Consider the following 56,363-nt stretch of genomic DNA (forward strand, 5'->3'; position numbering starts at 1 on the left):
ATATCCAGTATTAGCCCCGGTTTCCCGGAGTTATCCCAGAGTGAAGGGCAGGTTACTCACGTGTTACTCACCCGTTCGCCACTAATCCACCCAGCAAGCTGGGCATCATCGTTCGACTTGCATGTGTTAAGCACGCCGCCAGCGTTCGTCCTGAGCCAGGATCAAACTCTCCGTAGAAAAATTTGTAAACCCAGCAAAAAGACAAAACAACATGACGTTGAATGTCCATCTACCAAAGGAACCTCAAACGAGGTTTAAAACTTGGCATCGAATTTCGGCACGCTGTTGAGTTCTCAAACATCGGACGCTCACGACATCCCGGACCAAATGCTTGGGCCTTCGTGTCGAGGCTGTCAGTTTCCGAATCACATCTTGGGCTTCTCGGACCAGATCAATGACCTGCGGAGCGCGCTTGGCGTGTTCGGTTCCTCTACTGTAGCAGGTGTTTCTCCCGCTTCCTAATCGAGCATTTCCGCTCATCAGGACATACCGAAGTACCTTCTCGGTAGAGGTTGTCATCCGCGGGACCGGCCTACTTCGCTGCGAGGTTTCCCTGCTAGCAGTGGTGTCCGTTCCTCCCTGTCCGGGCGACATCGAGAACATTACGTGAAGGTGTCCGGGGAGACAAATCCGCTGGTCAGGACGCCGGCATACGACCAGCAGCCATGGACTTGCGCCCCCGCTTGAGCAGGACCACCCGGCCGTGGAGGAAGTCCTGCTCCCCCAGCACGGCCTCGGGATCGGACACCTTGGCGTTGTTGACCGAGGCGCCGCCGTCCTTCAGCGCGCGGCGAGCCTCGTTGCGAGACGCCACCAGACCCACCGACACCAGCGCGTCGACCACAGTGTCCCCGGGGGACAGCTCTCCCCCAGGGAGCTCCGCCGTCGCGTCCAGCAGGGTCTGCCGGTCCAGGGCCGCGATGTCGCCCTTGCCGAAGAGGGCCTCGGACGCGGCCTGCACCGCCGCGGTCGCCTCGGGTCCGTGCACGAGCGTGGTCACGTCGGCCGCCAGCGTCCTCTGAGCCGTGCGCCGGAAGGGCTCCTCAGCGACCTGACGCTCCAGCTCGGCGATCTCGTCGCGCGTGCGGTCGGTGAAGACCTTGAGCAGCTTCACCACCGAGGCGTCCTCGACGTTGATCCAGTACTGGTAGAAGGCGTAGGGCGAGGTCATCCGCGGGTCCAGCCACACGGCGTTGCCCGCAGACTTGCCGAACTTCTCCCCCGACGAGTCGGTCAGGAGCGGCGTGGTGAGCACGTGCACCGACGCCCCCTCGACGCGACCGATGAGGTCGACGCCGGCCGTGAGGTTGCCCCACTGGTCCTGGCCGCCGGTCTGCAGGGTGCAGCCGTACTGCCGGTAGAGCTCGAGGTAGTCCAGCGCCTGCAGGATCTGGTAGCTGAACTCCGTGTAGGAGATGCCCTGGTCGGAGCTGAGCCGCGCCGCGACGGCGTCCTTCTTGAGCATCTGGTTGACCCGGAAGTGCTTGCCGTAGTCGCGCAGGAAGTCCAGGGCGGAGATCGGCGCGGTCCAGTCCAAGTTGTTGACGAAGATCGGCGGGTTGTCCGTGTCGGCCGCCAGGATCGCCCGCACCTGCACCGCGATCCGCTCCACGTCCGCGGCCGTCTGCTCCTTGGTCTTGAGCACGCGCTCGCTCGACGGGCGTGGGTCACCCACCAGCCCCGTCGACCCACCCACCAAACCGATCACCCGGTGACCAGCCCGCTGCAGGTGCCGCAGGGCGATCAGCTGCACGAGGTTGCCGAAGTGCAGGGAGGGCGCGGTCGGGTCGAAGCCGCAATACACCGTGAGCGGTCCGTCCTCGAGGGCCTGGCGCAGCTCGGCCTCGTCGGTGGACTGTGCCACCAGGCCGCGCCACTGCAGCTCGTCGAGGATGTCGGTCACGGTGCATCACTCCTTGCGTCGAGGTCCCCGCCGCCGTCGGGCGGGCCGTGACTAGCCTGCCCTATCCCTGCCGGTCGGCGTAGTCGGTGTCGAGCACCGAGTAGTAGTACTCGTCGAGCCAGCGTCCGTCGTGCTGCGTCGACTTGCGGAGCGCGGCCTCGCGGGTCATGCCGAGCCGGGCCATCAGCCGACAGGCGGCGTCGTTGCCCTCGATGGTGGTGGCGAACACCCGGTGCGCACCCAGGCCGCGGAACGCGTGGTCGAGCAGCGCCCGCCCCACCTCGGTGGCGTAGCCCCGGCGGTGGTACTTGGGGTGCAGGACCCACGAGATCTCGTAGACGTCGGGGTGCTCGTAGCGGTGGAAGACGACGTGCCCGACGACCTTGTCCTTGTCGCGACGGACCAGCGCCAGCACCGGCGGGTCGTCGCCCACCCAGCGCGACAGGAAGCGCTTGACCTGCTTGTCGGAGTAGGGATCGTCGACGTAGCGCATCACCTGCGGGTCGCCGAGGTAGCTCCGCACGGCCTTGAAGTCGTCCTGGTCGAAAGGTCGTAGCGCCAGCCGCTCCGTGCGGACGGACGCGCTGACCTGCCCGGTCCGTCGTTGGTCCTTGCTCACGCTGTCGTGCTCCTGCCTGGGGCGAGGCCCGCCGTCGATCAGTGGCGCGGCAGACGGCGCCGCACCACGGCTGGACGATACGCCGAGACGGTAGGCTCGTCCGCCAGCCAGTAGCGCCAGGGGTACGTGTCGCCGTCTCCGCCCGGGCCCGACACACCGACCCGGGGGCCGGTGCGGATCAAGCCCGCGTCAGCACCCAGTGTGCCCGGCGCCAGACGGACCGGCGCGGCGGGGTCCAGCAGGTCCAGCCCGTGGTGGCCGAGGTCCAGGCCGAGGGCCTTGGTCAGTCGCCCCGGCCCACGGGCCAGGTCGCGGGGCCGTATGCCGGGGCGTCGCTCGGTCACCTGCTCGTGACCGGCGACGACCTCCCCGGCACGCAGCAGCACGGCCGACGCCTCGCCCGTGGGCCCGCACACGACGTTGACCGCGTGGTGCATGCCGTAGGACAGGTAGACGTAGAGGTGGCCCGCCTCGCCGAACATGACGCGGGTGCGCGGCGTCGGACCACGGAAGGCGTGCGAACCGGGGTCCCGCTGACCGGCATACGCCTCGACCTCGGTGAGCCGCAGACCGACCGGGCCGTGCCACAGGACGCACCCGAGCAGGTCGGGGGCGACCTCGAGGACCGGCCGCGCGAAGAACGCGCGCGTCAGCATCAGGCGCGGACGTCCAGGGCGGATCCCGTGAACTCCCGCAGCCGCCGGGCCTGCTCGGCCACGCGGCCGCGCTGCTCGGTGACCCGCGCCGGGGCGGTCCCGCCCTTGGCGGAGCGGGACGCCAGGGACCCCTCGACCGACAGGACCGAGCGGACGTCGGGCGTCAGGTGCTCCGAGATGCCACGCAGGTCGTCGTCGTCGAGGTCCCACAGCTCGATGCCGCGCTCCTCGCACGCGCGCACGCAGGCGCCGGCCACCTCGTGGGCGACGCGGAACGGCACGCCCTCGCGCACCAGCCACTCGGCGACGTCGGTGGCGAGCGAGAAGCCCTGGGGCGCGAGGGACTCCAGGCGGTCGTCGTGGAAGGTCAGGGTCGCGACCATGCCGCTGAAGGCGGGGAGCAGCACCTCGAGGGTGTCGACGGCGTCGAAGACCGGCTCCTTGTCCTCCTGCAGGTCGCGGTTGTAGGCGAGCGGCAGGCTCTTGAGCGTGGTCAGCAGGCCGGCCAGGTCCCCCACCAACCGGCCGGCCTTGCCCCGCGCGAGCTCGGCGACGTCGGGGTTCTTCTTCTGCGGCATGATGCTCGACCCGGTGGAGTAGGCGTCGTCGAGCGTGACGAAGCTGAACTCCTTGGTCGCCCAGAGCACGACCTCCTCGGCCAGCCGGGACACGTCGACGGCCGTCATGGCGCAGACGAAGGCGAACTCGGCGACGAAGTCGCGCGACGCCGTCCCGTCGATGGAGTTCTCCACGCTGGTCGCGAAGCCCAGGTCGGCGGCGACGGCCTCGGGGTCCAGGCCGAGGGAGGACCCGGCCAGGGCGCCGGCGCCGTAGGGCGAGACCGCGGTCCGGGCGTCCCAGTCGACGAACCGCTCGACGTCGCGCAGCAGGGCCCAGGCGTGGGCGAGCAGGTGGTGGGCCAGCAGCACGGGCTGGGCGTGCTGCAGGTGCGTGCGACCGGGCATGGCGGTGGTGGCGTGCGCCTCGGCCTGGGCGACGAGGGCGTCGACGACATCGAGGACCAGGCCGGCCACGGAGCGCGCGTGGTCGCGCAGGTACATCCGGAACAGCGTCGCGACCTGGTCGTTGCGCGAGCGACCGGCCCGCAGCCGTCCGCCGACGTCGGTGCCGGCTCGCTCGATGAGCCCCCGCTCGAGCGCCGTGTGGACGTCCTCGTCGTCCTGCGCCGGCGCGAACGCCCCGGACTCCACGTCGTCCCGCAGCCGGCCCAGGGCCTTGAGCATCGCGTCGAGCGTGGCGTCGTCGAGCAGGCCGGCGCGGTGCAGCACGCGGGCGTGGGCGCGCGACCCGGCGATGTCGTAGGGCGCGAGCCGCCAGTCGAAGTGCGTCGACTTCGACAGGGCGGCGAGGGCGTCGGCCGGTCCACCGGCGAAGCGACCGCCCCACAGGCTGGTGCGCTCGGAGGTCATGCGGGTCCTCTCGGGAGGTGATCTGAGGTGATCTGAGGTGATGGCGGGGTGTTGTCGGGGTGAGGTCGACCGGGTGAGGTGGAGGGCGTGGCGCGTCGGGTCAGTCGTCGTTGACGCCGGCGAGGCCGAGCAGCTTGCCCGCCACGGCCTCGCCGCCGTCGGGCGCCGCCGTGATCACCAGGATGGTGTCGTCGCCGGCGATGGTGCCGACGATGTCGCCCTCGCGGGCCATGTCGATCGCCGAGGCGAGGAAGCTGGCCGCTCCCGGCGGGGTGCGCACGATGACGAGGTTGGCGGACGCGCGGGCGGAGACGAGGAGCTCCTCGCACACCTTGCGCAGCCGCCCGGACACCTCGGCCATGTCGGGTGCGATGCGGGGGGTCTGGTCGCCACCGAGCCCGGGCAGGGCGTAGACGAGCGTGCGGCCCTGGCGGACCTTGACGGCGCCGAGGTCGACGAGGTCGCGGGAGAGCGTGGCCTGCGTGATCTCCACGCCTTCGGCCGCCAGCAGCTCGAGCAGCTCGTTCTGCGAGCGCACCGTGGTGCGGGCGAGGATGTCGGCGATCAGCTGGTGCCGGGCCCCGCGGGTCTGGGCGATCATGGAGTTCCTCCCTCGGAAGCGACGATCCCGTCCAGCACGACGGACAGGTCCGCGACGAACTCGTCCACCTCGTCCGTGGTGAGCACGAGCGGCGGCGCGAGCCGGATGGTGTCCGGGCGTACAGGGTTGACGATAGGCCCTCGGGCCTCGAGGTCCGCGGTGACCTGGGCGGACACGTCCCGCGTGAGGGCGATCGCACGCAGCAGGCCGACGCCGCGGACCTCGCGGACCAGCGGGTGGCCGAGCCCCTCCACGGCCTCGACGATGTGCTCGCCGGTGGCCTTGACCTGCTCGAGCAGACCGTCCCGCTCGATGGTGTCGAGGACCGCGAGGGCGGCGGCGCAGGCCAGCGGGTTGCCGCCGAAGGTCGTGCCGTGCTGGCCGGCGCCCAGCAGGCCGCTCACCTCGTCGCCGAAGGTGACGACGGCCCCGATCGGCACGCCGCCGGCGAGACCCTTGGCCAGGGTCATCACGTCCGGCCGGACGCCGTGGGCCTGGTGCGCGAACCACAGCCCGGAGCGACCCACCCCGGACTGGATCTCGTCCAGGACCAGCAGCGCACCGGCGGCGGTGGTCACCTCCCGGGCGGCCCGCAGATAGTCGGTCGAGGCCGGTATGACGCCGGCCTCCCCCTGGATGGGCTCGAGCACGACCGCGGCCACGGTCTCGTCGACCGCCGCGCGCAGGGCCTCGACGTCGTCGTAGGGCACGAACGTGACGTCCCCGATCAGCGGCTCGAAGGGCGCGCGGTAGGCCTCCTTGTGGGTGAGGGCCAGCGCGCCGGTGGTGCGCCCGTGGAAGGCTCCCTCGGCGGCGACGATGCGCGTGCGGCCGGTCCGGCGGGACAGCTTGACGACCGCCTCGATGGCCTCGGTCCCGCTGTTGCACAAGAACACCCGCGACCCGGACGGGGCGTCCGACAGCTCCAGCAGCCGCTCGCCGAGGCGCACCTGGTCGGGGGTGACGAAGAAGTTGGAGACGTGGACGAGCTCGCGGGCTGCGCGGCTGATGGCCTCGACCAGGGCCGGGTGGCCGTGCCCGAGGCTGTTGACGGCGATGCCCCCCAGCAGGTCGAGGTGCCGACCGCCGTCGGCGTCGTAGACGTAGCAGCCCTCGCCGCGGACCAGGGTGAGCCGCGGTCGCCCGAAGACGCCGAGCAGGACCTCCTGGGAGCGGTCGAGGGTGGTGGCGCCGGTCGTCATACGGTCTCCTCGGTCGGATGGTCGGCTGCGTCGGTGCCGTCAGGGTCACCGGGGTCACCGGGGTCACCGGCGGTGATCATCGTGCCGACCCCCTCGCTGGTGAAGACCTCCAGCAGCAGGGAGTGCGCCACACGGCCGTCGATCATGTGGGCCTGGGGGACGCCTCCGCGCACGGCCGCGACGCAGGCCTCGAGCTTGGGGATCATGCCGGCGTCGACCTGCGTCGCCAGCTCGGCGGCCTCGTCCACGCCCATCCGCGACACGATCGACGCGGGGTCCGGGTAGTCGAGGTAGACGCCCTCGACGTCGGTGAGGACGACGAGCTTGGTGGCCCCGAGCGCGGCGGCCAGCGCCCCCGCGGCGGTGTCGGCGTTGACGTTGAGGACCTGCCCGTCGACGTCCAGGTCGGGGGCGACGGTCGAGACGACCGGGATCCGCCCGGCGTCCAGGATGTCTTGCACCGCAGCGGGGTTCACGACCTCGACGTCGCCCACGAGGCCCAGGTCGACGCCCTCGCCGTCGACGACGGTGCCGCGGCGCCGGGCCCCGAACAGGTGGGCGTCCTCGCCGGACAGGCCCACCGCCAGGGGTCCGTGCTGGTTGAGCAGGCCGACGAGCTCGCGCCCGACCTGACCGGTCAGCACCATCCGCACGACGTCCATGACCTCGGGGGTCGTGACGCGCAGGCCGCCCCGGAACTCGCTGGTCAGGCCGAGCCGGTCGAGCATGGCCGCTATCTGGGGGCCCCCGCCGTGGACCACCACGGGGCGCAGCCCGGCGTAGCGGAGGAAGGCGACGTCCTGGGCGAACGCGGCCTTGAGCTCGTCGTCGATCATGGCGTTGCCGCCGTACTTGACGACGACGAGCGCGCCGCGGAAGCGCTCCATCCAGGGCAGGGCCTCGACGAGGACGGAGGCCTTGGCGAGCGTCCGCGGGTGGGACTCGTGCAGGCGCGGGGTGCGGGCGGCAGGTCGGGTCGTCATGTGCTGTAGGCCGAGTTCTCGTGGACGTAGTCGTGGGTCAGGTCGTTGGTCCAGATCGTGGCCTCCGCGTCGCCGGCGTGCAGGTCGACGAGGACGTGCACCTCGCGCGGGTCGAGGTCGACGAGCTCGCGCGGCTCCCCCACCCCCATGGCGCGGCAGACCTGGACCCCGTTGATCGCCACGTCGAGGAGGTAGGGGTCGAACGTCGCCCGGGTGGTGCCGACGGCGGCGAGGACGCGGCCCCAGTTGGGGTCGTTGCCGAAGACCGCGCACTTGAACAGGTTGTTGCGGGCGATGGAGCGCCCGACCTCGAGGGCGTCGTCCTCGTCGGCTGCGTGCACGACCTCGATCCGGATGTCGTGGTGCGCGCCCTCGGCATCGCCGATCAGCTGTCGGGCGAGGTCCTGGCAGACCTGGGTGAGGGCTCCGGTGAGCTCGTCCTCGCCGGGCGTGACGCCGCTCGCGCCGCTCGCCAGGAGGACGACGGTGTCGTTGGTCGACTGGCAGCCGTCGGAGTCGATCCGGTCGAAGGACCGTGCCGTGGCCGCCCGCAGCGCCCGGTCGAGCAGCTCCGGCTCGACCGCCGCGTCCGTGGTGAGGACGACGAGCATCGTGGCGAGCGCCGGTGCCAGCATGCCGGCGCCCTTGGCCATGCCGCCGACCGTCCAGCCGTCCCGGGAGACGGACGCCTGCTTGCTGCGGGTGTCGGTGGTCATGATCGCCTCGGCCGCGTCGGCTCCCCCGTCGGCGCCGAGCCGGCCCGCGGCGTCGTCGATCCCCGCGGCCAGCCGGTCCATGGGGAGGCGCTCGCCGATGAGGCCGGTGGAGCAGACGACGACGTCACCGGCGCTGAGGCCGAGCCGGTCGGCGACCTGCTCGGCCGTGCGGTGGGTGTCGAGGAAGCCCTCGGGGCCGGTGCAGGCGTTGGCCCCGCCGGAGTTGAGCACCACGGCGTCGACCCGGTGGTCGGCCAGGGCCTGCCGGCTCCAGGTGACCGGGGCGGCCTCCACGCGGTTGCTCGTGAAGACCGCGGCGGCGGCGTGCTGCGGTCCGTCGTTGACGACGAGGGCCACGTCGGGCCGGCCGCTGGCCTTGAGGCCGGCGGTGACCCCGGCGGCGCGGAAGCCCTGGGCTGCGGTGACGCTCACGGGGCGACTCCTGCGGTCGGCAGGCCCAGGCCCTCCGGGAGCCCGAGCGCGAGGTTGGTGCACTGGACGGCGGCGCCGGCCGTGCCCTTGGTCAGGTTGTCCTCCGCCGCGACGGCCACGACGCGGCCCACCCGCTCGTCGAGGACGACCTGGACGTGGACCTGGTTGCTGCCCAGCACGTCGCTGGTCCGCGGCCACTGCCCCTCGGGCAGCACGTGCACGAACGGCTCGTCGGCGTAGCAGCGCTCCCAGGCATCGCGCACCTGGGCGGCGGTCGTGCCCGGACGGACTCGCGCGGTGCACGTGGCGAGGATGCCGCGGGGCATGGGCGCGAGGGTGGGCGTGAAGGACACGGTCACTCCGGCACCCCGGCCCGGTGACGCTCCCCGGGCCCGGGAGAGGTTCTGCTCGATCTCGGGGGTGTGCCGGTGGCTGCCGCCGACGCCGTAGGGCGACATGGCGCCCATGGCCTCGGCGCCGAGCAGGTGCGGCTTGAGGCCCTTGCCTGCGCCGCTGGTGCCGCTGGCCGCCACGACGACCACGTCGTCCCCCTCCAGGAGCCCGGCCGCGAACCCCGGTGCCAGGGCCAGCGTCGTCGCCGTCGGGTAGCAGCCGGGGACGGCCACGCGGCGCGCGGTCCTTAGCGCCTCGCGCTGGCGTGGCTGGTCGAGCCCGCCGAGGGGCAGCTCGGGCAGGCCGTAGGGCCAGGTCCCGGCGTGGTCGGAGCCGTAGAAGTCCCGCCACGCCTCGGGGTCCTCGAGGCGGAAGTCCGCGCCGCAGTCGACGACGAGCGTGCTCTCGGGCAGGGCGTCGGCGAGCTCGGCCGAGGCGCCGTGCGGCAGGGCGAGGCAGACGACGTCGTGGCGGGCGAGGAGCTCGGGGTCGGTCGGCTCGAGGCGACGCCCCGCGAGGGGGGTGAGGTGCGGGTGGACCGTGCCCAGCAGGGACCCGGCCTGGGACGCGGCGCACACGGCACCGATGTCGAGCTCTGGATGGCCGAGGAGCAGCCGGAGCAGCTCGCCCCCGGCATACCCGCTCGCTCCGGCGACGGCTACGGACAGCATTGCATGATCATACGCGAATCGGGGTGTTCATGCATGCGTGCTCCGGCGGCCGGGCAGGAGCAGGAGCAGGAGCAGGCCCAGCAGGATCTCGGGCGGGGCTCGGAGACGCCACGGTCAGGCGAGCGGGTCGTCCTCGCCGTAGGGCAGCAGGCCGATCGTGCGGGCCTGCTCGGACAGACCCGCCGCGGCCGCGGAGCGGAGCGACTCGACGGTGTCGGTGCCCGCGCGGACCATGCGGCCGGACCAGGCGTCGAGCTCGCCCGAGGCGAGGGCGAGCGCCAACGTCACCACGTCGGCGGGCTCGGTCCACTCGGTGCGGCCCCGGTGCTGGGGCATGGCCTCGGTCATGTCGGTCCGGACCACCCCCGGCGCGAGGTCGAAGGCGCGGATGCCCCGCTCGGAACCGGCCCGGTGCAGGCCACCGGTGATGCGGGCGAGCGCAGTCTTGGAGGCGTGGTAGGCGCTCTGGAGATCGTCCGCACGGGTCCCCGAGCCGCTGTTGAGGTTGATGACGCGCCCGCCGCCCCCGGCCAGCATGTGCGGGACGACGGCCCTGCTCATGAGGAAGGGGCCCAGGACGTTGGCGCGCTGCACGCCCCACCACGCGTCGACCTCCGCCTCCCAGAGGGGAGCCGGGGGCTCGATCACGCCGGCGTTGTTGACCAGCACGTCGACCTGCGCGTGCCGTTGCAGGAGCTGCTCGACGAACACCTGCACGAGGTCGGGCTCGGCGACGTCGAGGGCGCTCCCGACGGCGTCCAGCCCCTGGCGGGACAGCTCGTCGGCCAGCCGACGCGCGCCCTCGCCGTCACGCGAGGTGAGCTCGACGGCATACCCGGCCTCGGCGAAGCCGCGGGACAGGTGGGCCCCGATGCCGCGGGACCCTCCGGTCACGACGACGACGGGACGCACGTCAGGCTCCACGCTGGGTGGCGCCGGTCGCCGCGGCCGCCGCAGCGGTGGCCTGGTCGCGCAGCCCGCTGACCTCGGCGGTCGTGAGCGTGCGGTCGGGTGCGCGGAAGGTCAGGCGGTAGGCCAACGACCGGCGCCCGGGACCCAGCTGGTCGGACCGGAAGACGTCGAACAGCGCGACCGACTCGAGCTCGTCACCCGCGCCCTCGCGCAGCGCCTGCTCGACGCGCGCGGCCGGCACGGACTCCTCGACCACGAGCGCCACGTCGCTGTGCGCGACGGGGTAGGTCGACAGCTTGTGGGCCTCGGCCACGTGACCGGTCGCCGCCCCGACGAGCACGTCGAGGTCGAGCTCGGCGGCGCACGTGCGCTCGGGCAGCTCCAGGGCCGCCACGACCTTGGGGTGCAGCTCCCCGGCGTGGCCGGCGGTGGTGCCGTCCGCCAGCACCAGGCGCGCGCACCGGCCGGGGTGCCAGGGCGCGACGTCGTCCTGCTCGACGCGCAGGGTCACCCCGAGGGCGGTCGCGACGCCGAGCGCCACCGCCACGGCGTCGGACGCCTGCACGGGACGGGCCGGTCCCCACGGACCGGCGGGCGAGGCGTCGCCGCAGAGGGCGATGGCAGCGTGCCACGGCTGTGCGGGGACGGCCTCGCGGATCCGGTCGAGCGTCGCGTCGTCGGGACGGGTGCCGAGCGGGGCGACCGGTGCCTGCCGCCCCCGACCGTCCGACCGGGTCACGAGCCCCAGCTCGTAGACGGAGACGTCGCGGGCGCCGCGCGAGACGTTGCGGCGCAGCACGTCGAGCAGGGTGTCCAGCACCGAGGTGCGCATGAGCGGCTGCTCGTCGTTGATCGGGTTGGCGAGACGCACCGTGCGGCGGCGCTCGTCGTCCGCGGCGTAGCGCAGGTCGTCGAAGCGGCCCTCCGCCACGAAGGGGTTGCTGAGGACCTCGACCAGACCCTGCTGCGCCAGCGTCGACGTGACCAGCCGCCGGGCGCGCTGCGCCGCGGTCAGGCCGTGACCGCCGGGGGCCTGGGGCAGGACCGACGGGATCTGCGCGAAGCCGCGGACCCGGGCCACCTCCTCGACGAGGTCCGGCCCGGTGCGCAGGTCGGCCCGCCAGGTGGGCGGCGTCACCCGCGCCTCGTCGCCGTCGAGCTCCTCGACCTCGCAGCCGATCTCGGCCAGCGTGCGGAGGACCTCGGCGCGCTCGAAGGTCAGCCCCACGAGCCGGGTCGGCAGGGTCACGTCGAAGGTGAACGGCTCGGGGAGCGTGGTCTCGCCGACGTCGGTGACGCCCCCGTCGGCCGTGCCGCCCCCGAGCTCGACGAGCAGGCGCACGGCGAGCTCGGCCGCGGCGCCCGCCAGCGCGGGGTCCACCCCCCGCTCGAAGCGCTTGGCCGCCTCGCTCGGCAGCCGGTGCCGCCGCGCCGAGCGGGCCACGGTGACGGGGTCGAAGTGAGCCGCCTCCACGAGCACGTCGGTCGTCGAGTCGGTGACCTCGCAGTCCTCGCCACCCATGACGCCCGCGATGACCAGGGGCGTGGTGCCGCCGTCGGTGATCAGCAGATCCTCGGGGTCGAGGACCCGCTCCACCCCGTCGAGCGTCGTCAGTCGCTCGCCGGCGCGGGCGCGGCGCACCTCGATCGAGCCCGAGAGCCGGTCGAGGTCGAAGGCGTGCAGGGGCTGGCCGAGGAGCAGCATGACGTAGTTGGTGACGTCCACGGTCAGCGAGATGGGGCGCATGCCGAGCTGGGTCAGCCGGGTGGCCATCCACGGCGGCGTCGTCGCGTGCACGTCGACCCCGCGGACCGTGCGGGCGACGTAGCGGTCGCAGCCGGCGCGCCCGTGCAGCGGGGCATCGTCGCGCAGGCGCACGGCATACCCCTGGTCGTCCGGCGCCGGGGCGGTGCGCGAGGGCTCGGCGGCCGGGTCGGTGAAGGGCACGCCGAGGCTCAGGGCCAGGTCGCGGGCGATGCCGCGCAGGCTGAAGGCGTAGCCGCGGTCGGGGGTGATGTTGACCTCGACGACCTCGTCGCCCAGGCCGAGCAGCTCGATGGCGTCGGCGCCGGGCACGGCGCGGGCGAGCCGCTCGGGGTCGTCGGCCAGGTGGTCGCCCAGCACGATGATCCCGCTGTGGTCCTCGCCGAGCCCCAGCTCGTCGACCGCGCACATCATGCCGTTGGAGACGTGGCCGTAGGTCTTGCGCGCGCTGATCCGGAAGCCTCCGGGCAGCGTGGCGCCGGGCAGGACGACGACGACGAGGTCGCCGACCGCGAAGTTGTGCGCGCCGCAGACGATCTCCTGGTGCTTGCCCTCGGTGACCATCTGCCCGTGCTCGCCGACGTCGACGGTGCACCAGCGGATGGTCTTGCCGTTCTTCTGCGGCTCGTCGGTGTAGCCCAGGACCCGCCCGACGACGAGGGGGCCGGTGATGTCGCCACCGTGCAGCCCCTCCTCCTCCAGGCCGACCTTGACCAGCGCGGCGGCGATCTCGGAGCCCGTCGTGGTCGCCGGGAGGGCGTCCTCGCCGACGAGCTCTCGCAGCCATGACACGGGTGCGCGCATCAGATCTCCATTCCGAACTGCGTGCTGAAGCGGACGTCTCCCTCGACGATGTCGAACATGTCGGGCACCCCGTGGCGCAGCATGACCGCGCGCTCGATGCCCATCCCGAAGGCGAACCCGGTGTAGCGGTCGGGGTCGATCCCGGCCGCCGACAGGACGTTGCGGTTGACCATGCCGCAGCCACCCCACTCGATCCAGCCCGTGCCGCCGCAGACCCGGCAGCGCTCGTCCTGCCCCAGGCAGATCGGGCACTGGAAGTCCATCTCGGCGCTCGGCTCGGTGAAGGGGAAGAAGGACGGGCGCAGCCGGGTTGTCACGGCCGGGCCGAAGAGCTCGGCCGCGAACCGGTCGAGGGTGCCCTTGAGGTGCGCCATCGTGAGGCCCTCGGCCACGGCGAGGCCCTCGACCTGGTGGAACACGGGGGTGTGCGTCGCGTCGAGGTCGTCGGTGCGGAAGACCTTGCCCGGGCACACGATGAACAGCGGCAGGTCGCGGGTCAGCATCGCCCGCATCTGCACCGGGGAGGTGTGCGTGCGCAGGACGAGCCCTGCGTCGCTCGGCTCGACGAAGAAGGTGTCCTGCATGGCCCGGGCCGGGTGGTCGGGGGCGAAGTTGAGGGCGTCGAAGTTGAACCACTCGGCCTCGACCTCGGGCCCCTCGGCGACCTCCCACCCGAGGCCGGTGAAGATGTCCTGGATCCGCTCGATCGTGAGCGAGACGGGGTGCCGGGCGCCCAGCGGGCGACGTGGCGCCACGACCGTCATGTCGAGGCGCTCGTCGACCAGCATGCGCTCGTCCCGCTCGGCCTCCAGGACCTCCTGGCGCGCCTTGAGGGCGGCACCCACCCGCCCGCGCGCCTGGCCGACGCGCTTGCCCGCCTCGGCCTTGGCCGACGGCGGCAGGGCGCCGATCTCGCGGTTGGCCAGGGCCAGCGGCGACCGGTCCCCCGCGTGCGCGAGCCGGACGGCCTTGAGCGCCTCCAGGTCGGTCGCGGCCTCGATCGCGGCCAGCGCGTCGGCGACGTTGGCGTCGACGGCTGCGGGGTCCAGGGCGCTGACCTCCACCGGGTCGTACTGCGTGTTGGGTCCAGACATCGCTCTCACTCGGATCGGGTCGGTGGCTGCGGCGGCCGGTGTGCTGCGGGCCCGTCGCCGGGCCCCGGCACGGCCCGGGCGACGACGTCCGTCATCCTAGTGGGCCGCCGCCGGCGGTCGTCGCGGCTGCTCGCAGGACGTGCTCGGCGCACGGGCTCGGACGACGGCTCAGACGACGTGCTCAGGCGCCCCGGCGGGCAGGGTGAAGCGGAACAGCGCCCCTCCGGACGGCGCCCGGCCGACGGTGATCCGTCCGCCGTGCGCCTCGACGAGGCCCCGCACGACGTAGAGCCCGAGCCCCGTGCCGCCGCGTCGCGTCGAGTGCCAGAACCGGGTGAACACCATGGGGTAGTTCTCCTCCGGGATGCCGTCGCCCTCGTCGGACACCGCCACGACCAGCTCGGGGCGCTCCCCGCCGGGCTCCCCGCCGGGCTCCCCGCCGGGCTCGACCCCTGCCTCGACACCCGGCTGCAGGTCGACGGTGACCGTGCCCGCCCCGTGGCGGACGGCGTTCTCGACGAGGTTGGCCATGACCTGCTCGATCCGGTCGGGGTCCGCCCACACCTCGGGCAGCGTCCCGTGGACCCGGATGGCGAACCTCTCCTGGGGATGACCGGCCGCGACGAGACCGTCGACGTGGCGGTCGAGCAGCCGCGGCAGGTCGACCGGTTGCCGGCGCAGCTCGAGTCGCCCGCTGTCGATGCGGGACACGTCCAACAGCTCAGCGACCAGCCGGGTGATTCGGTCGGTGTCGGCCTCGATGGTCTCGAGCATGAGGCGCTTCTGGTCGTCGGAGAACCGGTCCCAGCGCCGCAGCAGCGTGGACGTGAAGCCCTTGACGCTGGTCAGCGGCGACCGCAGCTCGTGCGCCACGGTGGAGATGAGCGCCGAGGTCTTCTGCTCGGCCCGTCGACGCGCCTTGGCGTCGCGCAGCGTGATGATCACCTGCTGCACCGGCCCCCGCGGGACGTGGCGCACCAGCGACGCGGTGAGGAAGACCTCGTGACCACCAGGCAGGACGAGCAGCGTCTCGGTGATGCGGGTGCGGGTCGGGAGCCCGCCGAAGGGATCGGCGCAGGTCCACCAGCTGCGGCCCTCGAGGTCCTGCAGCGGCACGGCCTGCCGGGCGTCCATGCCGGCCAGCGTCTCGGCCGCAGCACCGAGGAGGCCGGCGGCACGGGTGTTGAGGGACTGCACGCACCCGTCGGCACCGATCACGAGGACCCCGTCGGGCAGCGCGTCGAGGTCGCACCCGCACCGACAGTCACCGATCCGGGGCTCCGCAGGGCGCGAATCCTCCAGCCGTGTGATGTCGGTCGTCATAGGAGAACCATAGTCAGGCGGGGACCAGCCTCCACCCGAACGGCCTAGTCAGATCGGCCTGCGTGGAGCATCCGCGCCGAGGCGTACAGACAAACCGTTGCAGCCATGGCGAGGTTGAGCGACTCGGCGTGGCCGTGGATGGGCAGGCGCACCACGTCGTCGCACAGGGCCCGGGTCTCGGGTGGCATGCCCCACCCCTCGTTGCCCATCACCCACGCGTGCGGCCGGGCGAGCCGCCGCTCCACCGTCTCGTCGGTGAGCAGCTGGTCCCCGTGCCCGTCGGCGGCCAGCAGTCGTATGCCGCTCCCCCGCACCGCCTCGAGGGCCTCCTCGACGCCCACCCCCGTCACGACCGGCAGGTGGAACAACGAGCCGACCGTGGAGCGCACGACCTTGGGGTTGTAGACGTCGACGCTCGCCTCGCTCACGATGACCGCGTCGGCGCCGACGGCGTCCGCGCCGCGCAGGACCGTGCCGGCGTTGCCGGGGTCACGCACGTGCGTGAGCACGCACAGCAGACGGGGCCCTCGGGCCAGGACGGACTCCAGCGAGACGTCGAGGTGACGGCACACGGCCACCATCCCCTGAGGGGCCTGGGTGTCCCCCATCGCGGCGAGGACCTCGTCGGTGACCTCGTGGACGGGCAGGCCCGCGTCGCGCGCGTCCTGGAGGATCGGCTCGTGCCGGGCGAGAGCGGTGGTCGTGACGTAGACGTCGCGCACGACGTCCGGGCGGAAGGCCACAGCCTCGCGCACCGCCTGCGGCCCCTCGGCCAAGAAGGCCTGCTCGCGCTCGCGCACGGACCGGCGCGCGAGGGCCCGCACCGCGCGGACCCGCTCGGACCGCACGTTGCTCATCACGGCACGCCCGTGGGGGCGACCACGGCTGTGGTCGCCCCCACGGGAACGGTGCTCGTCAGGACCGGTGGACGGCATACGGGCCGATCGATCCGATGATCCGGCTGGTCCGACTGATCTGCTGATCGCTCGGATCAGGCGGCGTCGGTCGCGGCCTGGGCCGGGACGTTCGCCTTGGCGATCTCGACGAGCGCCGCGAAGGCGGCGGCGTCGTTGACGGCCAGCTCGGCCAGCATGCGACGGTCGACCTCGACGCCCGAGGCCTTGAGGCCCTGGACGAAGCGGTTGTAGGTCATGCCGTTGGCGCGGGCCGCGGCGTTGATGCGCTGGATCCACAGGCGACGGAAGTCACCCTTGCGGGCGCGGCGGTCGCGGTAGGCGTACCCGAGGGAGTGGGTCACCTGCTCCTTGGCCTTGCGGTAGAGACGGGACCGCTGACCGCGGTAACCGCTCGCGCGCTCGAGGACGACCCGGCGCTTCTTCTGGGCGTTGACTGCCCGCTTCACGCGTGCCACGTGAGTACTCCTTAGCTAAGACTGAACAGGGGAAAGGGGCTCACTTGCCCAGGAGACGCTTGATCTTCTTCTCGTCGGCCTTGGCGACGACGACGTCAGGCACCAGGCGGCGCGTCTGACGCTTGGCGCGCTCCTCGAACTTGTGCACGTGGTGCGCACGCTCGCGCATGACCTTGCCGGAGCCGGTCAGGCGGAACCGCTTCTTGGCACCGGAGTGCGTCTTGTTCTTCGGCATGGTGGCCGATCTCCTCTAACTCGTTGTGCGGGCGGGGAAAAAAGATGGGTGGAGGCGAGGCGCCTCACTCAGGACGGGCGGCCTCTGCGACCTCGGCCGCGGGCGCCTGAGCCTCGGTCTCGTCCGGCTGAGCCTCGTGCGGCTCGTCGTCGTGGCGGGAGGCGTCCTCGCGACGCTTGCGCTGCTCCGCCTTGGCGTCCGCCTTCTTCTTGGTCGGGCCCAGCACCATGACCATGTTGCGGCCGTCCTGCTTGGGTGCGGACTCGACGAAGCCGAGCTCGGACACGTCCTCGGCGAGGCGCTGCAGCAGCCGGAAGCCCAGCTCGGGCTTGGACTGCTCGCGACCGCGGAACATGATGGTCACCTTGACCTTGTCACCGCCGTTGAGGAACCGGACGACGTGGCCCTTCTTGGTGCCGTAGTCGTGCGGGTCGATCTTGGGACGGAGCTTGATCTCCTTGATGACCGTGTTGACCTGGTTCTTGCGGGCTTCACGGGCCTTCTGCGCTGCTTCGTACTTGAACTTGCCGAAGTCCATGAGCTTGGCGACCGGAGGCTTGGCCATGGGGGCCACCTCGACGAGGTCGAGGTCCGCCTCGGCTGCCAGGCGCAGGGCATCCTCCACGCGGACGATGCCGACCTGCTCGCCGTTGGGTCCAACCAAGCGCACCTCGGGGACCCGGATGCGCTCATTGATACGAGGCTCGCTGATGTGATGCTCCTTAAGTCGTCCGTGCCGAGACCGCGGCCGGAGATGCCGAAAGGCCCCTCGCGACCAGCACGAGGAGCCTTGGGTTTCCGCACAGGCACCTGGGCAGGACGTCACCCTGGTGGGAGACGCACCGACGGTCGACGAGGACACCTCGACGACTGCCGCACCTGCGACAGGACCTGGGACCCGGCTGCCTGCTGCTCGACTGGCGTCGATCGGTCGGCTGCCCGGGTGGAAGCGGGGCTTCTCTTGCACGTGGCGCCCACGAGGGTGCCACCGGTCAGGGATCAAGGCTACCAGGTGGGCCGCACTGACCCTAATCGCGCGCTGTGAGTGCTGCCGAGGTGGCCGGGGACGTGAACATCACGTATCGGCGGGCGTCTCGCCTTGCTCACCTCCCGCGCGCGGACGGAGGGTGGGAGGAGTCGATACGAGGAGGACGAAGAGACGATGCCGACCCAGCCGACCCACGAAGCACAGCCGGCCCAGACACCACGGCCCGAGCTCACCACCGCCGCCCCGCTGACGGACGAGGTCCGCGACCGGCTCGCCCACCCGGACGAGACCGAGCTCGCCTCCCTCGACGCCTGGTGGCGGGCCGACAACTACCTCACGGTGGGCCAGATCTACCTCCAGGCCAATCCCCTGCTGCGGGAGCCGCTCTCCCCCGAGCACATCAAGCCGCGGCTCCTCGGTCACTGGGGCACCTCCCCCGGGCTCGCGTTCGTCTACGCCCATGCGTCCCGGCTCGTGCGGCACACCGGCCAGCAGATGATCTACCTCGCCGGCCCCGGCCACGGTGGTCCCGCGCTCGTGGGCGCCGCCTACCTCGAGGGCGAGTACACCGAGACCTTCCCGGACATCACGCAGGACGTCGACGGGCTGCGGCGGTTCTTCCGGCAGTTCTCCGCTCCCGGCGGCATCCCCTCGCACGCCTCCGTGACGACGCCGGGCTCGATCCACGAGGGTGGAGAGCTCGGCTACGCCCTCATCCACGCGTTCGGCGCGGTCATGGACAACCCGGACCTGGTGGCGCTGACGGTCGTCGGTGACGGCGAGGCCGAGACCGGTCCGCTCGAGGGCTCGTGGAAGGGCATCTCCTTCCTCAACCCCGCCCGGGACGGCGCCGTGCTGCCGGTCCTGCACCTCAACGGCGCCAAGATCGCCGGCCCGACCGTGCTCGCCCGCAAGGACCCGGAGGAGGTCCGGCAGCTCTTCCGTGGGCACGGCTACGAGGTCCTGGAGGTCGAGGGTGACGACCTCCCCGGCATGCACCAGCGGTTCGCCGAGACGTTGGCGACGGCATACGGCCTGATCAGGGACATCCAGGACCGGGCGCGCGTGGGAGAGCCGCCGACGACCAGGCCGCGCTGGCCCATGATCGTCCTGCGCTCCCCCAAGGGCTGGACCGGGCCGCACGAGGTCGACGGCACGCTGATCGAGGGCACCTGGCGGGCCCACCAGGTGCCGCTGTCCGGGGTCAAGGACGACCCGGACCACCTGCGGCTGCTCGAGGAGTGGCTGCGCAGCTATCGCCCCGAGGAGCTCTTCGACGAGGCCGGGGCGCCCACGGAGCTGGTGACGCGCAACAACCCCGCGGGGCTGCTGCGGATGAGCGCGAGCCCCCACGCCAACGGGGGACTGCTCACGCAGGACCTGGACCTGCCTGACGTGCGCGACTTCGAGATCGACGTGCCCGCGCCCGCGATCGTGCGGCACGAGTCGACGCGGGTCCTCGGCGAGCTGATGAAGGCGCTCTACGAGCGCAACCCCAGCACGTTCCGGCTGTTCTGCCCCGACGAGACCAACAGCAACCGGATCGGCGCCGTCTTCGACGTCTCGGACCGGATGACGATGGAGCGGGTCACCGAGGACGACGTGAAGCTCTCGGCCGACGGGCGCGTGATGGAGGTGCTGTCCGAGCACAACTGCCACGGGTGGCTGGAGGGCTACACGCTCACCGGGCGGCACGGGCTGTTCGCGACCTACGAGGCGTTCGCGATGGTCAGCGCGTCGCAGACCATCCAGCACTGCAAGTGGCTCGAGGAGGCGCACCACCTGGACTGGCGTGCCGACATCCCCAGCCTCAACATCCTGCTGAGCTCGACCGCGTGGCGCAACGACCACAACGGCTTCAGCCACCAGGGTCCCGGCCTGATCCAGAACGTCCTGCAGATGCGCGGGGACGTCGCCCGGATCTATCTGCCCGCCGACGCCAACACCCTGCTCGCCGTCTCCGACCACTGCTTCCGCTCGCGGTCGCACGTCAACCTGATCGTGCAGGACAAGCAGCCGCAGCTGCAGTACCTCACCCTCGACGAGGCCCGGGAGCACTGCGAGCGCGGCGCCTCGATCTGGGACTGGGCGGGCAACGAGCTCGACTCGCGCGAGGAGCCGGACGTCGTGCTCGCCTGCGCCGGCGACGTCGTCACCATGGAGACGGTCGCCGCCGCGCAGATCCTGCGCGAGCGGCTGCCCGAGCTGTCGGTGCGCGTCGTCAACGTCGTCAACCTCATGACGCTGGCGCGGCGCAAGGACCACCCCAACGGGATGTCGGACATGTTCTTCGAGGAGCTGTTCACCACCTGGCAGGACGTGGTCTTCAGCTTCCACGGCTACCCGGGGGCCATCCACCAGCTCGTGCACGGCCGCAACGACGCCGACCGGTTCCACGTGCGCGGGTTCATCGAGCAGGGCACGACCACCACGCCGTTCGACATGGTCGTGCGCAACCAGGCGTCGCGCTACCACCTCGTGATGGACGCGCTCAACAACTCCCAGCGGCACCCGCGCGGCTCCGCCGAGCTCAAGGCCTGGTGCGAGGCGCAGCTGGACCGGCACGAGGAGTACATCCGCGAGCACCTGCAGGACATGCCCGAGGTACGCGACTGGGTAGCCCAGGACCCGGGCTCGGAGGTCAGCGGGCGGCCGGTCGAGGCCTGAGGACGGTCGTCGCGACGGACCCGAGGCACCCCGTGCGCGCGAGGCGCCCGACCCCGCGTGGGGTCGGGCGCCTCGGCATACGGGCGGTCAGTCGTGCTTGGGGACCAGGGCGCAGACCAGGGCGCCGAACACCGCGACCCCGGCGAACACGTAGAACGCGGTGGCGGCCGTCGCGGTCGGGCCGGCCAGGGCCGCGATGACCAGGCCACCGATGACCGCTCCGGTGTTGAGCAGCAGGAGGAAGGTCAAGGAGTAGGTCGCGTTGAAGCCGTAGGACTCCATGATCCGCGGGAGCCAGGTGTTGAGGCCGTAGGTCAGCAGCAGCCCCGAGAAGGACATGAACCCGAGCAGGATCGTGGGCACGAGATAGCTGCCGGTGAACAGCCCGCGGAAGCCGACCCGCTCGACGGCCTGGGGCGCGACGGGGGCGGACTCGATCGAGCCGGTCGAGCCGGTCGTGCCGGTCGCGCTGGACGAGCGGGCAGGCGCCCCGTCCAGGGCCACCCCGGTGCGCTCGGCGACCCGCTGCGCCTCCTCGTGACGACCCTTGGCCTCGAGCCACTTCGGCGACTCGGGGATCTTCTTCCACGCGAACGGCAGCAGGATCACCAGAGGCAGGGCGCCGATCCAGAACAGCCCGCGCCAGCCGACGATCGGCAGCGCCACCAGGGCGATGATCGAGGCCAGGACGCCGCCGGCCGGGATGCCGGAGTAGACGAGGGCGTTGAAGAGGTTCTTCTTGTCGATCGGCGCGAACTCGGCGACGACCGCGCCCAGGGTGGCCAGCAGCGCGCCCAGCCCGATCCCCGTCAGGAGCCGCATGGCGCCGAAGTAGGTGAGGTTCATGGACACCGCGGTGAGGGCCATGCCGATGGAGAACCACGCGATGGACCCGAGGACGATCTTGCGGCGGCCGATGTGGTCGCCGACCGCACCGGCCGCGAGCGCGCCGATCATGACGCCGATCAGGGCGTAGGAGCCGATGGTGCCCGCCTGGGCCGCGTTCAGGCTGCCGAGCTGGCTGGGGTCCTTGAGCAGCCGGGACACGATCGTGCCGTAGACGACGATGTCGTAGCCGTCGAAGATCAGGGCGGCGCAGGACAGCGCGAGGATCCAGTAGGTCTCGGCCATCTGCTTGACGGTCCGGGTCGCCGAGGACCCCGGCAGGTGCGTGTCCTGCAGGAGGTGGTCAGTGATCTCTGCGGGCTCTGCGGGCTCTGCGGGCTCTGCGGGCTCTGCTGACTGGGGGGATGCCGCCCGGTCGGGGATGGTGCTCATCCGTGGCCTCCGTTGGCTCGGTCGTGAGGGGGGCGCGTCGTGCGGGGCTGGCACGGATCGCTCTGCGCACCAGTAACGCCCGGGGCGTCCACCCGCCGTAAGACCGCGACACCGGACAACTCCGCATGCGAGACGAAGTCGGACGACGTACGGTGTGAACCCGCCGACTGACTCGCAGGGCGAGACAGCGCCGAGGGTCGGCAGGACGGCCACGAAGGGGTGGCAGATGAGCACGAGCTATGGGCAGTCCCTGTCGTCCCTGGACGCCGGGCTGCGGGCGATGACCCTCTTCACGACCCACGACGTCCTCACCGTGACGCTCGTCGCGCGCGAGCTGGGCTGCTCGAGGGCGACATCGTACCGCATCCTCAACACCCTGAGGAACCGCGACATCGTCATGCTCGGGCCCGGTGGGCGCGGCTACTACCCCGGCCCGGCGCTCGTCGAGCTGAGCCGTCCCCGCGGGCTGGACCAGGCGGACCGGGCCCGGCTGCGACCCGTCATCGAGGAGGCGGTCTCGCTGACCGCCGAGACCGTGCACGTGGCGGCGCTGATCGGCACCCAGGTGCTCTTCTTCGACGGCCAGGAGCCCGACCGGGCCGTGCGGGCCAGCCTGCGGCCGGGCTACCTCCGGCCGGCCCACGCGATCTCGGCCGGCAAGCTGCTGCTCTCGCAGTTCACCGACGAGCAGGTGCTGCGGCTCTATCCCGACGAGCGCCTGGGCCGGGTCACTCCGTGGACGGTCATCAGCCGCGAGCAGCTCATGGCGGACATCCGGACGATCCGCGAGCAGGGCTACGCCACCAACCAGCAGCAGACCGAGGTCGGCCTCGGCGGCGTGTCGATCCCGCTGCCCGGGCGCAGCTGGCGCGAGCGCGTGGCACTGTGCGCCACCATCCCCATCGACCGCGCCACGCCCGCCGACCTCGAACGCGTGCGGCAGGGCCTGCAGCACGCGGCGCGTCGCCTGCGCTAGCCGCTCAGACGACCGTGGCGCCGAGCGACTCCGCGACGAGGGCGGCCTGCGCCAGGTCGATCGTGACGCCGCGCAGGTCGACCTCGGCGAGCTGCACCCCGGACAGGTCGCTCCCGACGAGGGAGGCGCCTCGCAGGAGGGATCCCCGGAGCGAGGCTCGCGCCATACGGCAGGAGTGGAGCGAGGCACCCGTCAGGTCGGCCTCGGTGAGGTCGACCTCCTCGAGGTTGAGCCCGGTGAGCTCGACGCGCCGCAGGTCGGCCTGCCGCAGGGAGACGTAGGACCAGTCCCCGCCGTCGACGGTGAGGGGCAGCAGGGTGCAGCCGACCAGCTCGGAGCCGGTGAGCTTGCAGCCGACCAGGGTCGCGTCGAAGAAGGAGGTCCGCTCGAACGTGCAGCCGGTGAGCCGGGTGCGCTCGAGCCTGGCGGCGTTGAGCCTGACGTTGCGGAACCGGGTCCCCTCGAACGCACAGTCCGTGATGGTCGCCTCGGCCAGGTCGACGTCCACCAGCTCGCAGTCGACGAAGCGCTCCCCCACGAGCTCGCGGGCGTACCAGTCCTCGCCGGAGAAGCGCCGGCCCGTCACGTCGGTGGTCATGACGCCAGCATGCCAGTGCGGTGAGGGGGTTGACCGCTGAGGCTAACGCCGTTAGCGTCGGTGCCGTGGCTAACGCCGTTAGCCCCTGGGTCGAGGAAAGCTCCATGTCCGTCCGTACGATCGTCACCGTGACCGGTTCAGTCGTGCTCGTCGTCGCGCTCGTCGCCGTCGGGTCCTACCTCTGGTCGCGTCGCAGCCCGCACGTCATCGAGGCCACCAGCGAGATCCGGGCCACGCCGGCCGAGGTGTGGCAGGTGCTCGTCGACAACGACCGCTACCCGGAGTGGAACCCCTCGATCACCCGCAGCGAGGGCCGTCTCGAGGTGGGTGGGACCGTCACCAACACCGTCGGCCTCGGGGACGGCACCATGACCTTCACGCCCGAGGTCCTGGCCGTGCGTCCCGGGCGCGAGCTGCGGTGGGTGGGCCGGACCTACCTGCCGCGGGTGGCGGACGGGGAGCACTCCTTCGTCCTGGAGGAGATCCACCCCGGAGTCACCCGCCTCACCCAGCGCGAGGAGTTCACCGGCGTGATCGTGCCGTTCGCGTCCGGTCTGCTGGCCGGGATGGACGAGGAGTTCGCCGCGGTCAACGCCGCGCTGGCACGCCGGGTGGAGGCGGTCCGGGGGTCCGTCGGCGCCGGCCGCTAGCGTCGACCCCGTGACCACGCCACCTGCCCCACCCCCCGTGCCCGCCCGCACGGCCCGCCAGGCCGAGATCGTCCAGGCGGCCCGCGCGCTGCTGACGTCCGGGGGGTGGGGCTGCGTCACGGCGCGCGCCGTGGCCGATCGGCTCGGCATCAAGGCCCCGTCGCTCTACAAGCACGTGACCGGGCTCGACGACATCCGGGTCGCCCTGCTCACCGATGCCCTGGTCGAGTCCGGCACCCGGCTGCACGAGGCCGTGGCGCAGGACCGCACGGTCGCGTCGGTCGCGTCGGCCTATCGCGACCTGGCGCGACGCGAGCCCCAGCTCTATCGCCTCGCCACGGTGGAGCCGCTCGCCCGCGACGCCCTGCCGGCCGGCCTCGAGGAGTGGGCCGGCTCGCCGTTCTGGCTCGTCACCCCCGGCGGCGACCCGGCCCGCGCCCAGGCCCTGTGGGCGTGGTGCCACGGCATGGCGATCCTCGAGATCGAGGACCGGTTCCCGCCGGGGTCGCCCCTCGACCAGACCTGGGCCGTCGGGGCGGCGGCGTTCGCGTCATGACGCGGACCCTGTGGATCGACGGGACCTTCCGGACGCTCGACCCCCACCGGCCCACGGCCACCGCGCTGCTGACCGAGGACGAGCACGTCCTGGCCGCAGGAGACGTGGCCGAGCTGCGCGCCCACACCACCGGCATCACCAGCACGATCGGGCTGGGTGGCGCGACGGTGACCCCGGGTCTGGTGGACGCCCACATCCACACGGCGGGCTACGCGCGCGACCTGACCACGGTGGACCTGCGGGGCTGCACCACCCAGCGGGAGGCGCTCGCCGAGATCGCGCGGTTCGTGGCGGGGCTCGAGCCCGGGCGGTGGCTCTTCGGTGGACGCTGGGACGCCAACGACTGGCCCGAGGGGCTGCCGGACCGCGACGTCCTCGACCGGGTCTGCCCCGACCGACCGGCCATCCTGCCGTCCATCGACGGCCACACCCACTGGGTCAGCTCCCTTGCCCTGCAGCAGCTCTCGATCGACGACCACACCCCCGACCCGCCCGGCGGCACCATCGAGCGCGATGCCGTGGGCCGGGCGACGGGGATCCTGCGCGAGTCCGCCACCCTGGCCGGCGAGCACCTCATGACGCTCCACTCCGGCGACCTCACCGACCAGCTGCGGGTGGCCCAGCAGCGCCTGCTCGCCGTGGGCCTCACCGGGGTCCACTGCTTCGACGGCGAGGACGCCAGGGCGGCATACGAGACCCTGCGAGCCGCAGGCGAGCTCGCGATCCGGGTCCACAAGTCCGTCCCGCTGACCGCCCTGGACCAGGCGATCGACGAGGGCCGCCGCACCGGCGACGGGGACGCCTGGCTGTCCACGGGGCCGGTCAAGGTGTTCAGCGACGGTGCCCTCGGGTCGCACACGTGCCACATGGGCGAGCCGTTCCCGGGCGGCGGGCACGGGATGGAGGTCATCAGCGTGCCCGACCTCGTGGACGTCGTCGTCCGGGCGACGCGCGCCGGCCTCGGCGTCGCCACGCACGCCATCGGCGACGAGGCCAACCATCGGGTGCTGACGGCGTATGCCGAGGCCCGGCGCCTCGCGGGGCCGCCGGCCGTGCGCCACCGGGTCGAGCACACCCAGCACCTGCGACCGGGCGACGTGGCACGGCTCGCGGCCCTCGACGTGGTCGCGAGCATGCAGCCGACCCACTGCACCAGCGACGTCCGGCTCGTGGAGCGGCTGCTGGCGGGCCGGGACCTGCGGTCCTATGCCTGGGCGAGCCTGCTGCGGGCCGGGGCCCTGGTGGCGCTCGGGTCCGACGCGCCGGTCGAGGAGCCCGGCCCGATGGCGGGGATCCAGGCAGCGGTGACCCGTCAGGAGCCCGAGACGGGCCACCCCGCAGGGGGATTCGAGCCGCACGAGAGACTCACGATCGACCAGGCGGTGCACGGGTTCACCGTCGCCCCGGCCCGGGCGGCCGGTCTGGCGGCACCCACGGGGACGTTGCGCCCGGGAGCGCCCGCCGATCTCGTGGCCTGGAGCGGAGACCCCTGGCGGGTGCCGGCCACCGAGCTGGGTGCGCTGCGCGCCCTGACGACGGCGGTCGGCGGAGTGGTGCGTCGCACCACGGCATGACGGGTCAGGCCCCGGACGCCCCGACGCGCTCGACGTTGCTCGACAGCCCCTGGATGACGCGCGGCTTGGGCGCGATCACCGTGGCGGCCGGCGGGACGTCGCGCAGGACGGCGACGTTGGGCCCGATGGCGGCATGGTCGCCCACGGTGATCTTGCCGGCCACGACCGCGTTGACGCCGATGCTGACACCGTCGCCCACGACGGGAGCCTGGTCGCCGAAGGTCTCGCCGCCGGTCGTCCCCCCGATCGTGCAGCCCTTGCGCAGCACGCAGTCGTCGCCGATGACCGAGCCCGGGTGGATGCCGATGGCGGCCTCCTGGACGATGACGCGCCGGCCGATGCTGGCGGTGCGCGGGATGTCGATGCCGTAGACGTTGACCGAGACGCGGTGGCCGACGGTGTAGGCCAGCTCGGCGCCGCGACGCTTCCAGGTCGGCTCGTGGTCGGAGTCGAGGGCCCACCGACCGAGGCGGTAGGCGGCCAGCGCGTGGAAGCCGGGCTCGAGCCACCCGAGGTTGGTCTGTCTGTCCTCGCGGATCGTCCGCAACAGGGCGGAGCCGTCGAGCAGACGGGCCTTGAGGGGGTTGGCCGGCCGTGCGGCGTCATGCTGCGTCATCGATGCTCCTCCGCGTGCGGCAGCCCCGCTCCTGACGTCACGATCGCGGTTACGCTGCGTGATGGGGTGGCGACACCCACACCTGGGGCTCACCCTATCGGGGAAACCTGGGTGGATCCGGGACCCGCCACGACCGAGAACGTCAAACCGTCGATGCGCGTCCGCAGCTCGGCGTCCTCGGACAGCTGTCGACCCACCTCGGCGAGCACCAGGTGCAGGGTCTCGCGGTCCAGCCCCCGCGGCACGACCACGTCGACCCGCAGCTCGCCGGAGGGGGTGAGCCCTCCGACCCGGACGTCCTGGACGAGACCCGCCAGCCGCTCCTCGGCGAGCACCACCCGACGACCGCCGTCGATCGACTCCTGCACCACCACGTCGCGGTCGGCCGGCACCCAGGCCCGCCCTTGGGCGAGGGCGTAGACCATGGACGGCCGCAGGACACGGTGCTGGTCCGACCCCAGGTCGAGCACGAGCAGGTCGCAGCGCTCCTGGACGGCGGCCTGGCCGAGGGTCTGGGCGGTCACAGGGACGGGTCGGGCCGAGGGGTCCCACGCGGCCAGGGTCGCGAGGCCGGTGAACGCCGGCAGGGCCCGCTCGCCATCAGGGCTGGTCAGGACGACGGTGGCCATGTCCGCCACGGAGTCGGTGCCCACGGCCGCCCCCTCGCCCGGCGCCGCGACGACGGGCACGAAGAACCGGGCCGCCGACACCGCGCTCATGAGGGACTCGTCGTCCACGTCGCCGTCCAGCGCCGCGGCGAGCCGCGGGTCGACCTCGCCCCGGTCGCCGCTGAACGGGTTGTCGCTCAGCTCGCGGCCGTGCCACGGCACCCCGCCCGTGTCGTGGCCGTGGGAGGCGTCGTGGCCCGTCATACGGCGCTCGATCCGTGGGTCGCGCTCTCGGTCGCTCATCGCCGTCAGCTCGGCCGGCCGGCCGCGTCGAGGGCCTCGGGGAGCGTGAACGCACCCTTGTAGAGCGCGGACCCGACGATCGCGCCCTCGACCCCCTCGGCCACGAGACCCCGGATGGCCACGATGTCGTCGAGGGTGGAGACGCCCCCGGAGGCGACCACGGGGCGGTCGGTCGCGGCGCAGACCTGACGCAGCAGGTCGACGTTGGCGCCCGCCATCATGCCGTCCTTGTTGACGTCGGTGACGACGTAGCGCGCGCAGCCCTCGGCGTCCAGGCGCGCCAGCGTCTCCCACAGGTCGCCGCCGTCCTTGGTCCAGCCGCGGGCCGCCAAGGTCGTGCCGCGGACGTCGAGGCCGATCGCGACCCGGTCACCGACCTCGGCGATCGCGCGCCGCGTCCACTCGGGGTCCTCGAGCGCGGCCGTGCCGATGTTGACCCGCCGGCAGCCGGTCGCGAGCGCCCGCTCGAGGCTCGCCTGGTCGCGGATGCCGCCGCTGAGCTCGACCTTGAGGTCCAGCCGCCCGACGATGTCCGCCAGCAGCTCGTGGTTGGACCCGCGCCCGAAGGCGGCGTCCAGGTCGACGAGGTGGAGCCACTCGGCGCCCTGGTCCTGCCACGCCTTGGCGGCCTCCCAGGGATCGCCGAACTCGCCCCCGGAGCCGGCCACTCCCTGGACCAGCTGGACGGCCCGGCCGTCCACGACGTCGACGGCGGGCAGGAGCTCGAGGCGGGGTGCGTCAGTCACGGGACCGACGCTATCGCGCTCGCCCGGCGTGGCGCCGCGGGCGGTCACCGGGTGGGCAGCAGCCGCCGGTGGCGCTCAGCGCGCCAAGGCGCCCAGCGCCTCGACGAGCCGGTGGACGTCCTCGTCCGAGGTGTATGGCGCCAGGCCCACCCGCACGCCGACGTCGGGCTCGAGGCCCAGCCGCCGCCAGGCCTCGTAGGCGTAGAAGTGCCCGGCCGGCGCGAGGACTCCCTGCTCGAGGAGGCCGCGGCTGATTTCGTCGCCGGGCACGCCGTCGACGACGAGGTAGGACGTGGGTGTGCGCTCCTGCGCGCGGGACAGGACACGCACGCGAGGCAGCTCGACCAGGCTGTCCTCGAGGAGGCGGTGGAGGCGGTGCTCGTGCTCGTGGACCGCCTCCCACGAGGCGCGGAGCCGGGCGCGCCGGGTGGGGGCGTCGCCGGGTGCCAGCCCCGCGATCAGGTCGACCGTGGCCGTGACCCCGGCCAGCAGCTCGTAGGGGAGGGTGCCCAGCTCGAAGCGCTCGGGGACCGCGTCGGTCGACGGGAGCAGCTTGTCGGGGTGCAGCTCGTCCAGCAGCGCCGGGTCGGCGGCGAGGACGCCGCAGTGCGGCCCGAGGAACTTGTAGGGAGAGCACACCAGCGAGTCGGCGCCGAGGGCCTCGCGGTCGACCAGGCGGTGCGCCGCGAGGTGGACGGCGTCGATGTGCAGAAGGGCGCCGGCGTCGTGGGTGATCTCGGCGGCCCCGGCCACGTCGGGGATCGTGCCGAGCAGGTTGGACGCGCCGGTCATGGCCACCAGGCGCGTCCGCTCCCCCACGACCTCGCGGAGCGCGGCGAGGGGCAGCTCTCCCGTGGCAGGGTCGAGCTCCCACCACCGTATGACGGCGCCGACGCGCTCGGCGGCCTGGATCCAGGGCCGGACGTTGCTGTCATGGTCGAGGCTCGTGACGACGACCTCGTCGCCCGGCTGCCAGGTCGCCGCGAGCGCGCGGGCGAGGTCGTAGGTCAGGGCCGTCGCGCTGCGCCCGTGGACGATGCCGCGCGGGTCGCTGCCGAGCAGGTCGGCGCCCGCGGCGCGGAACTGCTCCACGTGCCGCTCGGCGTTGCGCTGCGACGCCGCGCCGGTGCCGCGGTTGGACAGCGGCGCGCACAGCGCCTCGGCGATCGCGTCGCCGATCTCGCGCGGCGTCTGCGTGCCGCCGGGCCCGTCGAAGTAGGCCGTGCCCTCCTCGAGGGCCGGGATGCGCGCGCGGAGGGCGGTCACGTCATAGGTCATGCCGTCATCCTGCCCGAGATGTTCCTCGGGCCCAGGACGGGGTGGGCTCATGACCGACGGCGCTCATCTGGAGCCAGGTGAGGATGCCGGAGAGACGCGGGGAGATCTGCATCGCGCGCACGAAGGCCGGCAGGGGCCGGTCGTCGATGCGGCCCTCGAGGGCGGGACGGACCAGGTGCTCGTGCTCGTTGTCCTGCATGGCCCGGGTGATGCGGGTCGGTCGTCGGCGACGCCTCTCGACGCGAGCGAGGTCCTGGTCACCGAGCGTCCCGCTCCTCAGGGGCGGGACGAGCAGGCGGGCCGTGGCGACGGCGTCCTGGACCGCGAGGTTGATCCCGACCCCCATCACGGGTGACATGGGGTGGGCCGCGTCGCCGATGCACAGCACGCCCGGCGCCCACCATCGACGCACCATGCCGGCCCGGGCGTCGAGGAACCTCACGTCGTCCCAGGACCGGATGTCGGCGAGCTGGTCCTCGGCCCAACCGAACTCGTGAGCCAGGACCCGCAGCAGGTCTGCCACGTCGCCGCGCCGCCGCTCGGCGTCCGTCCCCTTGGCGAGGAGGTAGGCGACCTGGTGGTAGTCGTGGCGAGCCATGGACACGACCACGTGCCCGTCCACGAAGCGGGCGACCACGGCGTCGGCCTCGTCCTCGGGAGCCATCGGGACGCGCAACCACCACACGTCCATCGGCAGGTCGGACTCCACCAGCTCGAGGCCCGCGGCGTCGCGCACCGCGGAGCGGCGGCCGTCGCACCCGACGACCAGGTCCGTCGCCAGGTGGTGCTCCCCCTCGGCATCGCGGTAGGTGAGACCGTCCACCGTGCCGGCAGGGTCCCGGGTGAGACCGGTCACCTCGCTCGACAGGCGCAGGGTGAACGTGGGCTCGGCCTGCGCGGCGTCGGCCAGCAGCGAGAGCAGGTCCCACTGCGGCACCATCGCGAGGTGCCGGTACCGGCCCGGCATACGGCCCAGGTCGCCCATCGTCACGTCGCGGCGCCCGATGCGCATGCGCATCGACGTCATCCGGCCCGCCGGGATCCGGCGGAACGCGTCCCCCAGGCCCAGGTCGTCGAGGAGCCGCAGGGTCGGCGGGTGGACCGTGTCGCCGCGGAAGTCGCGCAGGAAGTCGGGGTACTTCTCGAGCACGGTCACCTCGGCGCCCGCACGCGCCAGGAGCAGGCCGAGGACCATCCCGGCCGGTCCGCCGCCGGCCACCGCCACGGATGCAGGTGCAGGTGCAGGTGTAGGTGCAGATGCAGGTGCAGATGCCATGACCCCCATCCTGCCTGGCCACCTCAGCGCAGGGTCGCGACCCAGTTGGCGAGCAGCTGCATCCCGGCGTCACCGGACTTCTCGGGGTGGAACTGGGTCGCGGACAGGGGGCCGTTCTCGACGGCGGCCACGAACCGCGCGCCGTGCTCGGACCAGGTCACGCGGGGGGCGACCGCCTCGAACGGGCCGTGCGGGTCGAGGGTCCAGTCCTGCACGCCGTAGGAGTGGACGAAGTAGAACCGCTCGTCCTGGACCCCGTCGAACAAGACGGTGGCCTCGGGCGCCTCGACCCGGGACCAGCCCATGTGCGGCACGACCTCGGCCGGCAGCCGGTCGACGGTGCCGGGCCACTGGTCCAGGCCGGGCACGGCGCCCTGCACGGACGGCTCGCTGGAGCCCTCGAACATCGCCTGCATCCCCACGCAGATGCCGAGCACCGGGCGGGACCCCGAGAGGCGGACGTCGATGAGACGGTGACCATCGACCGCCCGAAGCCCGCGCAGGCAGGCGTGGAAGTTGCCCACCCCGGGGACGAACAGCCCGTCGGCGTCCAGCACGCTGCGCTCGTCGGCGGTCAGCGAAACGTGGGCGCCGACCCGCTCCAGGGCACGCACGGCCGAGCGGACGTTGCCGCTGCCGTAGTCGAGCACGACCACCTCGGGTGCGGTCACAGACCCTCCTCCACCTCGGCGTCCAGACGCTGCTCGTCGGACACCACCTTGTCGAACCGTCGGACGGACTCGTCCTTGGGCGTCACCAGCTCGGCGCCCGGCAGGTCGGCGGCGGACGTGCCGCGCACCAGCTCGGCGTGCGGGAGCCCCAGCAGGACCGCCAGGTCGAGCAGCACCTCCTCGGCCGTGCCACCAGGGTCGGCGAGGACATCCTGTATGGCGCCCGGCGCGCCCTGGTCCCGGGCGAATCCCGCGGCCCGGGCGAGGTCGGTCGGGCGCGCCAGGGGGAAGCCGGGCACGGGGCCCGGGCCCTCGCCCGGGGTCCACACGACCCAGCGCGCTCCCCCGCGCCAGCGCCCCGGCCAGCAGGTGACCACGGCACGGCCGTCGTCGACGAACAGCCCCACGGCGGGACGCAGGTCGTGGCGCAAGGGGTGGGCGGCGAGCATGGCCACGCCGTCGCGGTAGGGGGCCATGGCGCGGCTGGGCCCGGCCGCGACCAGCGCGGTCCAGCCCCGGCCGGAGGCCAGGTGCTGGACGGAGGCCTGGTGCCTGGCGGGTGGACGGGGCGCGGGCCCGGGCCCGGCCGAGGGCACGATACAGACCGGCAGGGTGCCTCGTCGCACCCACCGGATCACGCGTTCGCGTCGGCCCCTGACCAGGAGCACCCCGTGCTCCATGACCGTCAGAGGGCTCCCTTGGCGCTGGGGATGCCCTGGACCCGGGGGTCGGGCTGGCAGGCGAACCGCAGGGCGCGGGCGAAGGCCTTGATCTGCGCCTCCACGACGTGGTGGGGGTCGCGGCCGGAGAGCACCCGCACGTGCAGGGCGATCTGGGCGTTGTGCGCGACGGACTCGAAGACGTGGCGTGTGAGCGAGCCGACGTACTGGCCGCCGATGATGACGTACTCCTGGCCGGCGGGCTCGCCCTCGTGCACGACGAACGCGCGCCCGGCGACGTCGACGACGGCCTGGGCGAGCGCCTCGTCGAGCGGGACCATGGCGTCGCCGAAGCGCGAGATGCCGCGCTTGTCGCCGAGCGCCTCGCGCAGCGCCTGGCCGAGGCAGATCGCGACGTCCTCGACGGTGTGGTGGGCGTCGACGTCGACGTCGCCCTCGGCGCGGACGGTGAGGTCCATCAGCGAGTGCTTGGCGAGCGACTCGAGCATGTGGTCGTAGAAGCGGACGCCGGTCGAGACGTCGCCGCGACCGGTGCCGTCGAGGTCGAGGGTGAGCTCGATGCGGGACTCGGAGGTCGCCCTCGTGACGGTGGCGGTGCGGTGGGTCGTGCTCGGTGCCTGCAGGTCGGTCATCAGGACTCCAGTCGGTGGGTCGGGGCGAGCTCGCGCAGGGCGTCGAGGAAGGCATCGGTCTCGGCCGGCGTGCCCGCCGTCACCCGAAGGTAGTGCGGGATGCCCACGTCGCGGACGAGGACACCCCGGTCGAGCAGCGCCTGCCAGGTGGCGTGGGCGTCCGCGACGTTGCCGAAGAACACGAAGTTGGCGTCGCTGGCCACGGGGGTGAACCCCATCGCGGACAGCTCGGCGACCGTCCGGTCGCGCTGCTCCTTGATGGCCTCGACGGTGCCGAGCATCAGGTCGGCGTGCTCGAGGGCGGCCCGCGCGACGGCCTGCGTCACGGACGACAGGTGATAGGGCATGCGGACCAGGCGCAGCGCGTCGACGAGCGCCGGGTCGGCGGCCAGGTAGCCGAGACGCCCCCCGGCCAGCGCGAAGGCCTTGCTCATCGTGCGGGTGACCACGAGTCGCGGGCGACCGGCCAGCAGCGTCAGGGCGGACGGGGTGCCGGGGCGGGCGAACTCGGCATACGCCTCGTCGACGATGACCACCGCGCGAGGGGCGGCGTCATGGACGGCCTCGACCGTCTCGAGGTCGAGGGCGGTGCCGGTCGGGTTGTTGGGCGAGCAGAGGAAGACCAGGTGCGGGTCGACGTCGCGGACCTGCGTCACGGCCGACGCGGTGGACAGGTCGAAGCGGTGCGCCACGTCGTCGAAGCCCTCGCCGCGGCGCCCGTGCACGAACGCCGTGCCGGTGGTCTCGGTGATGATCGGGTGCATCGAGTAGGCGGGCGTGAAGCCCAGCGCCCGGCGGTCCGGCCCGCCGAAGGCCTGCACCAGGTGCAGCAGCACCTCGTTGGAGCCGTTGCCCGCCCACACCTGAGCGGCGTCGACCGCGACCCCGGAGGTCCGGGTCAGGTAGCCGGCGAGCGCCTCGCGCAGAGCGGTGAACTCGCGGTCGGGGTAGCGGTTGAGGTCGGGGACGACCTTGGTGACCGCCTCGGCCACCGCGTCCACGACGACCTGCGGCACGGGGTAGGAGGACTCGTTGGTGTTGAGCTGGACCGGGACGTCGAGCTGCGGCGCGCCGTAGGCCGTCCGACCGCGCAGGTCGGGGCGCAGCAGCTCCTCGATCGCTCCGGCCGCCCGCTGGGTGCGGTCGGTCATGCGGGCACCTCGTCGCCGAACCGAGCCGTGACCGCCTGCCCGTGACCGGGCAGGTCCTCGGACTGGGCGAGCGTGACCACGTGCCGGGCGACGTCGCGCAGCGCCGCCTCCGAGTAGTCGACGACGTGGATCCCGCGCAGGAAGGACTGGACCGACAGGCCGCTGGAGTAGGCCGCGGACCCTCCGGTGGGCAGCACGTGGTTGGAGCCGGCCGCGTAGTCGCCGAGGCTCACCGGGGAGTAGGGGCCGACGAAGATCGCGCCGGCGTTGCGGATGCGGGCGGCGACCGCCGCGGCGTCGCGCGTCTGGACCTCGAGGTGCTCGGCGGCGTAGGCGTCGACCACGCGCACCCCCTCGTCCAGGTCGTCCACGAGGACGATGCCGGACTGGGTGCCGGTCAGCGCGGTGCGGACCCGCTCGGCGTGCTTGGTCTCGGGGACGCGCCGCTCCACGGCCGCGACGACGGCCCGGGCCAGTTCCTCGGAGTCGGTGACCAGCACGGACCCCGCGAGCGGGTCGTGCTCGGCCTGGCTGATCAGGTCGGCCGCCACGTGGTCGGGGTCGGCCGAGTCGTCGGCGAGCACGGCGATCTCGGTCGGGCCGGCCTCGGCGTCGATGCCGATGACCCCCTGCAGCAGGCGCTTGGCCGACGCGACGTAGACGTTGCCCGGGCCGGTGACCAGGTTGGCGGGCTCGATGGCCGGGGTGCCGGTGGCGTCGTCGGCGGCCACGCCGTAGGCGAACATGGCGACGGCCTGGGCCCCGCCCACGGCATACACCTCGTCCACCCCGAGGAGGGCGCACGCGGCGAGGATCGTCGGGTGCGGGTAGCCCGCGAATACCCCGGAGCTCTCGCGCTGGGGCGGGCTGGTCACCGCGAGGGAGCCGACGCCGGCCTCCTGCGCGGGGACGACGTTCATGACCACGCTGGAGGGATAGACGGCCAGGCCGCCGGGGACGTAGAGGCCCACCCGCTCGACCGGCACCCAGCGCTCGGTGACGGTGCCGCCGGGGACGACCTGGGTGGTGACGTCCTGGCGCCGCTGGGCGCGGTGCACGCGACGGGCCCGCTCGATCGCGACCTCGAGGGCCGCGCGCACGTCGGGGTCGAGCCGCTCGACGGACGCGGCGAGCACGTCGGCCGGGACCCGCAGGCTCGGGGACCGGACCCCGTCGAAGCGCTCCCCCAGCTCCAGCAGCGCCGGCGCCCCCCGATGACGCACGTCGTCGCAGATCGGACGGACGACGTCGAGAGCAGCCTCCACGTCGAGCTCGGCCCGGGGCAACGTGTCGCGCAGCGCGCGTGCGTCGAGCACGCGACCGCGCAGGTCATCGATCGAGAGCATGCGGGCCAGTCTAGGCGGTGGGTCGGACAGGCCTGTCGGTCGTCTCAGCCACAATGGGCCGTATGACGATCCCCCTGGCGCCTCACCGACTGCCCGACCTTCCGGGCGTGCCGACGGAGTACCACCAGCTCCTGCGGGGCCCCCGCCACCGGTGGTGGCGCCCGCTGCTGTCGATCGTGATCGTGGTCGCCTCGCTCCTCATGGTCGTCATCGCGATCTCGGGGATCGCGGCGGCGGTGGTGGTCGGGGCCGGGGGCGACCTCGAGGAGTGGATGGACTCGGCGGCGTCCGGCCGGATGTCGCCGTCGGCCTTCCTGTCGACCAACCTCATGCTCGCCGCGCTGATCCCGGTGTCGTTGTTCGCGATCTGGGTCGGGCACACCGTGAACCCACGCTGGCTGCAGTCGGTGACGGGCCGGTTCCGCTGGGGCTGGTTCGCGCGCTGCCTGGCGGTCCTCGCGCCCCTGTGGCTCGCCTACCTCGCCATCGGCACGCTCGTCGACGGGCTGCCGGAGGGCGGACGCTCCAAGGAGTGGGCGGCCCTGCTGGTGATCATGCTCCTCACCACCCCCCTGCAGTGCGCCGGCGAGGAGCTGCTCTTTCGCGGGTGGGTCATGCAGAGCATCGGGTCGTGGTTCGCCCACCGCTGGGTGGCCCTCGCGGTGCCGATCGTCGTGTCCTGCCTGACGTTCGGGGCCGCGCACGGCAGCTCGGACCCGTGGATCTTCGCCGACCTCGCCGTCTTTGCCGTCTGCGCCTGCCTGCTCACCTGGCGCACCGGGGGGCTCGAAGCTGCGATCGCCCTGCACATCGTCAACAACATGCTGGTCATGGCGCTGTCGCTCACGCTCGGCGGCTTCGACGAAGGCTTCATCGACGGCGACACCAAGGGGTCCCCGCTGCCCGTGCTGACCTCGGTCGTGATCATGTCCATCGCCTACGCCCTCGTCTCGTGGCAGGCACGACGCGCCGGGATCCAGCGCCGCTCCACCCCGCAGATCCCGCCACCGCCCCAGGTGCCGCTGCCGGCCGGACAGGCCTGGCCGGCGCAGCCTGCCGCGCCTCAGGGCGGCTGGTCCCCCGCGCCGCCGCAGCAGTCGCCCACCTGGCAGCCACCGGGGCAGGTACCGGGGCAGGCGGGCGGCCAGGCCGGCGGATGGCACCCGCCATACGGCGGCTGACCAGGCCATGGGTCCCGCGACGGGTTCCGGATCCTCGCTCGTCTCCGTCGGCAGCACCGCCGACGTCGTCCGCCTCGTGCTCGTCGTCACGCTGCTCGCGCTCGCGGCCGCAGCGGTGCACCGGTGGGGCGGCCTCGGTCACTCCGGCGCCACCCTCACCGCCGCCGCCCGGGCGACCGTCCAGCTGGGCGTGGTGGGGCTGCTCATCGCCGCGGTGCTCGGGAGCTGGTGGCTCACCCTCGCCTTCGTCGCCCTGATGCTGGGCGTGGCCTCCCTCACCGCCGGTCGCCGGGTGCTGCCCGGCCGCGGGACCTGGTGGGCGGCGGCGCCGGTGTGCATCGGGGCCGTGCCCGTCGGGGTGGCGCTCGCCGCCTCCGGCGTCATCCCGCTGCGGCCCGTGGCGCTGGTCCCGATCCTCGGCATCCTCATCGGCAACGCCATGACGGCGACCACGCTCGCCGGCAAGCGCACCCTCGACGCGCTGACGACGCGGCACGGCGAGTTCGAGGCGGGCCAGTCGATCGGCCTCGTCGACCGGGACGCGGCCCTGCTCGTCGCCCGGGAGGACGCCGCCCTCGCGCTCGTGCCCGGCATGGACCAGACCCGCACCGTGGGCCTCGTGACCCTGCCCGGCGCGTTCGTGGGGACGCTGCTCGGCGGGGCGACGCCGCTCGAGGCCGCCGCCGTCCAGCTCGTCGTCCTGGCGGCGCTGCTGCTCGTGCAGGCGCTCTCCGTCGTGGCGATGCTCGAGCTGGTCGCGCGTGGCCGCATCGGCGACTATGGCCGCCGCACCGACTGAGGAGGCGTCGCGGGGCGAAACCAGTAGCGTTCCGTCCTGAGCGGGTGCGACAGTGCCCAGATGCCCGCTGCCGAGAGTCCGGGCGGTCCGCCCTCGGCGACCGTGACCGGCAGACGAGCTGGAGCTGGGACTCGCGCGTCCGCGGCTGAGAGGTCAGGCGATCCGGTCGAGAAGCATCGAGAGCGGCTCGGGCAGCTCGTCGCGCGACAGCTCGGCGGCCAGCACCCCGGCGACCTGCTCCTTGCGCCCGGACGCGACACCGCAGAAGCGATGCAGCTGCTCGGCCAGCGGACGGTCGGCCCACGCCGGCTGGATCTGCAGCGCCTCGAGCTTGCCGCCGAGCCCCGCGCTCTGGATCGCCTCGACGGCGCGACTCGTCCCGAGGGCGCGGATCAGCTCGTCCTCCAGGTCCGCCTCGCACACGAAGAAGCCGTAGGCCGGGAGATCGCTCGCGTCGCTGACCGGCAGGCCGTCGGCGACGAGCGCCCGCTCGACGAACCTCGCCTCGGCCGCGTCGCACATCCCCAGGACGTCGGCGTCCGGCTGCAGCTGCCGGATCTCCGGCAGCACCCGCCCCACGTTGGTGACGCCCTGCAGGTTGCGCAGCTCGACGTGGTCGCCGCCGATGTCGTTGCGGTGCATGATCGCTCGCACGGCGGCGACGTCGCTGACGCCTTCGAGCAGGACGATGAGGGTGGGCTCGGCGCTCATGGGCCCACCCTAGAGGGGACCGCTCGGGAGGGCCTCAGCCACCAGCCGGCCCGGGCGACGAGGCAACGTTCGCTCGCCACCTTCTCTGGCGGGGCATCGGTCAGATCACGAAGGACCTGCCACCGGATCGCAGGGTCGGAGTCGGGCAGCCAGTCGATGGTGCCCCCACGCTAGGAGGGGTTGCGGACGTCTCCCATCCGGGTGCGACGAACGGGTCGGCCGCACCCGGGCCGTGCCCGACCTGGATGCACCTCTCCCCCACGGTTCACTCGTATGGCGCTGACCCGCCGCGACCCCGATACGCTCCAGGCATGAATGTCGTCCACCACATCGAGCTCTGGACGACGGACATCGCCGGGACGGCGCCGTCGTTCGACTGGCTCCTGACCACGCTCGGATGGACCGCCGAGACCGACCCCGGTTGGCCTCTCGGCCGGACCTGGCACCACACCAGCGGGATGTACCTCGTGCTGGAGCAGTCCGCGGCCGTCGACGGCGCCCACCACCGCACCCATGCCGGGCTGAACCACCTCGCCCTGCGGGTGACGGATCGCGCGCAGCTCGACCGGATGCGGGCGGAGTGTCCACGGCACGGCTGGGTGGAGGTGTTCGCAGACCGCTATCCCCACGCGGGTGGCCCGCAGCACACCGCGCTGTTCGTCGAGAACGCCGAAGGCTTCGAGCTCGAGCTCGTCGCCGACTGACCAGGGGGTTTGGGGCGGGTCCCCCTGCGACAGGGTCGATCCGGCAAGGGACACGCCGTGCCCTCTCGACGAACCGACCCCTGTCGGTTCGTGGCCGTCACCCAGAGGTCGGGGGCCTGCCGCGGCGAGGCAGCGGCCCCGCGTCCTTCGGCATACGGCCCGATCTCTTGAGTGCGTCCCGCAGGACCATCTCGACCTGCGCGTTGACGCTGCGCAGCTCGTCACCCGCCCACCGGGTGAGGGCGTCGTGGACGGCGGGGTCGAGCCGCAGCAGCACCTGCTTGCGCTCGCCCCCGCCGCGACGCTCCCGTGGAGGGGTCACTGGTAGAGCGATCCTGTGTTGACGATCGGCGCGACCTTGGACTCGCCGCACAGGACGACGAGCAGGTTGGAGACCATGGCGGCCTTGCGCTCGTCGTCCAGCTCGACGATGTCCTGCTCCTCCAGCTTGGCGAGGGCCATGTCGACCATGCCGACGGCACCCTCGACGATCCGGGAGCGGGCCGCCACGATGGCGGACGCCTGCTGGCGCTGCAGCATCGCCTGGGCGATCTCGGGGGCGTAGGCCAGGTGGGAGATCCGCACCTCGACGATCTCGACGCCGGCGACGACGACGCGCTCGGCCACCTCGTAGGCCAGCTCGCCGGACACCACGTCGGTGGACCCGCGCAGCGACTCGACCTCGTCGCTGTCGGTGTCGTAGGGGTGGGAGATCGCCACGTGGCGCAGCGCCGACTCGGACTGGGCCCGGACGAAGTTCTCGTAGTGCTCCACCGAGAAGCTGGCGCGGGCCGTGTCGGCAACCTGCCAGACGACGATGGCGGCGATCTCCACGGGGTTGCCGTCGGCGTCGTTGACCTTGAGCACGTTGGTCTCGAAGTTGTTGACGCGCACCGAGACTCCCCGCTTGGAGGTGAACGGCATGACCATCGTCAGACCGGTGCGGCGCGCCGTCCCGACATACCGTCCGAAGAACTGGATCACCTTGGTCTGGCCGGGCTGGATGATGACGACCGCGCTGGCCACGATCGCGGCGAGCAGGATGACGACCACGCCACCGACGAAGCTGCCGATCGGGGGCTGGCCCGTCTCGTTGGCCGTGATCGCTCCGCTGATGATCAGCCAGATGCCTCCGGCGAACAGCAGCAGCGACAGGGCCAGCGCCAGGAAGCCGTCGACCGCGAACGCCGGGCGCTCGTTGACGTCGACGCGCGTGCCCTGGTGGCCGACGGGGCGGGCCGACGGTGGGGCGGTCTGCGGGTCGATGGTCTGGTCGTGCGGCTGCTGCGTGCTCATGGCGTCCCCCTGGCTGGTCGTTGTGTGACATCTTTTTGATATTACTTAAACCTTCGACGCGGCTAGGGCGCAAGGGGTTCCGGGCACGATTCGAGACCTCGTCTCCTGCTCGGACGTCGAGGCACAGTGATGGCGTGATCCCGGACGACCTGCGAGCGCGGTCGGACAGGCCACGTCGAGGTCACCGCCGACGACGCTCGGTCGACCGCCGAGCTCATCCGCTCCTGCGACGAACCGCAGTACTGAAGCGTCTCGACTAGGCGGTCTCGCGGGAGAAGGCCGAGGCTCGGGCGACCTGCTCGTCGCTCGGGCGCACCCCGGTGTAGAGCACGAACTGCTCGGCCGCCTGCAGGGCGATCACCTCAGCTCCGGTGATGACGCGCCGGTCCAGCTCACGCGCCAGCCGGATCAGCGGCGTCTCCGCGGGGAACGCCACCACGTCGAACACCGTCCGGGCTGCCTCCACGGCGGGCCGTGGCACCGGCAGCTCCTCGGCCTGGGGCCCGCCCGCCATACCGACGGGAGTCGCGTTGAGGATCAACGCGGGTCGCAGGTCGCCGAGCGAGTCCGCCCAGCGGTGGCCGTACTTCGCGGCGAGGGCGGGGCCGGTGCGCGAGTTCCGCGCCACGACATGGCCGTTGGTGAAGCCCGCGTCGGTCAGGGCGGCGACCGCGGCCTTCGCCATACCGCCGGAGCCGAGGACGGCGAAGTCGTCCGTCGGCGAGACCCCGTGGGACGCAAGGAGATTGCGGATAGCGAGATAGTCGGTGTTGTAGGCGACGAGGTGGCCGTCGTCGTTGACGATGGTGTTGACCGACTCGATCGCTGCCGCGGACTCGGTCATCTGGTCGACCAGGGGTATGACGTCCTCCTTCCACGGCATGGAGATCGCGCAGCCGCGGATCCCGAGAGCGCGCACGCCACCGATCGCCGCCGTGATGTCCGAGGTCGTGAACGCCTTGTAGACGTAGTCCAGCCCGAGCTCGCGATAGAGGTAGTTGTGAAAACGCGTGCCGATGTTGGACGGTCGCGCCGACAGCGACAGGCACAGCTGCGTGTCCTTGGTGATCCGCTCGGTCACGAGGACGCTCCCGCCTGGTCGATGAGCCAGGCGTACTCGAACGCGGCCTCGCGCCACGCGTGGTAGCGCCCGCTGACGCCGCCGTGCCCGGCGACCATCTCGGTCTTGAGCAGGATCGGACGCGTCGTGAGGTCGTTGGTCGCGAGCTCGCGCAACCGCGCCACCCACTTGGCGGGCTCGACGTAGTAGACCCGGCTGTCGTTGAGCGAGGTCGTCGCCAGGATCGCCGGGTAGGGGCGCGCCGCGACGTTGTCGTAGGGCGAGTAACCCTTCATGTAGGCGTAGACCTGGGGGTCGGCGAGGGGGTTGCCCCACTCCTCCCACTCCCCCACGGTCAGCGGCAGGCTCGGGTCGAGGATCGTCGTCAGCGCGTCGACGAAGGGCACCTGCGCGTGGATCGCCCGGAAGCGGTCCGGCGCGAGGTTGGCGACCGCCCCCATGAGCAGGCCCCCGGCCGAGCCGCCCTCGGCGACCAGCCGGTCCGGCGCCACCCACCCCGCATCGACGAGGTGCTCGGCGCACGCCACGAAGTCCGTGAAGGTGTTGCGCTTGTGCTGCATCCGGCCCTGGAGGTACCACTGGCGCCCCATCTCGCCGCCGCCGCGCACGTGCGCGAGCGCCCACACGAAGCCCCGGTCCAGCAGCGACAGCCGGGCCACCGAGAACCACGGGTCCATGCTCGCCTCGTAGGACCCGTAGCCGTAGACGAGCCCGGGGGCCGTGCCGTCGGCGACCACGTCCTTGCGGTGCACCACCGAGATCGGGATCCGGGTGCCGTCGGCCGCCGTCGCCCACTCCCGGTGCTGGACGTAGTCGCCGAGGTCCACCCCGCCGAGCACCGGCGTCTGCCGCAGCAGGGTGCGCTCCCCGGTCACGAGGTCGACGTCGTAGACGCTGCGCGGCGTCACGAGGGAGGTGAACCCGATCCGCAGCACGTGCGAGGCGTAGTCGGGGTTGTCCCCCACCCCGATCGTGCCGAGCTCCTCGTCCATGACCAGCGGCCGCATCGGCCCGAAACCACCACCGTCCGGCCCGACCGTTCCCCCAGGGTCGTCCGTCCGGTCCATCACGGCGAGCGCGGTCAGGCCGTCCCGCCGCAGCGAGACGACCGCGTGCCGCTGGAACGCGTCGACGCCCACGACGCGCTCGCCCGGCGCGGCGGCATACAGGCTCTGCCAGTCCTCCGCCGAGGTGCTGCCGAGGGGCGCCTGGGCCAGCTCGAAGTCCTCGTGGGTGGCGTTGTGGGTGATGAGCAGGCGGTCACCGGCGGGCTCGGCGTCGTACTCGACCCCCTCGCGGCGGGGAGCCACGCAGCGAGGCTCGCCGCAGGGGTCGTCGGCGGGCAGCAGCCAGGTCTCCGAGGTGTCCTTGGAGCCCGCCGCGATGATGATCCACGCGTCGTCCCGGCTGGACCCGACGCCCACCCAGAACCGCTCGTCGGTCTCCTCGTGCACCAGCACGTCCTGGTCGGCCGGGGTGCCGACCTCGTGGCGCCACACCTGGAACTGCCGCCAGGCGTCGTCGTTGCGGGCGTAGAACACGTGCCGCCCGTCGCGGGAGAAGGCCAGGCCGTAGCCGACCTTGTGGACGGCGTCGTCGACGACCTCGCCGACGGGCCCGGTGCGGGTGGGGTCGTCACCGACCCAGGTCACGACCAGGTCGTAGACCTCGTCACCGGTCAGGTCGACGGCGTAGGCGTAGAGCGTGCCGTCGTGGCTGATCTCGCTGGAGCCCACGCCGAAGAAGTCGGCGTCCGCCGCGAGCGCCTCGGCGTCGAGCAGGACCTGCTCCCCCGCCGGGGGCGCACCGTCGGTCAGCTCGGGCGGCAGCTCGCCGGGCCGCACCGGCACGCGGCACTCGCGGCCGTACTGCTCGCCGGCGCTGATCCGGGAGTAGTACCACCACCCGCGGTAGGCCGAGGGGACGCTGAGGTCGGTCTCCTGCGTGCGCGTGCGGATCTCGTCGTAGACCTGCTCGGTCAGCGGCGCCAGGTGCGCCGTCATGGCCTCGGTGTAGGCGTTCTCCGCCTCGAGGTGCGCGACGACCTCGGGCGAGCCCTTGTCCCGCAGCCACTCGTAGGGGTCGACGACGCGGTCCCCGTGGTGCTCGCGGATCGTCTCGACGCGACGCGCCACGGGAGGCTGGGGTGATGGGTTGGTCACCCGGGCACGGTAGCCGATATCAAGGAGGCATGACCGTACCCTCGCTGACCGTCCACCCCACGCTGCTCCACGAGGTCGTGAGCACGATCGTCCAGGCGTCCGGCAGCGACGCCCGCGAGGCGGGGCTCGTCGCCGACCACCTGGTCGCGGCCAACCTCGCCGGGCACGACTCGCACGGCGTCGGCATGGTCCCGAGCTATCTGGAGGCGCTGGCGGTCGGCGAGCTGCACCCGGGCGTCGGCGCGACCGTCGTCAAGGACGCCGGCGCGGTCCTGACGATCGACGGTGGCCAGGGCTATGGCCAGGTCGTGGCCCACGAGGCGATGGAGCTCGCCATCGCTCGGGCGCGCGAGCTGGGCGTCTGCGTCACCGCCGTGCGCGGCTCGCACCACGTCGGTCGGATCGGCCACTGGGCCGAGCAGTGCGCCCGCGCCGGGCAGGTCTCGATCCACCTGGCCAGCGTGGTCGGCGAGCGGTATGTCGCCCCCTTCGGGGGAACGGACGGCCGCTTCGGCACGAACCCCGTGTGCCTGTGCGTCCCGCGCGAGGGCCAGGACCCCGTGCTGCTGGACATGGCCACGTCGACGGTCGCGCTGGGCAAGACCCGCGTCGCCCACAACGCCGGTCTCCCCCTCGAGCCGGGTCGGGCCCTCGACGCCGGGGGCCGCCCCACGACCGACCCGGGCGTGATGTGGACCGAGCCGCACGGTGCGCTGACGGCGTTCGGGCTGCACAAGGGGTCGGGTCTCGCGGTCATGGCCGAGCTGTTCGCCGGCGCCGTGACCGGCGGCCTCACCACGCATGCCGCCACCACGACGCACGAGGCCGCCATCGTCAACAACCTGCTGTCGATCGTCCTGTCCCCCGAGGCCTTCGAGGGCAGCGCGATGGCCGAGCAGACCGACCTGTTCCTGGAGTCCGTGGCCGCCTCCCGCCCCGCGGTCCCCGGCGAGCCGGTGCTGCTGCCGGGCCAGCCCGAGGTGGCGGCCCGGGAGGCCCGTCGCGACGGGGCCCCGGTCGACGCGACGACGTGGGCCCAGATCCTCGACGGTGCCCGCGCGGTGGGCGTGCCGGCCGACGTGATCGAGGGCTGGCCCACCGCCTGACCGCACGGTGCAGGATGGGTGGCATGACCCACGCCCACGCCCACGCCCCCGTCCCCGAGCTGACCGACGGCGTGGTGCTCCTGCGGGCGCACACCGACGCCGACGTCCCGGCGATCGTCGAGCAGTGCACGGACCCCGCGAGCCTGCGGTGGACGACCGTCCCGCGGCCGTACGACGCGAACGCGGCGCAGGCCTTCCTGGCCATGACCCGTCAGGAGTGGGCCGTGCCCGACCGGGGACGCTGGTGGGCCATCGAGTGGCTCGACCACCCCGACGGCGCACCGGAGTTCGCCGGGACCATCGACCTGCGACCCCGGGGCGGTGGCAGCGCAGAGGTGGGCTTCGGGCTCCACCCGCAGGCCCGCGGCCACGGCCTGACGGCGCGCGCGCTGCGCCTCGTCTGCCGGTGGTGGTGGGAGCAGGGCGGGGAGCGCGTGACCTGGATGGCGATGGCCGGCCACCTCGCCTCGTGGCGGGTCGCCTGGTCGTGCGGGTTCGCACGGCACGCGACCCTCCCGGGCTATCTCCCCCACCCGGACGGCCTGGCGGACGCGTGGGTGGCGAGCGTCGGGCGGGAGGACGACCTGGACCGGCCGGCGTCCCTGTGGCTCGACCCCGTGACGCGCGAGTCGAGCGACGTGCGCCTGCGCGCCTGGCGCGACGACGACGGGGCGAGCTGCGAGCCGGGCGACTCCCCGACCCACTTCATGCCGCCGGGGGCCGAGCCGACGCCGTCGACCTTCGAGGCGTGGGTGCTGCGCCGACGGGTCCGGATGTCGCTGGGGCAGAGCGTGCACTGGTGCATCGCCGACACCGCCGGCGACCGCGCACGCGGCGACCTGTGCCTCATCCTTGAGGGGCAGCAGCCGGGGACCGCCGAGATCGGCTACGTGCTGTTCCCGTCGGCGCGAGGGCGCGGGCTGGCCTCGGGCGCCGTGCGCCTCGCGATCGAGCACGCCTGGGCGGACGCGGCGGACGGCGGGCTCGGCCTGCGGCGCCTCCTCGCCTCCACCGTCGCCGACAACGACGCGAGCGCGCGCGTACTGCAGCGCGCGGGGTTCGCCGAGTGGGGCCACGAACCGGAGTTCTGCGCCCGCGACGACGGGTCGTACGACGACATGCGGCACTGGGTCCTGCTGCGCGGCGCCTGACCCCCGCCGTCAGCGCGCCGCGGCGCGCCGCACCCAGGCGAGCAGGCCCTCGCCGACGAGGTCGGTGGTGGCGGCCAGGTCCTCCGGCGCCCACCACCGTGCCTCGTCGATGGTGGCCTGCTCGACCGCGTCCTGCCCGGACAGGTCCACGTCGGTGGAGCGGACGCGGACGGCGCAGATGACCTGCCGCTGGTCGAAGGTCACGCTCCCCCAGGAGAACTCGATCGCCTGCTCCCCCAGCACCTCGACGTCGCCCGGCCCGGCGAGCAGCCCGACCTCCTCCCGCAGCTCCCGCAGCGCAGCCGTCACCGGGTCCTCGCCCGGGTCGATCTCGCCGCCGAGGCTGAACCACAGCGGGTGCTCCCGGTCGTCCGGGTCGACCCCGTGCAGCAGCAGCACGCGGCCCGAGGGGTCGACGGGCAGGACCCGAGCCGTATGCCGGGTGCGCCGCGGGGTCGCCGTCTCGGGTCGGGCCACCGGCAACGGGGCCAGCGCCTCGAGCCGCCCCGGCTCGCAGCCCGCCGCCACGAGGACGTCGCGGATCACCTCGCCCTTGGCCCGCGTGCAGTCGTCGTGGTCCGCGTCGTCGGCGTGGGCCTGCGCGGCAGCCGTCTTGACCGCGGCGTAGCGCTCGCGATGCTGGGTGGACTCGCGCAGCAGGTCGCGGAAGCGGATCGGGTAGTCGTGCCACGGCGTCCCGGCCCGCCGCACGTGCAGGATGGACGGCATCCCCGGGTCGGGGCGGTAGTACAGCCGCTTGCGATAGTCCTCCTCGGCGCACGCACCCGGGAACATCTCGAGGTCCCGGTCGACGCCGGGCGAGTCGGGCCGAGACCCCACCGCTGGCAGGTAGCCGCACCGCAGGAGCGCCTCGTCGAACGCGCCGCCGGCAGCAGGGATCTCGTCGACGCCGAGCTGCAGGTCGACGAACGCCTTGGCGAGCAGCCCCGGCACCGCCGTGGACCCGATGTGCTCGTAGCCGAAGCCACCCGAGCCACCCGAGCCACCGCGATCGACGCCCGCCTCGCCGAGCGCCCGCGCCAGGCGGGACAGCTGACCGTGCGCGACGACGCCCCAGCGCTGGTCGTGCTCGACGAGCCGCGCCGGCGCGGGTGACGGCCCCGTGAGCCCGGCCAGGCGGCGGGCGAGCGGCTCGATCCGCTCGCCCCAGAGCCGGTCGACCAGCGCGTCCCGCGTCACGCCGTGACCCCAGTTGAGCATCACGTCGCTGCCCGCGAGCGGCGACCCCGGCGCGGCCAGCACCAACGGCGCCACCCCGGCGGCCCCGACGACGCAGACCGTGACGAGGCCGGGCGACGGCGCTGCGGCGTCCAGCGCACGCAACCGGTCCGCCACGAGGTCGGCGTCGGTGCCGGAGACGACCTCGACCCGCACTGGCCGCAGCACGTCGGTCACCGTCAGCCGTTGGCCAGGCAGGCCGGCCCCAGCAGCGCCTTGAGGTCACCGAACAGCGCCGACGTCGCGTCCACGCGGAAGTTGTCCTCCAGCCGCATCAGCACGGACCGCCCCGGCTGGGTGAGCTTGACGTGCACCTCGGTCGTGCCCGGGTGGTTGAGCAGGACGTCCTTGAGCGCCTCGGCCATGCCGTTGGTCGCCCGCGTCATCGGCAGGTTGAGCACCACCGGCCCGCGCGGACCCTCGTGCAGGTCCGGGAGCGTCAGGTCCTGCGCATAGATGGAGGTCGACTCGTCCCGCTTGTTGACCCGCCCGCGCACGACCACGACGGTGTCCGGCGACAGCATCGTGGCGACGGTCATGTAGGTCGACGGGAAGAACAGGCACTCCACGGCGCCGTCGAGGTCCTCGACCGTGGCGATGGCCCACAGGTCGCCCTTCTTGGTGCGCTTGAGCTGCAGGCCGGTGATCAGACCCGCGATCGTCACGGTCGCCCCGTCCGGCTTGCCGTCCTCGCCGTTCAGCGACGCGATGGACGTGTCCGCCGCCTGGTGCAGGATGTGCTCGATCCCGAAGAGCGGGTGGTCGGAGACGTAGAGCCCGAGCATCTCGCGCTCGTACTGCAGCGTCACCTGCTTGTCCCACGAGTGCGTCGGGACCGGCGGCATGCCGGCGAACGCGTCGGCGCCACCCGCGTCGTCGTCGTCCGCCATGGCGAACGCCGCGAACAACGAGTCCTGGCCGGCCGCCTCGCGCCGCTTGACGTCCACCAGGGCCTCGACATACGGCTCGTGCACCTCGGCGAGGCCGCGGCGGGACTCCCCGAGGGAGTCGAACGCACCGGCCTTGACCAGGGACTCGATGGTGCGCTTGTTGCACACGACCGCCGGCACCTTGTGCAGGAAGTCCTTGAACGAGGTGAAGGCGCCCTTGTCCTCGCGGGCCTTGATGATCTCGACCACGACGTTGGCGCCGACGTTGCGGACCGCCTCCAGGCCGAAACGGATGTCCTCGCCGACGGCGGCGAAGTAGCCGATGGAGTCGTTGACGTCCGGCGGCAGCACCTTGATGCCCATGTGCCGGCACTCGTTGAGGTAGAGCGCGGACTTGTCCTTGTCGTCGCGCACGCTGGTGAGCAGGGCCGCCATGTACTCGGCGCGGTAGTTGGCCTTGAGGTAGCCCGTCCAGTAGGACACGACGCCGTAGGCCGCGGTGTGGGCCTTGTTGAACGCGTAGTCGGAGAACGGGAGCAGGATGCTCCACAGCTTGGCGACCGCGTCCTTGGAGAAGCCGTTGTCGAGCATGCCCTGCTCGAAGTTGGCGAACTCGGCGTCCAGCACCTCCTTCTTCTTCTTGCCCATGGCGCGGCGCAGCAGGTCGGCGTTGCCGAGCGTGTAGCCGGCGAGCTTCTGCGCGATCTCCATGACCTGCTCCTGATAGATGATCAGGCCGTAGGTCATGGACAGGATGGGCTCGAGCGCCTCGGTCAGCTCGGGGTGGATGTAGTCCACCTCCTGCTTGCCGTTCTTGCGCAGGGCGAAGTTGGTGTGCGCGTTGGCGCCCATCGGGCCGGGGCGGTAGAGCGCGAGGGCGGCGGAGATGTCCTCGAAGTTGTCCGGCTGCATGAGCCGCAGCAGCGAGCGCATGCCGCCGCCGTCGAGCTGGAAGACGCCGAGGGTGTCGCCGCGGGCCAGCAGGTCATAGGTCGCCGGGTCGGTCATGTCCTTGGACAGGCCGTCCAGGTCGATGGTCTCGCCGCGGTTCATCTCGACGTTCTTGATGGCGTCGTCGAGGATCGTCAGGTTGCGCAGGCCGAGGAAGTCCATCTTGACCAGGCCGAGCGTCTCGCAGCTCGGGTAGTCGAACTGCGTGATGATCTGCCCGTCCGCCTCGCGGCGCATGATGGGGATCAGGTCGATCAGCGGCTCGCTGGACATGATGACGCCGGCGGCGTGCACGCCCCACTGGCGCTTCAGCCCCTCGAGGCCGCGCGCGGTGGCGACGACCTCCTGGGCCACGGGGTCGGAGTCGTGCATCGCGCGGAAGTCCGCGGCCTCGGCATACCGCTTGTGCGCGGGGTCGAAGATCCCCGACAGCGGGATGCCCTTGCCCATGACGTCCGGCGGCATGGCCTTGGTGAGCTTCTCGCCGACGGCGAAGGGGTGGCCGAGAACGCGTCCGGCGTCCTTGACGGCCTGCTTGGCCTTGATCGTGCCGTAGGTGACGATCTGGGCGACGCGCTCCTCGCCGTACTTCTCCGTGACGTACTTGATGACCTCGCCGCGGCGGCGCTCGTCGAAGTCCACGTCGAAGTCGGGCATCGACTGGCGCTCGGGGTTGAGGAAGCGCTCGAAGATCAGACCGTGCGGCACCGGGTCGAGGTCGGTGATGCGCATGGCATAGGCGCACATCGAGCCGGCACCGGAGCCACGGCCCGGTCCCACCCGGATGCCGTTCTCCTTGGCCCAGTTGATGAAGTCGGCGACGACGAGGAAGTAGCCGGGGTAGCCCTTGCCGACGATGACCTCGGTCTCGAAGGCCGCCTGCTTGCGGGCGTAGTCCGGGATGCCCTCGGGGAAGCGGGCGTGCAGGCCGCGCTCGACCTCCTTGACGAACCAGCTGGTCTCGTCCTCGCCCTCGGGGCAGGGGAAGCGGGGCATGTACTGCCCCTCGCCCTCGCTGAACGAGATGTCGCACATGTCGGCGATGAGCAGGGTGTTGTCGCAGGCCTCGGGCAGCTCGCGCCACAGGTGGCGCATCTCCTCGGGGCTCTTGAGGTAGAAGTCGTCGGCGTCGAACTTGAACCGGTTGGGGTCCATCAGCGTCGAGCCGGACTGCACGCACAGCAGGGCGGCGTGGGCCTTGGCGTCCGCGGCGTCGGTGTAGTGGAGGTCGTTGGTGGCGACCAGCGGCAGGTCGAGCTCCTTGGCCAGGCGCAGCAGGTCCTTGTGGACACGCCGCTCGATGTCCAGGCCGTGGTCCATCAGCTCGCAGAAGAAGTTCTCGGCGCCGAAGATGTCGCGGTAGTCGCTGGCCGCCTGGCGGGCCTCGGCGTACTGCCCGAGGCGCAGCCGGGTCTGGACCTCGCCCGAGGGGCAGCCGGTCGTGGCGATCAGGCCCTTGCCATAGGTCTGGAGCAGCTCGCGGTCCATGCGCGGCTTGAAGTAGTAGCCCTCGAGGCTGGCCAGCGAGCACAGCCGGAAGAGGTTGTGCATGCCCTCGTTGTTGCGCGCCCACATCGTCATGTGGGTGTAGGCGCCGGAGCCCGAGACGTCGTCGCGACCGCCGTCGCCGAACCTCACCCGCGTCTTGTCGGTGCGGTGCGTCCCCGGCGTGAGGTAAGCCTCGATCCCGACGATCGGCTTGACCCCGTGCCGGGTCGACTTCTTCCAGAACTCGTAGGCCCCGAAGATGAAGCCGTGGTCGGTGGTCGCGACCGCCGGCATCCCCATCTCGGCGGACCGGGCGAAGAGGTCGTCGATGCGGGCGGCACCGTCGAGCATGGAGTACTCGGTGTGGTTGTGCAGGTGCACGAAGGACTTGCTGGAGGCTGCTGGCGAGGACATCGGCGGCAGTCTATGCCCGCGGTCCGACAGACCCCTCCCGGACATCCCGTATGCCGTCCCGCCGCCTCGACGGGCCGCCGTCAGGCGTCTCGGTCAGCCCTCGCGGAGCAGGTCCAGCGACCGCTGCAGGTCGGCCGGGTAGGGGCTCTGGTAGGTGACCCACTCGCCGCTGCCGGGGTGGGTGAAGCCCAGCTCGCGGGCGTGCAGCCACTGCCGGTCCAGGCCGACGCGCCGGGCCAGGACCGGGTCGGAGCCGTAGAGGGGGTCGCCGACGCAGGGGTGGTGCAGGGCGCTGAAGTGGACGCGGATCTGGTGCGTGCGTCCGGTCTCGAGGTGGATCTCGAGCAGCGACGCGTGGCGGAAGGCCTCGAGCACCTCGTAGTGGGTCACCGAGTGGCGGCCCTCCTGGCGGACCGCGAACTTCCAGTCGTGGTTGGGGTGCCGGCCGATGGGCGCCTCGATGGTGCCGACCATGGGGTCCGGCAGGCCCTGCACGACCGCGTGGTAGGTCTTGGAGACCGTCCGGTCGCGGAAGGCCTGCTTGAGCACGGTGTAGGCCCGCTCGGACTTGGCCACCACCATCAGGCCGGTGGTGCCCACGTCGAGGCGCTGCACGATGCCCTGGCGCTCGGCCGCGCCCGACGTCGAGATGCGGTAGCCCTCGGCGGCGAGCCCGGACACGACGTCCGGACCGTCCCAGCCGACGCTCGGGTGCGCGGCGCAGCCGGCGGGCTTGTCCACGACGACGATCTCGGTGTCGTCGTGGATGATCGCGAGGCCCGGGACCTCGCGCGGCACGACGGCCGGCGCGTCCTCGGACACCGGGTCGGGGAGGGTGGCCTCGAGCCAGGCCCCGGCGGTGACCCGGTCGGACTTGCCCGCGGCGCGGCCGTCGAGCTGGATGTGGCCGTCCGCGGCGAGCTCGGCCGCCTTGGTGCGGGACACCCCGAAGAGGCGGGAGACGGCGGCGTCGACGCGCTCGCCCTCGAGGCCGTCGGGGACGGGCAGCATCCGGACGTCAGGCATGGGTGTCCTCCTCGGACGGGGCGTGGTCGGTGGCCCGGGTGCCGTCGTAGGAGATCCCGAGGAAGGACAGCAGCGCGACGAGGATCGCTGCGGCGACGATCGCGATGTCCGCGACGTTGCCGATGAAGAACCCGTTGTAGTCGAGGAAGTCCACGACGTGGCCCTGGCCGAAGGACGGGGGCCGGAACAGCCGGTCGTAGAGGTTGCCGAGCAGGCCGCCCAGCACCAGGCCCCCCGCGACGGCCCACGGCACGCTGACGATGCGGCGGGCGTGCCAGGCGACCAGCACCCCGATGACCACCGCGACGATGGTCAGCAGCCAGGTCGTCCCGGCGCCGAGCGAGAACGCCGCGCCGGAGTTGAAGATGAGGTTGAGCCGCAGGAACGACCCCAGCAGGTCGCGCGGCGCGCCCGGCACGAGCGCGCCCAGCGCCCAGACCTTGCTCGCCTGGTCGGCGGCGAAGGTCAGGACGGCCAGCAGGACGAGCAGGGGCCAGACACGGCGCCGCGACGCACGGGTCGCCCCGGCGTCGCGTGCGTCGTCGTCGACGGGTGAGGTCACCGCTTCTGCGCGGACTTGCACGCCACGCACAGCGTGGCGCGCGGGAAGGCCTGGACCCTCAGCTTGGGGATGACCCCGCCGCAGCTCTCGCACACGCCCTGCAGGTCCGCGTCCACGCGCTCGAGCGCGTGCTGGTACTGCGCGAGGACGTCGCGCGTGTTGGCCGCCATCGCGGCCTCGTGCTCACGCTCGATCGCCTTGGACCCCACGTCGGCCTGGTCGTCACCCACGATGTCCTGGGTGTCCTGCACCAGGTCGACCAGATCGGTCTGGGCCTCGGCGAGCTCCCGCGTCAACCGGTCGATCTCACCCTGCAGGGTCTCGCGCAGCTCCGCCACCTCGGCCGTCGACCAGGTGGCGTCGTCAGCGGTGCCCTTGGTCGAGGTCGCGGTCGTCGACTGCCCTCCGGACTTGCCAGCCATGATGCCCTCACTTGCTCGTGGTGAGGTCGACGCCCCCCGGCGCCGACCGACTCGTCACGCCAACGGCGTGCGAGGTCTGCACAGGGTAGCCGTTCGACCCCCTGTGCGACAGACGTGCCTCGTTGTCTCAGCGCTGCTGCGGAGGCTGCTGCTGCTCCGGAGCGAGGCGGGCCTGCTCCACCTCCTGCAGCTGAGTCGTGAGGAAGGTCTTGATGCTGTCGCGGTAGGAGACCTCGTAGGCCCGCAGGGAGGCGACGGCCTGCTCGAGCGTGGCCTTCTCGGTGACCAGGGTCGCGAGGATGCTCTCCCGCTGCTTGGTCGCCTCGCCGATCATCGTCTCGTGCTGCGTGGTGCCGTCCGCGATGAGCTTCTTGTGGCGCTCCTGGCCCTCGGCCACCAGCTCGTCGTGCCGGCGCTGAGCCGTGGTGACGAGCTCCTCGCGCTTGCGGGTGCCCTCGCTGATCAGCGTCTCGCGCTGCTGGCGCGCCTCGGTCAGGAGCCGCTCGTGCTCCGCCTTGCCCTTGGCGACGTGCTCGTCGTGCAGGCGCTGGGCCAGGGCGATGAGGCCCGCGGCCTCGTCGGCGTCGCCGGACTTCTCCGGAGCCTTCGCCTGCTGGGCCTGCTGGGCCTGCTGGGCGGCCGACCGTGCCTTGGTCAGCTCGGTGCGGGTCGACTCGAGGTCCTTCTCGACGGCCTGGAGCCGCTGGCGCAGCTGGGTGACCTCGGTGCGGGCGGCGGCGCTGGTCGCGCCACCGTCCGCCGTGGACTGGCGGGTCGCGTCGTCGGCGCGCTTGTTGGCGGCGGCGACCTCGGCGCGGAGCTTGTCGAGCTCGGCGGAGGGTGCCGCAGCGGCCCGGCCCTTGGCCGGCACCGGGGTCTGGCCCTTGCTTCGGGCCGTCTCCTCGTACTTGCGCTTGTAGTCGTCGCGCTCGGCGATCAGGTCACGCAGCTCGCTGACCACCTCGTCGAGGAAGTCGTCGACCTCGCGCTCGTCGTAGCCCCGTCGGAACTGGGTCGCCCCAAAGCTCTTCTTGAGCACGTCATCAGGCGTGAGCGCCATGTGTCCACCTCTTCGTTCGTCATGCGGTCGGGCCCGGAACCACCAAGGTCCCCGGGGCCATTCGTCGGAAAACCTACACCCTGGCCACGACCTGCATGAGGACGATCACGATGAGGAACAGCACCATGAAGGCCAGGTCGAGGGCGATGCCTCCCAGGCGCAGGGGCGGGATCACCCGGCGCAGGGCCCGCAACGGCGGGTCGGTGAGGGAGTAGACCCCCTCGACCAGGACGAGCACCACCCCGCGGGGTCGCCAGTCGCGCGCCAGCATCACGACATAGCTGAGGACCAGCCGGGCCATCAGCACCAGCCAGTAGAGCCACAGGAGGTTCAGCAGCAGGCCACGGATGCTCATGTCTACGGAGGTCCTTTGCCACCGACCCGGGTGTCCGGGGCGGTCGTCGTCGGGTGCGGGTCGCCGTCCAGCACAACGGCGCAGGACCCCGTGGCGTTCCCGGGGGCCTGCGCCTTCGCCCGGCTGGGGCCGGGCGGTGCGGGTGGCTCAGCTCTGGTTGAAGAAGCCGCGCGTCGACTGCGGCGCCTCGGACTCCTCGGAGGAGACCTCGACGTGCTGCGGGGTGAGCAGGAAGACCTTGCTCGTGACCCGCTCGATGGCTCCGTTGAGACCGAAGACCAGGCCGGCGGCGAAGTCGACGAGGCGCTTGGCGTCGTCGTCGGCCATGTCACCGAGGTTCATGATGACCGGCGTGCCCTCGCGGAAGGACTCGCCGATGGTCTTGGCCTCGTTGTAGGTGCGGGGGTGGATCGTCGTGATGCGGTTCATCGGGCCGACCTCCGGGTCGCGGACGACGCGCGCCACGGGGGTGCGCTGGGGCAGGTGGGCGACGGAGGCGCGGTGCTCCTCGCGGACCGCCGTCGCGCCCGCACGGTCGTCGGACCGCGCGTCGGAGCGGGCCTCGACGAGGTGCGGCTCCCGGCGGGCCGGCTCGGGCTTGTGCGCCTCGGCCGGGCGCGAGTCGCGGGCCCCGGCCTCCTGGCGGTCGTAGGTGTCGTAGTCGTCGTCCTCGGCAAGTCCGAGGTAGACCATGGTCTTGCGCAGCGCCCCAGCCATCGCGCATCTCCTGCTCAGTCGTCGGTCACGTCGTGCCGAACGCTACCGGGGCGCCGGGCGGGGCCCGAGGATTGCCGACCCGACACGCAGGTGTGTCGCTCCGTGGGCGACGGCCTGCTCGAGGTCGCCGCTCATCCCGGCGGACACCAGGGTCGCACGAGGATGCGCGGACCGCACCCCGTCGGCGACCCGGGCCAGGGCGGCGAAGGCCCGCTCCGGGTCTCCGCCGCGAGGTGCGACGGCCATCACGCCACGCAGCTCGAGGTGCTCCGCCCGGCCGACCTCGTCGGCGAGGGCCGGTATGCCGTCCGCCGGCGCCCCGCCGCGGGACCCCGAGGCGCGGTGGCCGCCATCGGCGTGGCCCTGCTCGTCGGCCTCCCCTGGCGCGTCCAGATCCACCTGCAGCAGCACGTCCAGGTCGCGCCCGGCCTGCTCGGCTCCCCGGTCGAGGGCCGCGACGAGACGGGCCCGGTCGACGGTGTGGACGACGTCGGCCCAGGCGGCCACCTGACGGGCCTTGTTGGTCTGCAGCTGACCGACGAAGTGCACGGTGAGGGCGGCACGCTCGTCAGCGGTCAGCCTCTCCAGCTTGGCGGAGGCCTCCTGCGCCTTGTTCTCCGCGACGTCTGTCACGCCCAGCGCGAGCAGGCGGCGGACGTCCTCGACGGGGAAGAACTTCGTGACGACCACGAGCTGCACGTCGCCCCGGTCACGGCCGGACGCGGAGCAGGCGGCGACGATCCGCTCCTCGACGCGGGCAAGGGCGTCGCGGAGCTCGACCGAGCGTGCGTCCGTCATCAGGCCACCTCGCGTCGCAGCACGACTCCCCCGAACCGTCCGGTCGTGCCGGAGCGGCGGTAGGAGTAGAAGCGGGCGTCCTCGTAGGTGCAGCCGGGAACCCACGTCACGGCGACCCCCAGCCCGGCGAGCTGGGTCACGACGCCGGTGGCCACGTCGATCGATGGGGTCCCGGCCCAGGTGCGGGCCAGCACCTCCGGGACGACCCTCGCGGCCGCCTGCTGCATCTCGGCGGGCACCTCGTAGCAGCGACCGCAGACCGACGGGCCCACCACCGCGCTGATGGTGCGCGCCCCGAGGTCGCGCATCGCGGCCACCGTCGCGGGCACCACACCGGCCAGCATCCCGGGACGTCCGGCGTGGGCGGCCCCCACGACACCCGCCACCGGATCGGCGAGCAGCACCGGCGTGCAGTCGGCCACGAGCACGGCCAGGGCCAGTCCAGCCCGGGAGGTCACCATCGCGTCGGCCTCACCGGCCGACCCGTGGCAGGGTCCGTCGACCTGGACGACCTCGGCGCCGTGCACCTGGTCGACGAGGACCAG

The 56,363-nt window shown here is 72.5% G+C and carries 54 protein-coding genes and 1 rRNA gene (1 of these 55 running past the window's edge); 10 read left to right on the plus strand and 45 right to left on the minus strand.

Annotated features, from left to right (window positions below):
* From K313_RS0109390 to infC, 18 genes are all read right to left on the minus strand, one after another.
* A 16S ribosomal RNA gene (locus K313_RS0109390) occupies nucleotides 1-177 on the minus strand; the annotation flags it as partial.
* 460 nt (nucleotides 178-637) lie between these two features.
* Nucleotides 638-1,903 carry a tyrosine--tRNA ligase gene (gene tyrS, locus K313_RS0109395; RefSeq protein ID WP_019287250.1) on the minus strand — a complete coding sequence of 422 codons (1,266 nt, stop codon included), beginning with the start codon at nucleotides 1,901-1,903 and terminating at the stop codon, nucleotides 638-640.
* Nucleotides 1,904-1,964: 61 nt separating this feature from the next.
* The gene (locus tag K313_RS0109400) at nucleotides 1,965-2,522 is read right to left on the minus strand and encodes a GNAT family N-acetyltransferase (RefSeq protein ID WP_029211399.1); all 558 of its coding nucleotides are present in this window, start codon (nucleotides 2,520-2,522) and stop codon (nucleotides 1,965-1,967) included.
* A 38-nt stretch (nucleotides 2,523-2,560) separates the two neighbouring features.
* Entirely contained in the window at nucleotides 2,561-3,178 is a 618-nt protein-coding gene (locus K313_RS0109405; RefSeq protein ID WP_029211400.1) for a DNA-3-methyladenine glycosylase, read from the minus strand.
* On the minus strand, nucleotides 3,178-4,608 hold the full coding sequence (gene argH, locus K313_RS0109410; protein WP_029211401.1) for an argininosuccinate lyase: 1,431 nt from the start codon (nucleotides 4,606-4,608) through the stop codon (nucleotides 3,178-3,180). Before argH ends, K313_RS0109405 begins: the two co-directional genes overlap by 1 nt.
* Before the next feature lie 100 nt (nucleotides 4,609-4,708).
* Entirely contained in the window at nucleotides 4,709-5,209 is a 501-nt protein-coding gene (argR, locus tag K313_RS0109415; protein WP_019287246.1) for an arginine repressor, read from the minus strand.
* Nucleotides 5,206-6,411 (minus strand): acetylornithine transaminase, encoded by a 1,206-nt coding sequence (locus K313_RS0109420; RefSeq protein WP_029211402.1) that lies wholly within the window; start codon nucleotides 6,409-6,411, stop codon nucleotides 5,206-5,208. The genes argR and K313_RS0109420 overlap by 4 nt, the downstream gene beginning before the upstream one ends.
* On the minus strand, nucleotides 6,408-7,298 hold the full coding sequence (argB, locus tag K313_RS0109425) for an acetylglutamate kinase (protein WP_240483966.1): 891 nt from the start codon (nucleotides 7,296-7,298) through the stop codon (nucleotides 6,408-6,410). The genes K313_RS0109420 and argB overlap by 4 nt, the downstream gene beginning before the upstream one ends.
* A 92-nt stretch (nucleotides 7,299-7,390) precedes the next feature.
* Entirely contained in the window at nucleotides 7,391-8,542 is a 1,152-nt protein-coding gene (gene argJ / locus K313_RS0109430) for a bifunctional glutamate N-acetyltransferase/amino-acid acetyltransferase ArgJ (protein ID WP_029211404.1), read from the minus strand.
* Nucleotides 8,539-9,606, minus strand: a complete 1,068-nt coding sequence (gene argC, locus K313_RS0109435) for an N-acetyl-gamma-glutamyl-phosphate reductase (protein WP_029211405.1) — start codon at nucleotides 9,604-9,606, stop codon at nucleotides 8,539-8,541. The genes argJ and argC overlap by 4 nt, the downstream gene beginning before the upstream one ends.
* Nucleotides 9,607-9,720: 114 nt before the next feature.
* Entirely contained in the window at nucleotides 9,721-10,518 is a 798-nt protein-coding gene (locus K313_RS0109440; protein ID WP_029211406.1) for an SDR family NAD(P)-dependent oxidoreductase, read from the minus strand.
* Nucleotide 10,519: 1 nt separating this feature from the next.
* The gene (gene pheT / locus K313_RS0109445) at nucleotides 10,520-13,087 is read right to left on the minus strand and encodes a phenylalanine--tRNA ligase subunit beta (RefSeq protein WP_029211407.1); all 2,568 of its coding nucleotides are present in this window, start codon (nucleotides 13,085-13,087) and stop codon (nucleotides 10,520-10,522) included.
* Entirely contained in the window at nucleotides 13,087-14,181 is a 1,095-nt protein-coding gene (pheS, locus tag K313_RS0109450) for a phenylalanine--tRNA ligase subunit alpha (protein ID WP_029211408.1), read from the minus strand. Before pheS ends, pheT begins: the two co-directional genes overlap by 1 nt.
* Nucleotides 14,182-14,349: 168 nt before the next feature.
* A complete protein-coding gene (locus K313_RS0109455) occupies nucleotides 14,350-15,504 on the minus strand; it encodes a sensor histidine kinase (RefSeq protein WP_029211409.1) in 1,155 nt (384 codons plus the stop codon).
* A gap of 44 nt (nucleotides 15,505-15,548) precedes the next feature.
* Complete coding sequence (locus tag K313_RS0109460; protein ID WP_029211410.1) at nucleotides 15,549-16,364, minus strand: TrmH family RNA methyltransferase; 816 nt, start codon at nucleotides 16,362-16,364, stop codon at nucleotides 15,549-15,551.
* 131 nt (nucleotides 16,365-16,495) lie between these two features.
* Nucleotides 16,496-16,876 carry a 50S ribosomal protein L20 gene (gene rplT / locus K313_RS0109465; protein WP_019287234.1) on the minus strand — a complete coding sequence of 127 codons (381 nt, stop codon included), beginning with the start codon at nucleotides 16,874-16,876 and terminating at the stop codon, nucleotides 16,496-16,498.
* Between the two features lie 40 nt (nucleotides 16,877-16,916).
* Nucleotides 16,917-17,111 carry a 50S ribosomal protein L35 gene (gene rpmI, locus K313_RS0109470; protein ID WP_019287233.1) on the minus strand — a complete coding sequence of 65 codons (195 nt, stop codon included), beginning with the start codon at nucleotides 17,109-17,111 and terminating at the stop codon, nucleotides 16,917-16,919.
* A gap of 64 nt (nucleotides 17,112-17,175) precedes the next feature.
* Nucleotides 17,176-17,781, minus strand: a complete 606-nt coding sequence (infC, locus tag K313_RS0109475) for a translation initiation factor IF-3 (protein ID WP_019287232.1) — start codon at nucleotides 17,779-17,781, stop codon at nucleotides 17,176-17,178.
* Nucleotides 17,782-18,273: 492 nt separating this feature from the next.
* Between infC and K313_RS0109480 the strand changes: the two genes are divergently transcribed.
* Nucleotides 18,274-20,766, plus strand: a complete 2,493-nt coding sequence (locus K313_RS0109480) for a phosphoketolase family protein (RefSeq protein WP_029211411.1) — start codon at nucleotides 18,274-18,276, stop codon at nucleotides 20,764-20,766.
* Nucleotides 20,767-20,853: 87 nt separating this feature from the next.
* On the opposite strand, the gene K313_RS20670 is transcribed toward K313_RS0109480, so the two are convergent.
* The gene (locus K313_RS20670; RefSeq protein ID WP_029211412.1) at nucleotides 20,854-22,044 is read right to left on the minus strand and encodes an MFS transporter; all 1,191 of its coding nucleotides are present in this window, start codon (nucleotides 22,042-22,044) and stop codon (nucleotides 20,854-20,856) included.
* 226 nt (nucleotides 22,045-22,270) lie between these two features.
* On the opposite strand from K313_RS20670, the gene K313_RS0109490 reads away from it, so the two are divergent.
* A complete protein-coding gene (locus K313_RS0109490) occupies nucleotides 22,271-23,020 on the plus strand; it encodes an IclR family transcriptional regulator (RefSeq protein ID WP_029211413.1) in 750 nt (249 codons plus the stop codon).
* 4 nt (nucleotides 23,021-23,024) lie between these two features.
* Here K313_RS0109490 and K313_RS0109495 read toward each other — a convergent pair whose 3' ends face one another.
* A complete protein-coding gene (locus K313_RS0109495; protein WP_029211414.1) occupies nucleotides 23,025-23,618 on the minus strand; it encodes a pentapeptide repeat-containing protein in 594 nt (197 codons plus the stop codon).
* Nucleotides 23,619-23,722: 104 nt separating this feature from the next.
* Here K313_RS0109495 and K313_RS0109500 point away from each other — a divergent pair, with 104 nt between their 5' ends.
* Genes K313_RS0109500 through K313_RS0109510 form a run of 3 tightly spaced genes read left to right on the plus strand, consistent with a single transcriptional unit; the run spans nucleotide 23,723 to nucleotide 26,398 of the window.
* Entirely contained in the window at nucleotides 23,723-24,268 is a 546-nt protein-coding gene (locus tag K313_RS0109500; RefSeq protein ID WP_029211415.1) for an SRPBCC domain-containing protein, read from the plus strand.
* 10 nt (nucleotides 24,269-24,278) lie between these two features.
* The gene (locus tag K313_RS0109505; protein ID WP_034252611.1) at nucleotides 24,279-24,824 is read left to right on the plus strand and encodes a TetR/AcrR family transcriptional regulator; all 546 of its coding nucleotides are present in this window, start codon (nucleotides 24,279-24,281) and stop codon (nucleotides 24,822-24,824) included.
* Nucleotides 24,821-26,398, plus strand: coding sequence for an amidohydrolase (locus K313_RS0109510; protein WP_029211416.1), 1,578 nt, complete (start codon nucleotides 24,821-24,823; stop codon nucleotides 26,396-26,398). Before K313_RS0109505 ends, K313_RS0109510 begins: the two co-directional genes overlap by 4 nt.
* A gap of 4 nt (nucleotides 26,399-26,402) precedes the next feature.
* On the opposite strand, the gene K313_RS0109515 is transcribed toward K313_RS0109510, so the two are convergent.
* The 10 genes from K313_RS0109515 to hisD form a co-directional block, all read right to left on the minus strand.
* The gene (locus K313_RS0109515) at nucleotides 26,403-27,014 is read right to left on the minus strand and encodes a serine O-acetyltransferase (RefSeq protein ID WP_029211417.1); all 612 of its coding nucleotides are present in this window, start codon (nucleotides 27,012-27,014) and stop codon (nucleotides 26,403-26,405) included.
* An 89-nt stretch (nucleotides 27,015-27,103) separates the two neighbouring features.
* Nucleotides 27,104-27,925, minus strand: coding sequence for an SseB family protein (locus K313_RS0109520; RefSeq protein ID WP_084412661.1), 822 nt, complete (start codon nucleotides 27,923-27,925; stop codon nucleotides 27,104-27,106).
* Between the two features lie 5 nt (nucleotides 27,926-27,930).
* Nucleotides 27,931-28,671 carry a bifunctional 1-(5-phosphoribosyl)-5-((5-phosphoribosylamino)methylideneamino)imidazole-4-carboxamide isomerase/phosphoribosylanthranilate isomerase PriA gene (gene priA / locus K313_RS0109525; RefSeq protein WP_029211419.1) on the minus strand — a complete coding sequence of 247 codons (741 nt, stop codon included), beginning with the start codon at nucleotides 28,669-28,671 and terminating at the stop codon, nucleotides 27,931-27,933.
* 75 nt (nucleotides 28,672-28,746) lie between these two features.
* Nucleotides 28,747-29,949, minus strand: coding sequence for a cysteine desulfurase-like protein (locus K313_RS0109530; protein ID WP_029211420.1), 1,203 nt, complete (start codon nucleotides 29,947-29,949; stop codon nucleotides 28,747-28,749).
* A gap of 4 nt (nucleotides 29,950-29,953) precedes the next feature.
* Complete coding sequence (locus tag K313_RS0109535; RefSeq protein WP_084412676.1) at nucleotides 29,954-31,225, minus strand: FAD-dependent oxidoreductase; 1,272 nt, start codon at nucleotides 31,223-31,225, stop codon at nucleotides 29,954-29,956.
* 23 nt (nucleotides 31,226-31,248) lie between these two features.
* The gene (hisH, locus tag K313_RS0109540; RefSeq protein WP_029211422.1) at nucleotides 31,249-31,896 is read right to left on the minus strand and encodes an imidazole glycerol phosphate synthase subunit HisH; all 648 of its coding nucleotides are present in this window, start codon (nucleotides 31,894-31,896) and stop codon (nucleotides 31,249-31,251) included.
* Entirely contained in the window at nucleotides 31,893-32,492 is a 600-nt protein-coding gene (locus tag K313_RS0109545) for a hypothetical protein (RefSeq protein ID WP_156911275.1), read from the minus strand. The genes hisH and K313_RS0109545 overlap by 4 nt, the downstream gene beginning before the upstream one ends.
* 89 nt (nucleotides 32,493-32,581) lie before the next feature.
* Entirely contained in the window at nucleotides 32,582-33,208 is a 627-nt protein-coding gene (gene hisB / locus K313_RS0109550) for an imidazoleglycerol-phosphate dehydratase HisB (protein WP_034252614.1), read from the minus strand.
* Nucleotides 33,208-34,359 (minus strand): histidinol-phosphate transaminase, encoded by a 1,152-nt coding sequence (locus K313_RS0109555; RefSeq protein WP_029211425.1) that lies wholly within the window; start codon nucleotides 34,357-34,359, stop codon nucleotides 33,208-33,210. Before K313_RS0109555 ends, hisB begins: the two co-directional genes overlap by 1 nt.
* Nucleotides 34,356-35,705, minus strand: coding sequence for a histidinol dehydrogenase (gene hisD, locus K313_RS0109560; RefSeq protein ID WP_029211426.1), 1,350 nt, complete (start codon nucleotides 35,703-35,705; stop codon nucleotides 34,356-34,358). The genes K313_RS0109555 and hisD overlap by 4 nt, the downstream gene beginning before the upstream one ends.
* 62 nt (nucleotides 35,706-35,767) lie before the next feature.
* On the opposite strand from hisD, the gene K313_RS20675 reads away from it, so the two are divergent.
* Nucleotides 35,768-36,886, plus strand: a complete 1,119-nt coding sequence (locus K313_RS20675) for a CPBP family intramembrane glutamic endopeptidase (RefSeq protein WP_029211427.1) — start codon at nucleotides 35,768-35,770, stop codon at nucleotides 36,884-36,886.
* 7 nt (nucleotides 36,887-36,893) lie between these two features.
* A complete protein-coding gene (locus K313_RS0109570) occupies nucleotides 36,894-37,685 on the plus strand; it encodes an ABC transporter permease (RefSeq protein ID WP_029211428.1) in 792 nt (263 codons plus the stop codon).
* A gap of 153 nt (nucleotides 37,686-37,838) precedes the next feature.
* Here K313_RS0109570 and K313_RS0109575 read toward each other — a convergent pair whose 3' ends face one another.
* Complete coding sequence (locus K313_RS0109575; RefSeq protein WP_029211429.1) at nucleotides 37,839-38,396, minus strand: hypothetical protein; 558 nt, start codon at nucleotides 38,394-38,396, stop codon at nucleotides 37,839-37,841.
* 311 nt (nucleotides 38,397-38,707) lie between these two features.
* Here K313_RS0109575 and K313_RS0109580 point away from each other — a divergent pair, with 311 nt between their 5' ends.
* Nucleotides 38,708-39,100, plus strand: a complete 393-nt coding sequence (locus K313_RS0109580; protein WP_019287211.1) for a VOC family protein — start codon at nucleotides 38,708-38,710, stop codon at nucleotides 39,098-39,100.
* A 97-nt stretch (nucleotides 39,101-39,197) separates the two neighbouring features.
* On the opposite strand, the gene K313_RS0109585 is transcribed toward K313_RS0109580, so the two are convergent.
* From K313_RS0109585 to K313_RS0109600, 4 genes are all read right to left on the minus strand, one after another.
* Nucleotides 39,198-39,422, minus strand: coding sequence for a type II toxin-antitoxin system antitoxin (locus tag K313_RS0109585; RefSeq protein ID WP_029211430.1), 225 nt, complete (start codon nucleotides 39,420-39,422; stop codon nucleotides 39,198-39,200).
* Nucleotides 39,419-40,396 carry an SPFH domain-containing protein gene (locus K313_RS0109590; RefSeq protein ID WP_029211431.1) on the minus strand — a complete coding sequence of 326 codons (978 nt, stop codon included), beginning with the start codon at nucleotides 40,394-40,396 and terminating at the stop codon, nucleotides 39,419-39,421. The genes K313_RS0109585 and K313_RS0109590 overlap by 4 nt, the downstream gene beginning before the upstream one ends.
* 256 nt (nucleotides 40,397-40,652) lie before the next feature.
* On the minus strand, nucleotides 40,653-41,477 hold the full coding sequence (locus K313_RS0109595; protein ID WP_029211432.1) for a shikimate 5-dehydrogenase: 825 nt from the start codon (nucleotides 41,475-41,477) through the stop codon (nucleotides 40,653-40,655).
* On the minus strand, nucleotides 41,474-43,639 hold the full coding sequence (locus tag K313_RS0109600; protein ID WP_029211433.1) for a S9 family peptidase: 2,166 nt from the start codon (nucleotides 43,637-43,639) through the stop codon (nucleotides 41,474-41,476). The genes K313_RS0109595 and K313_RS0109600 overlap by 4 nt, the downstream gene beginning before the upstream one ends.
* 29 nt (nucleotides 43,640-43,668) lie before the next feature.
* Between K313_RS0109600 and K313_RS0109605 the strand changes: the two genes are divergently transcribed.
* Entirely contained in the window at nucleotides 43,669-44,745 is a 1,077-nt protein-coding gene (locus K313_RS0109605; RefSeq protein WP_029211434.1) for a malate/lactate/ureidoglycolate dehydrogenase, read from the plus strand.
* A gap of 23 nt (nucleotides 44,746-44,768) precedes the next feature.
* Entirely contained in the window at nucleotides 44,769-45,896 is a 1,128-nt protein-coding gene (locus K313_RS0109610) for a GNAT family N-acetyltransferase (protein WP_029211435.1), read from the plus strand.
* A gap of 9 nt (nucleotides 45,897-45,905) precedes the next feature.
* On the opposite strand, the gene K313_RS22340 is transcribed toward K313_RS0109610, so the two are convergent.
* The 10 genes from K313_RS22340 to pgeF form a co-directional block, all read right to left on the minus strand.
* Complete coding sequence (locus K313_RS22340; protein WP_051274078.1) at nucleotides 45,906-47,312, minus strand: GrpB family protein; 1,407 nt, start codon at nucleotides 47,310-47,312, stop codon at nucleotides 45,906-45,908.
* A 2-nt stretch (nucleotides 47,313-47,314) separates the two neighbouring features.
* A complete protein-coding gene (gene dnaE, locus K313_RS0109625; RefSeq protein ID WP_029211436.1) occupies nucleotides 47,315-50,878 on the minus strand; it encodes a DNA polymerase III subunit alpha in 3,564 nt (1,187 codons plus the stop codon).
* A gap of 93 nt (nucleotides 50,879-50,971) precedes the next feature.
* Nucleotides 50,972-51,904, minus strand: coding sequence for an RluA family pseudouridine synthase (locus tag K313_RS0109630; RefSeq protein WP_029211437.1), 933 nt, complete (start codon nucleotides 51,902-51,904; stop codon nucleotides 50,972-50,974).
* Nucleotides 51,897-52,466, minus strand: a complete 570-nt coding sequence (gene lspA, locus K313_RS0109635; RefSeq protein WP_019287201.1) for a signal peptidase II — start codon at nucleotides 52,464-52,466, stop codon at nucleotides 51,897-51,899. Before lspA ends, K313_RS0109630 begins: the two co-directional genes overlap by 8 nt.
* Entirely contained in the window at nucleotides 52,463-52,888 is a 426-nt protein-coding gene (locus tag K313_RS0109640; RefSeq protein WP_019287200.1) for a TraR/DksA family transcriptional regulator, read from the minus strand. The genes lspA and K313_RS0109640 overlap by 4 nt, the downstream gene beginning before the upstream one ends.
* A gap of 127 nt (nucleotides 52,889-53,015) precedes the next feature.
* Complete coding sequence (locus tag K313_RS0109645; RefSeq protein ID WP_019287199.1) at nucleotides 53,016-53,948, minus strand: DivIVA domain-containing protein; 933 nt, start codon at nucleotides 53,946-53,948, stop codon at nucleotides 53,016-53,018.
* A gap of 73 nt (nucleotides 53,949-54,021) precedes the next feature.
* Nucleotides 54,022-54,303 carry a YggT family protein gene (locus K313_RS0109650; protein WP_019287198.1) on the minus strand — a complete coding sequence of 94 codons (282 nt, stop codon included), beginning with the start codon at nucleotides 54,301-54,303 and terminating at the stop codon, nucleotides 54,022-54,024.
* A 147-nt stretch (nucleotides 54,304-54,450) separates the two neighbouring features.
* On the minus strand, nucleotides 54,451-55,020 hold the full coding sequence (locus tag K313_RS0109655) for a cell division protein SepF (RefSeq protein WP_019287197.1): 570 nt from the start codon (nucleotides 55,018-55,020) through the stop codon (nucleotides 54,451-54,453).
* Nucleotides 55,021-55,062: 42 nt separating this feature from the next.
* A complete protein-coding gene (locus tag K313_RS0109660; protein WP_019287196.1) occupies nucleotides 55,063-55,818 on the minus strand; it encodes a YggS family pyridoxal phosphate-dependent enzyme in 756 nt (251 codons plus the stop codon).
* Nucleotides 55,818-56,363, minus strand: the 3' portion of a protein-coding gene (pgeF, locus tag K313_RS0109665) for a peptidoglycan editing factor PgeF (protein WP_029211438.1). The gene runs 201 nt beyond the window's last position; the window shows 546 of its 747 coding nt (coding positions 202-747); its start codon lies off the right edge, out of view; its stop codon occupies nucleotides 55,818-55,820. The genes K313_RS0109660 and pgeF overlap by 1 nt, the downstream gene beginning before the upstream one ends.

Origin of the sequence: Arsenicicoccus bolidensis DSM 15745, from assembly GCF_000426385.1 — a bacterium.
Taxonomy (GTDB): domain Bacteria; phylum Actinomycetota; class Actinomycetes; order Actinomycetales; family Dermatophilaceae; genus Arsenicicoccus; species Arsenicicoccus bolidensis.

Excerpts from the sequence above, each read along its gene's own strand:
- K313_RS0109405 (WP_029211400.1), bottom strand. The coding sequence starts at position 3,178 with ATGCTGACGCGCGCGTTCTTCGCGCGGCCGGTCCTCGAGGTCGCCCCC.
- argH (WP_029211401.1), bottom strand. The coding sequence starts at position 4,608 with ATGACCTCCGAGCGCACCAGCCTGTGGGGCGGTCGCTTCGCCGGTGGA.
- argR (WP_019287246.1), bottom strand. The coding sequence starts at position 5,209 with ATGATCGCCCAGACCCGCGGGGCCCGGCACCAGCTGATCGCCGACATC.
- K313_RS0109420 (WP_029211402.1), bottom strand. The coding sequence starts at position 6,411 with ATGACGACCGGCGCCACCACCCTCGACCGCTCCCAGGAGGTCCTGCTC.
- argB (WP_240483966.1), bottom strand. The coding sequence starts at position 7,298 with ATGGAGCGCTTCCGCGGCGCGCTCGTCGTCGTCAAGTACGGCGGCAAC.
- argC (WP_029211405.1), bottom strand. The coding sequence starts at position 9,606 with ATGCTGTCCGTAGCCGTCGCCGGAGCGAGCGGGTATGCCGGGGGCGAG.
- pheT (WP_029211407.1), bottom strand. The coding sequence starts at position 13,087 with ATGCGCGCACCCGTGTCATGGCTGCGAGAGCTCGTCGGCGAGGACGCC.
- pheS (WP_029211408.1), bottom strand. The coding sequence starts at position 14,181 with ATGTCTGGACCCAACACGCAGTACGACCCGGTGGAGGTCAGCGCCCTG.
- K313_RS0109455 (WP_029211409.1), bottom strand. The coding sequence starts at position 15,504 with ATGACGACCGACATCACACGGCTGGAGGATTCGCGCCCTGCGGAGCCC.
- rpmI (WP_019287233.1), bottom strand. The coding sequence starts at position 17,111 with ATGCCGAAGAACAAGACGCACTCCGGTGCCAAGAAGCGGTTCCGCCTG.
- K313_RS0109480 (WP_029211411.1), top strand. The coding sequence starts at position 18,274 with ATGCCGACCCAGCCGACCCACGAAGCACAGCCGGCCCAGACACCACGG.
- K313_RS20670 (WP_029211412.1), bottom strand. The coding sequence starts at position 22,044 with ATGAGCACCATCCCCGACCGGGCGGCATCCCCCCAGTCAGCAGAGCCC.
- K313_RS0109490 (WP_029211413.1), top strand. The coding sequence starts at position 22,271 with ATGAGCACGAGCTATGGGCAGTCCCTGTCGTCCCTGGACGCCGGGCTG.
- K313_RS0109495 (WP_029211414.1), bottom strand. The coding sequence starts at position 23,618 with ATGACCACCGACGTGACGGGCCGGCGCTTCTCCGGCGAGGACTGGTAC.
- K313_RS0109500 (WP_029211415.1), top strand. The coding sequence starts at position 23,723 with ATGTCCGTCCGTACGATCGTCACCGTGACCGGTTCAGTCGTGCTCGTC.
- K313_RS0109510 (WP_029211416.1), top strand. The coding sequence starts at position 24,821 with ATGACGCGGACCCTGTGGATCGACGGGACCTTCCGGACGCTCGACCCC.
- K313_RS0109515 (WP_029211417.1), bottom strand. The coding sequence starts at position 27,014 with ATGACGCAGCATGACGCCGCACGGCCGGCCAACCCCCTCAAGGCCCGT.
- K313_RS0109520 (WP_084412661.1), bottom strand. The coding sequence starts at position 27,925 with ATGAGCGACCGAGAGCGCGACCCACGGATCGAGCGCCGTATGACGGGC.
- K313_RS0109530 (WP_029211420.1), bottom strand. The coding sequence starts at position 29,949 with ATGACCTATGACGTGACCGCCCTCCGCGCGCGCATCCCGGCCCTCGAG.
- K313_RS0109535 (WP_084412676.1), bottom strand. The coding sequence starts at position 31,225 with ATGGCATCTGCACCTGCATCTGCACCTACACCTGCACCTGCACCTGCA.
- hisB (WP_034252614.1), bottom strand. The coding sequence starts at position 33,208 with ATGACCGACCTGCAGGCACCGAGCACGACCCACCGCACCGCCACCGTC.
- K313_RS0109555 (WP_029211425.1), bottom strand. The coding sequence starts at position 34,359 with ATGACCGACCGCACCCAGCGGGCGGCCGGAGCGATCGAGGAGCTGCTG.
- hisD (WP_029211426.1), bottom strand. The coding sequence starts at position 35,705 with ATGCTCTCGATCGATGACCTGCGCGGTCGCGTGCTCGACGCACGCGCG.
- K313_RS20675 (WP_029211427.1), top strand. The coding sequence starts at position 35,768 with ATGACGATCCCCCTGGCGCCTCACCGACTGCCCGACCTTCCGGGCGTG.
- K313_RS0109570 (WP_029211428.1), top strand. The coding sequence starts at position 36,894 with ATGGGTCCCGCGACGGGTTCCGGATCCTCGCTCGTCTCCGTCGGCAGC.
- K313_RS0109575 (WP_029211429.1), bottom strand. The coding sequence starts at position 38,396 with ATGAGCGCCGAGCCCACCCTCATCGTCCTGCTCGAAGGCGTCAGCGAC.
- K313_RS0109580 (WP_019287211.1), top strand. The coding sequence starts at position 38,708 with ATGAATGTCGTCCACCACATCGAGCTCTGGACGACGGACATCGCCGGG.
- K313_RS0109590 (WP_029211431.1), bottom strand. The coding sequence starts at position 40,396 with ATGAGCACGCAGCAGCCGCACGACCAGACCATCGACCCGCAGACCGCC.
- K313_RS0109605 (WP_029211434.1), top strand. The coding sequence starts at position 43,669 with ATGACCGTACCCTCGCTGACCGTCCACCCCACGCTGCTCCACGAGGTC.
- K313_RS0109610 (WP_029211435.1), top strand. The coding sequence starts at position 44,769 with ATGACCCACGCCCACGCCCACGCCCCCGTCCCCGAGCTGACCGACGGC.
- dnaE (WP_029211436.1), bottom strand. The coding sequence starts at position 50,878 with ATGTCCTCGCCAGCAGCCTCCAGCAAGTCCTTCGTGCACCTGCACAAC.
- K313_RS0109630 (WP_029211437.1), bottom strand. The coding sequence starts at position 51,904 with ATGCCTGACGTCCGGATGCTGCCCGTCCCCGACGGCCTCGAGGGCGAG.
- K313_RS0109640 (WP_019287200.1), bottom strand. The coding sequence starts at position 52,888 with ATGGCTGGCAAGTCCGGAGGGCAGTCGACGACCGCGACCTCGACCAAG.
- K313_RS0109645 (WP_019287199.1), bottom strand. The coding sequence starts at position 53,948 with ATGGCGCTCACGCCTGATGACGTGCTCAAGAAGAGCTTTGGGGCGACC.
- K313_RS0109650 (WP_019287198.1), bottom strand. The coding sequence starts at position 54,303 with ATGAGCATCCGTGGCCTGCTGCTGAACCTCCTGTGGCTCTACTGGCTG.
- K313_RS0109655 (WP_019287197.1), bottom strand. The coding sequence starts at position 55,020 with ATGGCTGGGGCGCTGCGCAAGACCATGGTCTACCTCGGACTTGCCGAG.
- K313_RS0109660 (WP_019287196.1), bottom strand. The coding sequence starts at position 55,818 with ATGACGGACGCACGCTCGGTCGAGCTCCGCGACGCCCTTGCCCGCGTC.